This is a genomic window from Rhodanobacter terrae (genome assembly GCF_042657005.1).
GTDB classification, from domain to species: domain Bacteria; phylum Pseudomonadota; class Gammaproteobacteria; order Xanthomonadales; family Rhodanobacteraceae; genus Rhodanobacter; species Rhodanobacter terrae.
In genome coordinates, this window is sequence record NZ_JBHSNG010000009.1 from 111,380 (window position 1) to 154,711 (window position 43,332).

General features: G+C 66.7%; 26 protein-coding genes. 9 read left to right on the top strand and 17 right to left on the bottom strand.

Annotated features, from left to right (window positions below; genetic code table 11):
- Window positions 1-16: 16 nt before the first annotated feature.
- The 9 genes from ACFPPB_RS10560 to zwf all read right to left on the bottom strand — a co-directional run bounded on the left by ACFPPB_RS10560 (window position 17) and on the right by zwf (window position 14,943).
- The gene (locus tag ACFPPB_RS10560; RefSeq protein ID WP_377326815.1) at window positions 17-3,094 is read right to left on the bottom strand and encodes an efflux RND transporter permease subunit; all 3,078 of its coding nucleotides are present in this window, start codon (window positions 3,092-3,094) and stop codon (window positions 17-19) included.
- An 8-nt stretch (window positions 3,095-3,102) separates the two neighbouring features.
- Window positions 3,103-4,263: an efflux RND transporter periplasmic adaptor subunit gene (locus ACFPPB_RS10565; RefSeq protein ID WP_377326817.1), complete on the bottom strand. Its 1,161-nt coding sequence runs from the start codon at window positions 4,261-4,263 to the stop codon at window positions 3,103-3,105.
- A gap of 82 nt (window positions 4,264-4,345) precedes the next feature.
- Entirely contained in the window at window positions 4,346-5,854 is a 1,509-nt protein-coding gene (locus tag ACFPPB_RS10570; protein ID WP_377326819.1) for an efflux transporter outer membrane subunit, read from the bottom strand.
- Window positions 5,855-6,036: 182 nt separating this feature from the next.
- On the bottom strand, window positions 6,037-8,088 hold the full coding sequence (tkt, locus tag ACFPPB_RS10575) for a transketolase (protein ID WP_377326821.1): 2,052 nt from the start codon (window positions 8,086-8,088) through the stop codon (window positions 6,037-6,039).
- Between the two features lie 112 nt (window positions 8,089-8,200).
- Complete coding sequence (gene pgm, locus ACFPPB_RS10580) at window positions 8,201-9,847, bottom strand: phosphoglucomutase (alpha-D-glucose-1,6-bisphosphate-dependent) (protein ID WP_377326823.1); 1,647 nt, start codon at window positions 9,845-9,847, stop codon at window positions 8,201-8,203.
- A gap of 145 nt (window positions 9,848-9,992) precedes the next feature.
- Window positions 9,993-11,678, bottom strand: coding sequence for a glucose-6-phosphate isomerase (pgi, locus tag ACFPPB_RS10585; protein WP_377326825.1), 1,686 nt, complete (start codon window positions 11,676-11,678; stop codon window positions 9,993-9,995).
- Window positions 11,675-12,778 carry a transaldolase gene (gene tal / locus ACFPPB_RS10590; RefSeq protein ID WP_377326827.1) on the bottom strand — a complete coding sequence of 368 codons (1,104 nt, stop codon included), beginning with the start codon at window positions 12,776-12,778 and terminating at the stop codon, window positions 11,675-11,677. The genes pgi and tal overlap by 4 nt, the downstream gene beginning before the upstream one ends.
- A 36-nt stretch (window positions 12,779-12,814) precedes the next feature.
- Entirely contained in the window at window positions 12,815-13,543 is a 729-nt protein-coding gene (locus ACFPPB_RS10595; RefSeq protein WP_377326829.1) for an HAD family hydrolase, read from the bottom strand.
- The gene (gene zwf / locus ACFPPB_RS10600; protein WP_377326831.1) at window positions 13,537-14,943 is read right to left on the bottom strand and encodes a glucose-6-phosphate dehydrogenase; all 1,407 of its coding nucleotides are present in this window, start codon (window positions 14,941-14,943) and stop codon (window positions 13,537-13,539) included. Before zwf ends, ACFPPB_RS10595 begins: the two co-directional genes overlap by 7 nt.
- A 555-nt stretch (window positions 14,944-15,498) precedes the next feature.
- Here zwf and ACFPPB_RS10605 point away from each other — a divergent pair.
- Window positions 15,499-16,941, top strand: coding sequence for an alkaline phosphatase family protein (locus tag ACFPPB_RS10605; RefSeq protein ID WP_377326833.1), 1,443 nt, complete (start codon window positions 15,499-15,501; stop codon window positions 16,939-16,941).
- A 130-nt stretch (window positions 16,942-17,071) separates the two neighbouring features.
- On the opposite strand, the gene ACFPPB_RS10610 is transcribed toward ACFPPB_RS10605, so the two are convergent.
- A complete protein-coding gene (locus ACFPPB_RS10610; protein WP_377326866.1) occupies window positions 17,072-25,705 on the bottom strand; it encodes a glycoside hydrolase family 94 protein in 8,634 nt (2,877 codons plus the stop codon).
- A 184-nt stretch (window positions 25,706-25,889) separates the two neighbouring features.
- Between ACFPPB_RS10610 and ACFPPB_RS10615 the strand changes: the two genes are divergently transcribed.
- Complete coding sequence (locus ACFPPB_RS10615) at window positions 25,890-26,363, top strand: GNAT family N-acetyltransferase (protein ID WP_377326835.1); 474 nt, start codon at window positions 25,890-25,892, stop codon at window positions 26,361-26,363.
- Window positions 26,364-26,478: 115 nt separating this feature from the next.
- Here the strand turns inward: ACFPPB_RS10615 and ACFPPB_RS10620 are convergent, their stop codons facing one another.
- Together ACFPPB_RS10620 and ACFPPB_RS10625 are read right to left on the bottom strand one after the other, a co-directional pair.
- The gene (locus ACFPPB_RS10620; protein ID WP_377326837.1) at window positions 26,479-28,953 is read right to left on the bottom strand and encodes a sensor domain-containing protein; all 2,475 of its coding nucleotides are present in this window, start codon (window positions 28,951-28,953) and stop codon (window positions 26,479-26,481) included.
- Window positions 28,954-29,051: 98 nt separating this feature from the next.
- A complete protein-coding gene (locus ACFPPB_RS10625; protein WP_377326838.1) occupies window positions 29,052-30,194 on the bottom strand; it encodes a hypothetical protein in 1,143 nt (380 codons plus the stop codon).
- A 191-nt stretch (window positions 30,195-30,385) separates the two neighbouring features.
- Between ACFPPB_RS10625 and ACFPPB_RS10630 the strand changes: the two genes are divergently transcribed.
- Window positions 30,386-31,672: an acetyl-CoA C-acetyltransferase gene (locus tag ACFPPB_RS10630; RefSeq protein WP_377326840.1), complete on the top strand. Its 1,287-nt coding sequence runs from the start codon at window positions 30,386-30,388 to the stop codon at window positions 31,670-31,672.
- 25 nt (window positions 31,673-31,697) lie between these two features.
- Window positions 31,698-32,252 (top strand): energy transducer TonB family protein, encoded by a 555-nt coding sequence (locus ACFPPB_RS10635; protein ID WP_377326842.1) that lies wholly within the window; start codon window positions 31,698-31,700, stop codon window positions 32,250-32,252.
- Between the two features lie 292 nt (window positions 32,253-32,544).
- Here ACFPPB_RS10635 and ACFPPB_RS10640 read toward each other — a convergent pair whose 3' ends face one another.
- The 4 genes from ACFPPB_RS10640 to ACFPPB_RS10655 form a co-directional block, all read right to left on the bottom strand.
- Window positions 32,545-34,422, bottom strand: a complete 1,878-nt coding sequence (locus ACFPPB_RS10640; RefSeq protein ID WP_377326843.1) for a phospholipase D-like domain-containing protein — start codon at window positions 34,420-34,422, stop codon at window positions 32,545-32,547.
- 109 nt (window positions 34,423-34,531) lie between these two features.
- On the bottom strand, window positions 34,532-35,005 hold the full coding sequence (locus tag ACFPPB_RS10645) for a SixA phosphatase family protein (RefSeq protein WP_377326845.1): 474 nt from the start codon (window positions 35,003-35,005) through the stop codon (window positions 34,532-34,534).
- 56 nt (window positions 35,006-35,061) lie between these two features.
- Complete coding sequence (locus ACFPPB_RS10650) at window positions 35,062-35,694, bottom strand: nucleotide-binding protein (protein ID WP_377326847.1); 633 nt, start codon at window positions 35,692-35,694, stop codon at window positions 35,062-35,064.
- Window positions 35,695-35,770: 76 nt separating this feature from the next.
- Complete coding sequence (locus tag ACFPPB_RS10655) at window positions 35,771-36,802, bottom strand: hypothetical protein (RefSeq protein ID WP_377326849.1); 1,032 nt, start codon at window positions 36,800-36,802, stop codon at window positions 35,771-35,773.
- Window positions 36,803-36,955: 153 nt separating this feature from the next.
- On the opposite strand from ACFPPB_RS10655, the gene ACFPPB_RS10660 reads away from it, so the two are divergent.
- Window positions 36,956-37,150, top strand: coding sequence for an antitermination protein NusB (locus ACFPPB_RS10660; RefSeq protein WP_377326850.1), 195 nt, complete (start codon window positions 36,956-36,958; stop codon window positions 37,148-37,150).
- Between the two features lie 12 nt (window positions 37,151-37,162).
- Here the strand turns inward: ACFPPB_RS10660 and speE are convergent, their stop codons facing one another.
- Window positions 37,163-38,017: a polyamine aminopropyltransferase gene (gene speE / locus ACFPPB_RS10665; protein ID WP_377326852.1), complete on the bottom strand. Its 855-nt coding sequence runs from the start codon at window positions 38,015-38,017 to the stop codon at window positions 37,163-37,165.
- A gap of 306 nt (window positions 38,018-38,323) precedes the next feature.
- Between speE and speA the strand changes: the two genes are divergently transcribed.
- The 4 genes from speA to ACFPPB_RS10685 all read left to right on the top strand — a co-directional run bounded on the left by speA (window position 38,324) and on the right by ACFPPB_RS10685 (window position 43,196).
- The gene (gene speA / locus ACFPPB_RS10670) at window positions 38,324-40,213 is read left to right on the top strand and encodes a biosynthetic arginine decarboxylase (RefSeq protein WP_377326854.1); all 1,890 of its coding nucleotides are present in this window, start codon (window positions 38,324-38,326) and stop codon (window positions 40,211-40,213) included.
- Between the two features lie 112 nt (window positions 40,214-40,325).
- Window positions 40,326-41,111, top strand: coding sequence for a 3-hydroxybutyrate dehydrogenase (locus ACFPPB_RS10675; RefSeq protein ID WP_377326856.1), 786 nt, complete (start codon window positions 40,326-40,328; stop codon window positions 41,109-41,111).
- A gap of 5 nt (window positions 41,112-41,116) precedes the next feature.
- Complete coding sequence (locus tag ACFPPB_RS10680) at window positions 41,117-42,301, top strand: DUF3734 domain-containing protein (protein ID WP_377326858.1); 1,185 nt, start codon at window positions 41,117-41,119, stop codon at window positions 42,299-42,301.
- A 16-nt stretch (window positions 42,302-42,317) separates the two neighbouring features.
- Window positions 42,318-43,196, top strand: a complete 879-nt coding sequence (locus tag ACFPPB_RS10685; protein WP_377326860.1) for an NAD(P)-dependent oxidoreductase — start codon at window positions 42,318-42,320, stop codon at window positions 43,194-43,196.
- Window positions 43,197-43,332: the final 136 nt, after the last annotated feature.

Genomic DNA, 43,332 nt, shown 5'->3' on the forward strand with positions numbered 1-43,332 from the left:
TTCTTCTGTCGATCGCTCAGACTTGCGTCGTCGGATCCGGTCCCGCCAGGAGTGGATCGTCCGCCGGTTGGCGGCCGCCGTGGTGATCGGCGGCCAGCAGCATGTAGAACGCGGGCACCACGAACAGGGTGAACAAGGTGCCGATCGCCAGGCCGGTGGAGATCACCAGGCCCATGTTGAAGCGGCCCGCCGCGCCCGCGCCCGAGGCGATCACCAGCGGCAGCACGCCCAGCACCATCGCCGCCGTGGTCATCAGGATCGGCCGCAGGCGCACCGCGGCGGCATGTTCGATCGCCTCGCGTTTGGACATGCCGGCGAGCTGCGACTGGTTGGCGAACTGCACGATCAGGATGCCGTGCTTGCTGATCAGGCCCATCAAGGTCACCAGGCCGACCTCGGTGTAGATGTTGAGGCTGGTGAACAGGTTGACGAAGATCAGCGCGCCGAACAGCGCCAGCGGCACCGAGACCAGGATCACGATCGGGTCGCGCAAGCTGTTGAACTGCGCGGCCAGGGCCAGGAACACGATGATCACTGCGAACAGCAAGGTCGCGCCGAAGCCGCCAGCCTCCTGCATGAACTGGCGCGACTGGCCGGCGTAATCCACCGTGTAGCCGGTCGGCGCCACCTGCTTCACCAGGTCGCGCAGGTAAGTCAGCGCGTCGCCCTGCGACAGCCCGCTGACGCCGGAGATCGTGGCCGAGTTCAACTGCTGGAAGCGGTTCAGCGACTGCGGCACCACTTGCCGGGTGATCTTGGCCACGGTGGAGGCCGGAATCACCGAACCGTTCGGCACCCGGATGTAGTAATCCAGCACCTGGCTCGGGTTGAGCCGGTCGACCTGCAATACCTGCGGTATCACCTGGTAGGAACGGCCGGAGATCGAGAAATAGTTGACGTAGCCGCCGCCCAGCGCCGAGCCGAGCGCGGCACCCACATCCTGCTGGGTCAACCCCAGCGTGGTGATCATGTCGCGGTCGAGGCTGACCGTGCTCTGCGGCTTGTCGACCTTGAGATCGGAGTCGACGAAGTAGAACTTGCCGCTGGCTTGCGCCTTCTGCAGCACTTCGGTGGCGACCGCATTGAGGTTCTCGAACGGCTCGGTGGTGGTGATCACCACCTGGATCGGTAGGCCAGATGCGCCCGGCAGCGGCGGAAACTGGAAGGCCGCCACCCGGGCGCCGGCGATGCCGCTCCACTTCTGCTGCAGGACCTGCTGCAGTTCGTGCGCGCTGCGGTGGCGCTGGTCCCACGGCTTGAACAGCACGCCGCCGATGCCCTGGTTGATGGTGGGCACGCCGGTCAACTGGAACATCTGCTCGTATTCCGGCAGCTGCCTGGACAGATCGAACATCTGTGTCGCGTAGACATTCATCTGCTGCGCCGTCGTGTTCGGCGAGCCCACGATCTGGCCGACCACGATGCCCTGGTCCTCTTCGGGAGCGAGTTCCGATTTCGAGGTCATGCCCAGCGCGATGGTGGCCAGCAACAGCAACCCGCTCATCACCAGAACCACCGACCAGGTCGACAAGGTGCCGTGCAGCATGCGCTGATAGCCGTGGTGCACGTGATCGAACTGGCGGTCGATGAACTGCACGAAGCGGTTGTTCTCCTGCTCGCTGCGGAAGAACTTCGCGCACATCATCGGCGACAAGGTCAGCGCGACCACCGCCGACACCGTTACCGCGCCGGCCAGGGTGAAGGCGAATTCGCTGAACAGCGCACCGGTCAGGCCTTTCTGGAAGCCGATCGGCACGTACACCGCGATCAGTACCACGGTCATCGCCAGGATCGGTCCGCCCAGCTCGCGTGCGGCGAGCAAGGCGGCCTGAAACGGCGTCTTGCCCTCCTCTTTCATGTGCCGGTCGACGTTTTCCACCACGATGATGGCGTCGTCCACCACCAGGCCGATCGCCAGCACCAGCGCCAGCAAGGTCAGCAGGTTGATCGAGTAGCCCAGTGCCAGCATCACGAAGAAGGTGCCGATCAGCGACAGCGGCATCGCGATCACCGGGATGATCACCGCGCGCAGGCTGCCCAGGAACAGGAAGATCACCAGGGTGACGATCAGCAGCGCTTCGGCCAGCGTCTTGACCACCTCGTTGATCGAGCTGTTCACGAACTCGGTGCCGTCGTAGACGATCTGTCCGGTCAGTCCGCTGGGCAACTGGCTCTGGATGTCGGGGAACGCATCGCGCACGCGCTTGGCCACATCCAGCACGTTCGCGTCGGGCGCGACCTTGATGCCGATGAACACCGAGCGCTTGCCGCTGAAGGCCACGTTGAAGTCGTAGTTTTCCGAGCCCAGCGAGACGGTGGCCACGTCCTGCAGCCGCACGATCGCCCCGTTGACCTGCTTGATCGCCAGCTGCTTGAACTCCTCGACGGAATGCAGGTTGCTGTCGGCGGTCAGGTCGACGGTCACCGCCTGGCCCTTGCTGGAGCCGACCGCGGCCAGGTAATTGTTGGAGGCCAGCGCCGCGTTCACGTCGCTGGCGGTGATGCCATGCGCCGCCATCTTGGTCGGGTCCAGCCAGGCACGCAGCGCGAACTGGCGTGCGCCGAGCAGCTCGGCGGTCTGCACGCCTTCGATCGAGTCGAGCTTGGGCTTGACCACGCGGGCGAGGTAGTCGGTGATGTTGTTGGTGGGCAGCACGTCGCTGTAGAAGCCCATGTACATCGCGTCGATCGTCTCGCCGACCTGCACCTTCAGCACCGGCTGCTGCGCCTGCGGCGGCAGCTGGTTCCGCACCGAGTTCGCCTGGGTGGTGATCTCGGTCAGTGCGCGGTTGGCGTCGTAGTTCAGGCGCAGGGTCGCGGTGATGGTCGACACGCCCTGCACGCTGCTGGAGGACAGGTAGTCGATGCCTTGCGCCTGCGAGATCGCCTGCTCCAGCGGCTGGGTGACGAAGCCGGCCATGGTCTGCGCGTCGGCACCGTAGTACGCGGTGGTGACGGTGACCGTGGCGTTCTCGGTCTTGGGGTACTGGCGCACGGTCAGGCTGCTGACGGCGCGCACGCCCAGCACCAGGATCAGCAGGCTGACGACCACCGCCAGCACCGGCTTGTTGATGAACAGGTCGGTGAATTTCATGGGTAGGCTCAGTGCTCCTGCGGCGCGGGATGGGCGCTGTCGGCCGGCTGCACGCTGTTGTCGATCGCGATCGGTGCGTCGTTCTTCAGCTTGATCTGGCCGCTGGTCACCACCACCGTGCCGGCGTCGATGCCCTTGAGGATGGCGACCTGATCGCCACGGGTGTCGCCCACCGTGACGAAGGTCTGCTTCACCGTGGGCGGCAGTGGCTGGCCCTTGTCGTCCTTGCCCTTGGACGGCTGCACCACGTACACCGTATCGCCATAGGGGTTGTAGACGATCGCGGCCTGCGGCAGGGTCAGCTGGCGCTGTTCTTTGCCGACATCGACGGTGACCTTGGCGAACATGCCCGGGGTGAGCGCCTTGTCGTGGTTGGGTACGGTCGCCTCGACCTGCACGTTGCGCGTGCCGAGGTCGACCTTGGGGTTGATCGCGCTGAGCTTGCCGGTGAAGTCGCGGCCGGCATACGCATCCAGCTTCAGGTTCACCGCCTGGCCCACCTGCAACCGGCCCAGTTCGCTCTGCGGCACATAGAAATCGACCAGCAGCGGGTCGAGCTGCTGCACGGTCACCACCGTGGCGCCGGCGCTGAGGTAGTCGCCGGGGCTCGTGGTGATGATGCCGGCGCGGCCGGTAAACGGCGCACGCAGCTGCTTCTTGGCCACCACCACTTTCTGCTGCGCCACCGCGGCCTGTTTCGCCTTGAGATCGGCGGTCGCGGTGTCGTAGTCGGCCTTGCTGATCGCCTGCGCCGCGAGCTGCTGGCGTGCCCGCTCGAAGGTGAGCTGGGACAGCTGGGCCGCTGCCTCGAACTGTTGCAGCTGGGCCACGTCGTCACCGTCGCGCAGCTGCAGCAGCACCTGGCCTTGCGTCACGTCCTGGCCGGATTTCAGGTTGACCCCGGTGACCAGGCCGGCCACGTCCATCGCCAGGTCCGCGCCGTTGGCCGCGCGCAACGTGCCGACGGCACTCAGCGCGGGTTGCCACGGCTGTTCGCGGGCGGCGGTGGTGCTGACCGTGAACGGCGCCGGTTTCGGCATGCCGTGGATCATGCGCACGACCAGCAGCACCTTGATGCCGGCGATCACGGCGATCAGCAGGAATATGCCGACGACCATCCAGATCATGCGCTTGGTGGTGCTGGGCTTCTTGTCGACGCGCGTGGGCATGCGCGAACTCCTTGGGTTATTGCGATCATCCACGATCGCGAAAGTCAAAAAGCGGACATCCTGTCCGCACTAGGTGATAGAGCTATGGCTTCTGGCTGGCTACCCGGGTGTCGCTGCGCCAGCCGCCGCCGAGGGCGGCATACAGCGCGGCGGTATCGGCTAGCCGTGCGCTGCGCGCCTTGATCAGTCCGATACGCGCCTGCTGATAGGTGCGTTGGGCGTCGAGCAGGTTGAGATAGCCGGTTGCGCCGAGCTGGAACTGCCGATGGACCAGGTCGAGCTGCTGCGACGCGGTGCTCTCGGCAATGGCTTGCGCGGCCAGGCCTTGCGCGTCGTAATCCAGGGCCTGCAGCGCATCGGCAACGTTCTGGAACGCGTTCAGTACGGTCTGCTGCCAGTCAGCCACCGCCTTGTCCATGCCGGCCCGTGCGGCGCGCTTCTTGTGCAGCAGCTCGCCGCCATGGAACAGCGGCTGGGTCAGGCCCAGGCCCAGCGACCAGGCGCCGGTGCCGGCGGAAAACAGGTCGCCGGCGCGCAGCGCCTCCGACCCGACGCTGCCGGATAGCGTGACCTGCGGCAGCATCGCCGCGGTGGCGACGCCGACCTGGGCCGAGGCCGCGTGCAGTTGCGCCGATGCGGCCCGGATGTCCGGACGCTGCTCGACCAGGTTTGACGGCAGGCTGACCGGGATGTCGGAGGGCAAGGTGACCGCGTCCAGCGTCAACGGCTGCAGCTGCAGTTGCGCCGGCGTGGTGCCGAGATAGCTGGCCAGCTGATTGCGGGTCGCGGCGAGCTGCGCGCGCAGCGGCGGCAAGGTCGCCTCGGTGGCGGCCAGCTGCGAACGTACCGCCAGCGTGTCGGACAACGACTTCGCGCCGATCTTCAGCTGCTTTTGCGCGATGTCCAGGCTCTCGCGCTGCATGTCGACGATCTGTTCGGTCGCGCGCACCTGCTCGCGCAGCGATGCTTCCTGCAGCGACGTGGTGACCACGTTCGCGGCCAGCGTCAGATAGGTGGTGTCGAGTTGCGCCTGCTGGTAATCCGCCTGCGCCAACTGCGCCTCGATCCCGCGGCGCACGCCACCGAACAGGTCCAGCGTATAGCCGACGCTGACCGAGGCGTTGTACACCGTGTACGGGCCACCGCTGCCGGTCTGGCGCGACTGCGCGGCCGATAGCTTCTGGCGGGTGGCGCCGGCGCCCAGGTCCGCCGATGGAAACAGGCCGCCGCGCGCGGCGTCGGCGTTCTCCCGGGCCTGGCGCAAGGCGGCCTGGGCCGAGGCGATCGACGGACTGTGCGCCAGCGCGGTGTTTACCCGGCGGGTCAGCTCGGGATTGTCGAACGTCGTCCACCAGCGCGCGGGCACGTCGTGGCCCTGCAGAAAACGCTGCGCGTCGCCGTCGGCGGCCTTGGCGGCGGCAGTGGCGGCTGGCAGCGGTTGTGCCGTGTAGCGATCCACCGGCGGCGCGTCAGGCCGGCGGTAATCGGGGCCGACGGCGCAACCGGCGACGGACAGACTGGCCAGCAGCGCGAGGACGAGGGCGGTACGGGCAAGCAGGGCGGGCTTCGAGTCGGGCAGGAGACTGGGCAAGGGAGTGACCTGGGGGGCAAGGGGGACGCCGCCGCAGACAATAACATACCGAATAGTTTACATATACATGACGATGGTCATTAGATGTGCATGACGATGGTCACAGGGCGGCGTACCGTTTTTCGGTCAACAGGAGCCCGGGACCGCTCGTCCGGCCCGGCGGTTGCCGTTACGCTGTCTTTTCAGCGCCCGAGCAAGGCGTTGGCCCGCCGCACCACGTTGTCGACAGTGAAGCCGTACTCGCGCAGCAGTACCCCGGCCGGCGCGGAGGCGCCGAAGCGGTCGACCCCGAGCATGTCGCCCTGAGCCCCGACATAGCGATCCCATCCTTGCGAGATGCCTAGTTCTACCGCCAGCCGTGCAGTCACCGCGGGCGGCAGCACCTCGTCGCGGTAGCTTTGAGGCTGCGCGTCGAACAGCTCCCAGCTCGGCATCGACACGCAGCGCACGGCGGTGCCTCCGGCTTGCAGCCGGTCGGCGGCGGCAAGGATCAGGCCGACTTCGGAGCCGCTGGCGATCAGGATCAAAGATGGCTTGCCGTCCTTCGCGTCGCTCAGTACATACGCGCCCCGGCGCACGCCGTCGGCGCTGGCATAGCGCGTGCGATCGAGCGTGGGGACGTCCTGCCGGGTCAGCGCCAGCAGCACCGGGTGCCTGGTCGATTCCACCGCCACCTTCCACGCCGCGGCGGTCTCGTTCGCGTCGCCGGGACGGATCACGGTGAGGTTGGGGATGGCACGCAGGCTGGCCAGCTGTTCCACCGGCTGGTGGGTGGGTCCGTCCTCGCCCAGCGCGATGCTGTCGTGGGTGAACACGTGCACCACGTGCACGCCCATCAGCGCGGCGAGACGGATCGCGGGGCGCATGTAATCGGAGAAGATCAGGAAGGTGGCGTCGAACGGAATGAAGCCGCCGTGTGCGGCCAGGCCGTTGCTGATCGCCGCCATCGCGTGCTCGCGCACTCCGTAATGGAAGTTGCGGCCTGCCCTGCTCCAGCCGCCGCCGTCGGAACCCTGTTCGTCCTCGTTCTTCGGTTCTCCGGCCGGATTGAAGTCGCCCAGGTCCTTCAGCGCCGTATGGGTGGACGGGTCGAGGTCGGCCGAACCGCCGCATAGCGCCGGCAGTTTCTTTGCGAACGCGTTCATGACCTTGCCGCCGGCGACGCGAGTGGCCATGCCTTTGGCGTCGGCGGGGAATACCGGGATGTCCGCATCCCAGCCGCGTGGCAGTTCGCCGCGCAGACGGCCCTCCAGCTCGCCGGCCAGCTCGGGGAAGGCCTTGGTATAGGCGCCTAGGCGTCTATTCCATTCGTCTTGCGCTTTCGCGCCGCGCGTTTGCGCCTCGCGCAGATGCGCCAGGGCTGGCTCCGGCAGCAGGAAATCGGGTTCGACCGGCCAGCCCAGCTTTTGCTTGGTCTCCTTCACGTCCTCGACGCCCAGCGGCGAACCGTGCGCCTTGTAGCTGTCCTGCTCGGGCGAGCCATAGCCGATATGCGTGCGCACCAGGATCAGCGACGGCCGCGCGGTGTCGGCGCGGGCGTCGTCCAGCGCCGCATTGATCGCCTCGAGATCGTTGCCGTCGGTGACGTGGATGGTCTGCCAGCCGTACGCCTCGAAGCGTCTGGCGCGGTCTTCGGAGAACGTCATGTCGGTGCCGGCGGACAAGGTGACGTAGTTGTCGTCGTACAGGCAGATCAGCTTGCCCAACTTCAGGTGCCCGGCCAGCGAAGCCGCCTCGCTGGCCACGCCTTCCATCAGGTCGCCGTCGCTGACGATCGCCCAGGTGTGGTGGTCGATGATGGCGTGGCCAGGACGGTTGTAGCTGGCCGCCAGCTGGGCCTCGCCAAGCGCCATGCCGACCGCGTTGGCCAGACCCTGGCCGAGCGGGCCGGTGGTGACCTCGACGCCTGGCGTGTGGCCGAACTCGGGATGTCCCGGCGCTTTGCTGCCCCATTGGCGGAACTGCTTGATGTCATCCAGCGACAAGTCATAGCCGGTAGTGAACAGAAGGCTGTACAGCAGCGCCGATCCGTGGCCGGCGGACAACACGAAGCGGTCGCGATCGACCCAGTGCGGATCTTGCGGGTGGTATTTCATGTGCCGCGTCCACAGCGCGTATGCCATCGGCGCGGCGCCGAGCGGCAGGCCGGGGTGGCCGCTGTTGGCCTTTTGCACCATGTCCACCGAGAGGAAGCGAAGCGTATTGATGCATTGCTGGTCGAGTGCGTTGGACATGGGTTTTCTCCGGCGGTGACTGGGATCATGTGTGTAGGAGCCCGCTAGCGGGCGATGCTTTTGCTTTAAATCTCCAAACATCAAAGCAAGAGCATCGCCCGCTAGCGGGATCCTACGCGAGCGCGGCGTCGACGATGCTCTGGGCTTCCTTCAGCAGGCTCTGCAGGTGGTCTTCGCTCTTGAAGCTCTCCGCGTAGATCTTGTAGATCGCCTCGGTGCCGGATGGCCGTGCGGCGAACCAGCCGCTGGCGGCGACGACCTTGATGCCGCCGATCGCCGCGCCGTTGCCAGGCGCCTTGTCCAGCACCTGTTCGATCTTCTCGCCGGCGAGCTGGTCGCTCTTCAACTGGTCGGGCGACAGCTTCGCGAGCTTGGCTTTCTGCGCCGGCGTGGCGGCCGCCTCGACGCGGTCGGCGAACGGCTTGCCGAGCTCGTCGGTCAACTGCGCGAACAACTCGCCCGGGTCCTTGCCCTGTCGCGCGGTGATCTCGGCCGACAGCAGCGCGGGCACCAGGCCGTCCTTGTCCGTTGCCCATACCGAGCCGTCGCGCCGAAGCAGCGATGCGCCGGCGCTTTCCTCGCAGCCGAAGCCCAGCGAGCCGTCGAACAAGCCTTCGGAAAACCACTTGAAGCCGACCGGCGTTTCATACAGCCGCCGCCCCAGCCGCTTCACTACGCGGTCGATCAGCGCGGTGGTGACCAGGGTCTTGCCGACGGCGGCGTCCGCACCCCACTGAGGACGGTGCCGGTACAGGTAGTCGATCAGCACGGACAGGTAATGGTTCGGCTCCATAAGCCCATTGCTGCGGGTGACGATGCCGTGGCGGTCGTGGTCGGTGTCGCAGGCGAACGCGACGTCGTAGGTGTCCTTCAAAGCGATCAGCCGCTGCATCGCGTACTTCGACGAGGGATCCATGCGGATCTTGCCGTCCCAGTCCACGCTCATGAAGGCGAACTGCGGATCGACCACCGCGCTGACCACGGTGAGGTCGAGCTTGTAGCGCTCGGCGATCGGCGCCCAGTAATGCACGCCGGCGCCGCCCAGCGGGTCGACGCCCATATGCACGCCGGCACTGCGGATCGCGTCGAAGTCGATGATGTCGGCCAGATCGGCGACATACGTGTTGAGAAAGTCGTGCCCGCGCGTGGTCGCGGCCTTGCGTGCCTGCGCGAACGGCATGCGCTTGACGTCCTTAAGGCCGGCTTCGAGCAAGGCGTTGGCGCGGTTCTGCACCCAGCCGGTGATATCGGTATCGGCCGGGCCGCCATTCGACGCGTTGTATTTGAAGCCGCCGTTGTCGGGCGGATTGTGCGACGGCGTGATCACGATGCCGTCGGCCAGGCCGGACGTGCGGCCCTTGTTGTACACGAGGATCGCGTGCGAGACCGCCGGGGTCGGAGTGAACTCGCCGCCTGCGGAGATCATCGTCTGCACGCCGTTGGCGGCCAGCACCTCCAGCGCGCTCTCGAACGCGGGCTGCGACAGCGCATGCGTGTCGGCACCGATGAACAGCGGGCCGTCGATGCCCTTCGATTGGCGGTACTCGCAGATCGCCTGGCTGATCGCCAGAATGTGCCACTCGTTGAAACTGTGCTCGAACGAGCTGCCGCGATGGCCGGAGGTGCCGAACGCCACGCGCTGGGCGGCGACCGTCGGGTCGGGCTTCAGGTCCGCATACGCGGCCAGCAGCTTCGGGATGTCGACCAGGATCGATGTCGGTGCCGGCTTGCCGGCGAGCGGACTGATGTGCTGACTCATTTTTTCCTATGGAAACCTTTCGTGGAATTTCCCTGCCGGACTTGCCGCCGGTGGTAGGAGCCCGCTGGCGGGCGATGCTCTTGCTTTGATGTTGGGGAGATTTAAAGCGAAAGCATCGCCCGCCAGCGGGCTCCTACACGCAATATCAGCCTCGCGGACCTGTGGGTGCCTTGCCGTCGCGCAGTTGCCGGTAGCGGCGGATCAAGGCGTTGGTCGAGCTGTCGTGGGCCAGTTTCGGCTCGTCCTTGGCGGTCAGCTCGACGATGGTCGCCTTGGCCAGTTGCTTGCCCAGCTCCACACCCCACTGGTCGAACGAATCGATGTCCCAGAGCACGCCCTGCACGAACACGCTGTGCTCGTACAGCGCGATCAGTGTGCCCAGCGCGTGCGGGGTCAGCTTCGCGGCGAGGATGGTCGTGCTGGGCCGGTTGCCCTCGAACGTGCGATGCGGCACCAGCGCCTCGGGCGTCCCTTCGGCACGCACTTCGTCCGAGCTCTTGCCGAACGCCAGCGCCTCGCCTTGCGCGATCAGGTTCGCCATCAACAAGTCATGCTGATCGCCGCCGCCTTGTGCCGGCAGCGGATTCAGCGTCTGGCCGAAGCCGATGAAGTCGCATGGCACGATGCGCGTGCCCTGATGGATCAGCTGGTAGAACGAGTGCTGGCCGTTGGTGCCCGGCTCGCCCCAGTAGACCGGGCCGGTGTCGTAGTCCACGACCTTGCCGTCCAGCGTGACGTGCTTGCCGTTGCTCTCCATCGTCAGTTGCTGCAGGTAGGCAGGGAAGCGTTTCAGGTATTGCTCGTACGGCAGCACTGCCACGGTGGCCGCATCGAGGAAGTTGTTGTTCCAGATCGCCAGCAAGCCCATCAGGACGGGCAGGTTCCGTTCCAGCGGCGTGCGGCGGAAGTGCTCGTCCATCGCGTGGAAGCCGGCCAGCATGTCGCGGAAGCCGTCCGCCCCGATCGCCAGCATGGTCGACAAGCCGATCGACGAATCCATCGAGTAGCGCCCGCCGACCCAGTCCCAGAAGCCGAACATGTTGGCGGTGTCGATGCCGAACTTCGCTACGCCTTCGGCGTTTGTGGAGACGGCGACGAAATGCTTGGCGATCGCCCCGTTCTTCTCGGCGTCGGCATCGCCCAGCGCCGCGAGGCTCCACGCCCGCGCGGCGTGCGCGTTGGTCAGCGTCTCCAGCGTGGTGAAGGTCTTCGAGCAGATGATGAACAGCGTCTCGGCCGCATCCAGGTCGCGCACGGCTTCCGCGAAATCGGTGCCGTCCACGTTCGACACGAAGCGGAACGTCATGTCGCGGCGGCTGTAATCGCGCAGTGCCTCATAGGCCATCACCGGGCCGAGGTCGGAGCCGCCGATGCCGATGCTGATTATGTTGCGGATACGCTTGCCGGTGTGGCCCAGCCACGCGCCGCTGCGCACGCGTTCGGAAAACGCGGCCATGCGGGCAAGCACTTCGTGCACGTCCTGCACCACGTCGTGGCCGTCGACCAGGATCTTCTTCGTGGCCGGCGCACGCAGTGCCACGTGCAGCACCGCGCGGTTCTCGGTGGTGTTGATCCTATCGCCGCGGAACATGGCCTCGATCCGCCGCGGCAGCTCGCAGGCCTCGGCCAACTCGCGCAGCAGGCGCAACGTGTCGTCATCGACGCGCTGCTTGGAGTAGTCCAGATACAGTCCGACATTCTCGACGGTCAGCCGTTCGCCGCGCTGCGGATCGGCGGCGAACAGTTCGCGCAGGTGTTTCGTGCCCAGCATGGCGAAGTGCCGCTGCAATGCCTGCCACTGCGGCAAGGTGGTGAGTTTCGGATGGCTCATCGCAGCGCGGGTCCTTTCGATTTGTCGGCCAGCGCAGCGGCCTTGCCCGCGATCCGCTGCAGCAGCTGGTTCCAGGATTTGACGAATGCCTCGGCGCCATCCTGCTGCAGCTTGCGCGCCAGCGCGTCGATGTCCACGCCGGCCTTGGCGATCTGCGCCAGGACGGCGTCGGCGTCGCCGCCATCGGTCGCCATCACGCCATGCAGTTGGCCGTGATCGGCGAATGCGAACAGGGTTTTCTCCGGCATCGTGTCGATGGTGTCGGGTGCGGCGAATGCGCTGATGTACAGCGTGTCGGGCGCGGACGGATCCTTGGTGCCGGTGCTGGCCCACAGCAGGCGCTGCGGCTGCGCACCGGCGGCCGCCAGCTTCTGCCAGCGCGGCGAGGCGAGCAACGCGCGGTAGGCGCGATACGTCTGCTGGCCCACCGCGATGCCGAGCTTGTTGTGCAGCTCGGCGGGCAGCTGCGGGTTGCTGGCCACGTCCCAGCGGCTGATGAACAGCGAGGCGACCGAGCCGACCTTCGGATCGAGCCCGGCGGCGAGGCGACGCTCTATGCCGCGCATATAGGCCTCGGCGACGGCCTGGTAGTGCGCGCAGGAAAACAACAAGGTCACGTTGATCGGGATACCCAGGAAGATCGCTTCCTCGATCGCGGGCACGCCTTCGGGGGTGCCGGGAATCTTCACGAACAGGTTGTCGCGCTGTGCCTTGTGGTGGATGTGCCGGGCCGCCGCGATCGAGCCGGCGGTGTCGGCGGCCAGCAGCGGCGAGACTTCCATCGAGACCCAGCCGTCGATCTGGCGGGTGGCGTCGAACACGGGCTTGAACAGGTCGGCCGCGCGACGCAGGTCTTCCAGCGCCAGTTCGATGAACAGCGCCTCGCCCGACAGCCCGGCCAGCGTCTTGGCGTGCACACCGGCATCGTAGGCGTCGCCGTCGCCGATCGCGGCATCGAAGATGCTGGGGTTCGAGGTCAATCCCGTGATCGAATCCTCGGCGATATAGCGCGCGAGCGTGCCGTCGTCGAGCAGGGTGCGGGTGATGTTGTCCAGCCACAGGCTCTGGCCGAGTTCGTGCAGTTGACGGGTCGCTTTCATGCTTGCTCCATGATTCCAGTTCGATATGGGTGGGTTTCAGTCTGCCGGAAGGTTGATGACGGGCGCGTCGGGCAGGAAATCGCCAAGCTTACGCCCGCGCAGTTCACCGATGCACGCGATGCGGATATCGGCCGCGGCCCGAACGTCCGCGGGCGCCTGCGCGGCGTAGTGGCCCTGCTCCACGAATACCGTGGTCAGCCGGCGGCCGAGCCGCTGTTTCATATCGGCCAGGATCTGCGGCTTGTCGTCGATCATCACGTAATGCGCGGCCGGATAACGATGCTGCATCGCCACCAGCATCTGCTGCTTGTGCACGTAGATCAGCACTTCGCCGCGCAGCGCCTCCCATAGCCCGGCCCGCTGGATCTTGCGCGGCTGGAACACCACGTCGCCGTCCGACAGGATGGCCGTGGGGCCCAGCGTGCGCAGGTGCGCCAGGGTTTCCAGCGCGTGCGGATACAGCCGGTCCGCGAACGGGTAATCCAGCAGGTACCTGGACATATGCAGCAGCGACGGGTCGTTGTCCAGGCCGGCGCGGAAACGCTGCAGCGCGCCCAGGTAATCGGCGTAGCCCAGCTCGTCGCGCAGTTGCGCATAGAGCGCCCAGTAGCGGTCGCGCTCGGTTGTCCCGAACGCTTGCGCCAACGTGTCGCCGAGGTCGGCGCCGAAGCGGTCGTTGTCGAGCAAGGTGTTGTCGACATCGAACAGGAAGACCACCGACGCAGTGGCGGTGGGATGGACGGCGACGGAGTCGGCGCTCAACATGGTTCGCTGGCCTCGGCTTTCGGATCGTGCCAGCCCTCGGCGCCGCTGACGATTTGCGCGGCCTCCGGGGGGCCCCAGCTGCCGGGCTCGTAGAAGCTCACGCGATCCGCGTGATGCAGTACGCGATCGACCACCGCCCACGCGGCCTCGACGCATTCGTCGCTGGTGAACAACCCGTTGTCGCCGCGGATCGCGTCGGCGAGCAGCCGTTCGTACGGCGGCTTCTCCGGCTCCGAGTGGTGCCGCGCCACCAGTTCCACCGGCTCGCCCTGCATGGTTTCGCCGGGCCGCTTGACCCGCATGCCTTCGGCGATGACCACCTCGGGGCTGAGCCGGAAGCGGAAATAATTCGACTGCGGCGACGCGATCTCGTCGAACACCGACAGCGGGGGCACCTTCATGTCCACCATCACTTCGGTGGTCGTGAGCGGCAGGTTCTTGCCGGCACGGATGTAGAACGGCACGCCGGCCCAGCGCCAGGTATCGATGTGCAGGCGCAGCGCCACGAAGGTCTCCACATCGGAATCCGGCGCCACGCCCGGCACTTCGCGATAGCCGTTGAACTGGCCGCGCACCACTTCCTTCGGGTCCAGCGGGCGCATCGCGCGGAACAGCCGCAGCTTTTCCGCATTCAGCGAGACCGGATCGTTGCCGATCGGCGCATCCATCGCCAGCAGCGAGGTCACCTGCAGCAGATGGTTCTGCAGCACGTCGCGGATCGCGCCGACGCCTTCGTAGAAACTGCCGCGGCCGTCCACGCCGAACTGCTCGGCCATGGTGATCTGCACGCGGTCGACATAGCGGTTGTTCCACACCGGTTCGAGCACGGTGTTGGCGAAGCGGAAATACAGCAGGTTCTGCACCGGTTCCTTGCCCAGGTAGTGGTCGATGCGGAAGATCGCCGACTCCGGGAACACCTGGTGCAAGGTGTGGTTGAGCGCCCGCGCCGAGGCGAGGTCGCGCGCAAAAGGTTTTTCCACCACCACTCGTGCGTTGTCGGCACAACCGGCCTGCTGCAGATTCTTCACCACGACACCGAACAGGCCGGGCGGAATCGCAAGATAATGCAGCGGTGCGCCGGCGCTGCCCAGCAGCTGCTTCAACTGTGCGAAGGTGGTGGGGTCGTTGTAGTCGCCGTCGACGTACTGCAGGCGCGCGGAGAATTTCGAAAACGCGGCCTCATCGACCTCATCGCCCCGACGCTTCGCCGCCTGCGCCAGGCTCTCGTGCGCGCGCTGGCGCAGCTGTTCGACGCTCCAGCCGGAATGCGCCACGCCGATGATCGGCAGGTCCAGCCCGTCGCGCAGCATCATCGCCTGCAAGGCGGGGAAGATCTGCTTGTAGGCGAGGTCGCCGGTGGCGCCGAAAAAGACCAGGGCATCCGAGCGGGATATCGGCATAGCGGTTGCTTCTCCATGGGGTGGGCTCAGTGCCGTCGATGCAGCGACATGCGGCTCGCGCTGCGCGGCTCCGTCAGCATGCCGGACGGCGGGCTTATCTTCCAGACTGCACGGCGCGAGGTTAAGCCGATGCATAAGTTGCACATGCAAGGCTTGACGCGATGGCCGCATGAACCTGCGTCAGCGGGAACGGGCAAGGCGATGGATATGTCCCGGCCGGGAACGTCTGAACAAGCTTCTGCTCGTCGCCGAGATTGTGGGAGCGACTTCAGTCGCGGTGGCCGCGGCAGTAGCCTGCAGCATCCCGGCGTCGCAGCGGCTGGATGCATAATCAGTCGGCGCAGCGCACTGCTACGCAATCGCGACTGAAGTCGCTCCCACAAAGAGCGCCCTTCTCCAGACCGCAGTGGACTTATTCAGACCATCCCTTGTGCTCGCGTGAACTTTCGTTGTGCGCACGAATCATCCCATTGACATGCCAGGCTGCTGCAATGGCGCGAACCAGGCGCGTGACCTGGCCCGGTGCCTGGATCCCGAGTCCGAGGGCGATGCGCGATGACAAAGCACCATGCAAACCAGCTGTCGGCGATCGATCACATCGTGGTGCTGATGCTGGAGAACCGTTCCTTCGACCACATGCTGGGGTTCCTGTACGCGGATTCGAACAATGTGTCTCCGGCCGGGCAGCCGTTCGAAGGGTTGACCGGCAAGGAATCCAATCCCGGTGCCAGCGGCACCGATACCGTATTCAAGATCGCAGCGGGGCAGGCCCATACGTATTACCAGCCCGGAGCCGATCCAGGCGAGGGCTACGCGGCGACCAACGCGCAATTATTCGGCAACGCCACCGCGCCGACGCCGCCCACCGCGACCAACCAGGGCTTCGTCGACAACTACGCGGCGACCCTGGCGGAGGAGTCCAAGAGAAAAGGCGGCGTGCTGCCCGGCACGGTGGCCGCCGACATCATGGGCATGTACACGCCGCAGACCTTGCCGGTGCTGTCCGCGCTGGCGCGCGGTTTCGCCGTTTGCGATCACTGGTTCTGTTCCGTCCCTACCGAAACCTTGCCCAACCGCGCTTTTGTCAACGCGGGTACCTCGCAGGGCCATATGGATGACAAGACCAAGGCATTCACGGTGCCGTCCATCTACGGCGCGCTGGGCGAGCACGGCGTGTCCTGGGCCATCTACGGTTACAACGCCGAGCCGCTCACACGCCTGGATTTTGCCGATTTGACGAATGCGCCCGACGGCCAGTTCGGGCAGTTCGCGGATTTTCAGGCCGCAGCGGCGAACGGCACCTTGGCGTCATACAGCTTCCTCGAGCCGAGCTGGGGTTCCAGCGGCAACAGCCAGCATCCCAACTATGACGTGGCGCTGGGCGAACAGCTTATCCACGACGTGTACTACGCGCTGCGCCATGGCCCGGCGTGGAACCGGACCTTGCTGCTCGTCACCTACGACGAGCATGGCGGTTGCTACGATCATGTGCCGCCGCCCACCAACGCGGTGCCGCCGGATGCCGCACCGGGCGAGTTCGGGTTCGATTTCAAGCGTTTCGGGCCGCGCGTGCCCACGGTGGTGATCTCGCCATGGATTCCCGCCGGTACGGTGTTCCGCAGCTCGGGCGCCACGCCGTTCGATCACACTTCCATTCTCAGTACGATCGAACGGCGCTGGGGTGTACCCGCGTTGACCGCACGTGATGCCGCAGCACCCGACATCGCGGACGTGTTGAGTCTGTCCACGCCGCGTACCGACGATCCGCTGGCGGGAGAGGTGGTTCCGGCCTCCAAGGGCATCAACCCGGCAGCCGGCCGACCCTCGCATCTGCAGAAAGTGTGTGCGGCGCTGGCGGCGCAATTGCCGGTCAGAGACACGCAAGGTCGCCGCGTTCCTCACACGCTTCCGCAGTTGCATACCGATGCCGATTACGACCGCTACATCGGGCAACGCGTGGCCGAGTGGAAGGCGAGTCGCAATGCGCCAGCGCCGTGATGCGGCAGCATGGGGATTCAGTGGGACAAGGTGACGGAAGCCATCGAGATGCGGCAAGACGTCGAATGACAGCCGTCGTGGAAAATCCGGCGGACCAAAGTGCCGGCAAGCTCAGGTATTGCGGCCTGGATCAACCAGCCCGCGGGTGATTCAGCTCCACGCTGTGCTCCGCCCCGTCATCGGCCAGTGGAATGCAGCCATCCGCCTGCACCACGCCATCCAGCCACACGGTGCTCACGGTGCCGGCGTCGCTCTGCCGGAGATGGATGCGGTATTGCGTGTCGAGGTAGCGATAATCCAGCGAGAAGCCTTCCCACTCGTCAGGCAGGACGGGAGTGAAGCGCAGGCGGCCGGCTTCCAGCCGCAGGCCGAGCAGCGACTCGACGATCAGCCGGTACATCCAGCCGGCGGAGCCGGTGTACCAGCTCCAGCCGCCCCGGCCGATGTGTGGTTCGACCGCGTAGACGTCGGCGCTGACCACGTAGGGTTCGACCTTGTAGATGTCCATCTCGATGGCGTCGCTGCCATGGTTGACCGGATTGATCATGCGCAGCAGCTCCCACGCACGGGCGCTGTCGCCGAGTTCGGCGAAGGCCATCGTGGCCCAGATCGCGGCATGCGTGTACTGGCCGCCGTTCTCGCGCACTCCGGGTACGTAGCCCTTGATGTAGCCGGGGTCGAGCGCCGATTTGTCGAACGGCGGTTCCAGCAACTGCACCAGGCCCGCCTCGCGGCGCACCAGGTGTCGGTCCAGCGAGTTCATCGCCTGCTGCTGGCGCTCGGGCGTGGCGATGCCGGACAGCACCGACCAGCTCTGCGCGATCGAATCGATGCGGCATTCGTCGTTGCCGCTGGAACCGAGCGGGGTGCCGTCGTCGAAGTACGCGCGGCGATACCAGGCGCCGTCCCAGGCATGTTGTTCCAGCGCGACGCGCAGCTGGCTGACTTCGCCTTCGCAACGCAGCGCGAAGGCTTCGTCGCCATGCAGCCGGGCCACTTCGGCGAACCGGTTCAGCACCTCGCAGGAGAAGAAACCCAGCCACACGCTTTCGCCGCGGCCGGCTTCGCCGACCCGGTTCATGCCGTCGTTCCAGTCGCCGCTGCCGATCAGCGGCAGGCCGTGCGCGCCGCGCGGCAGGCTGCGTTCGATCGCGCGCACGCAATGCTGGTACAGGGTTTCGCGCAGGCTCGACGGTTGCGGCAAGTCGTAGTAGGACTCCTCGCCGTGATGCAGCGGACGGCCCTCGATGTAGCCGAGCTGCTCCCGCAGAACGTCGGTGTCCGCGGTGGCCAGCACGTAGCGGCTGGTGGCCAGCGGCAGCCACAGATAATCGTCCGAGCAGGCGGTGCGCACACCGCGATCCAGCGGCGGATGCCACCAGTGCTGCACGTCGCCTTCGGGAAACTGGTGCCCGGCGCACAGCAGCAGTTGCGCCCGCGACAGGTCGGGTGCCGCGTGCAGCAGCGCCATCGAATCCTGCAGCTGGTCGCGGAAGCCGAACGCGCCGCCGGACTGGTAGTAGCCGCTGCGCGCCCATATGCGGCAGGCGATGGTCTGGTACAGCAGCCAGCCGTTCGCCAGCACGTCGAGCGCCGGTTCCGGCGTGCTGATCTGGACGGCGCCGAGCGTGCGTGCCCAATGCGCGTGGATTCGCTCCAGCGTGTCGGCGGCCACGCCGCGGCCACGGAAACGCTGCACCAGCGCGGCGGCATCGGCACCGTCGCGGCCGAGACCGAGCCGGAAGATCAGCTGGCGCTGTTCTCCTGCGTCCAGTGCCACGTTGACCTGCAACGCCGCGCACGGATCCAGTCCGGCGCCGAGGCGGCCGGACAAGTGCGATCTTCCCAGTCCGGCCGGCGCGGCCGCGCTGCGGTTGCGGCCGATGAAGGCGCTGCGGTCGCCGTCGATGCCGCGGCCGGGATCGTCCACGTCGAAGAACGCGACGCGGTTCGGGAATTCGCTGTTGTACGCATTGCGGGCGAACAGCGCGCCGCTGGCCGGATCCGATTCGGTCACCACGTGCATCGCGGTGCGCTCGCGCAGGTCGCCGAGCAGCCATTCGACGTAGCCGGTGGCGCTGAGCCGGCGCGGCTGGCCGGAGTCGTTGCGCAGCCGCAGTACCGAGAATTTCACCGAGGCATCCAGCGCCACGTAGATCCACAATTCGGAGTGGATGCCGTCTTCGTCGTGCTCGAACACGCTGTAGCCGAAGCCGTGGCGGGTGACGTAGTGGCCGCTGCCGCGCGCCGGCAGCGGCGTGGGCGACCAGACCTGGCCGGTTTCCTCGTCGCGCAGGTACAGCGCCTCGCCGCTGCCGTCGCCGACCGGGTCGTTGTGCCACGGCGTGAGCCGGAACTCGTGCGCATTCTCGCCCCAGGTATACGCGCTGCCGCTCTCGGAGATCACCGTGCCGAAGTGCGGGTTGGCCAGCACGTTGGCCCATGGGGCGGGGGTGGCATCGCCCGGGCCCAGCGTGATCACGTACTCGCGGCCGTCGGCGCTGAAGCCGCCGTGCGGGTTGGCCAGCTGCAAGGTGGACGGCGTGGTCGGCGGTGGCGGCGCGGCCGGGATGCGCCGCGGCTTGCTGGCTTCGAAGCGCGGCGCCTGCGTTTCCGCCACGCGCCGGCTGATCTGCTCGGTCAGGTTGCCGCGGTTGTCGGTCAGGACGATCCGTGCCGAGGCCAGCATCACCGTCCGGTCTTCACCAGACAGCTGCTGTGCCGGACGCACGAAGATGCCGCCGGGCCGGTCGAGCAGGCTCGCTTCGCTGCCCGATGCGATCAGGCCCATGATCTGGTCCTGCAACTCTTGCCGGTAGCCGGCGCGATCCTCGTTCCAGATCACCAGATCCACCGCCAGCCCTTTCAGCCTCCAGTAGGCGTGCGCCTGCACCAGCTGGCGCACCAGCTCGATACGCGCCCGATCGGAAATCTGCAGCAGCACGATGGGCAGGTCGCCGGAGATCGACTGTCCCCACAGCCCGGACTGGCCGCGTCGGTTGCCGCGCAGCACGCCGGGCTCCGCGCGCAGGTTTGCGTTCGGATAGATGATCGAGGTGGCCATGTGCTCGTACAGCTGTGCATCGGCGAGGCTGGCGTTGAGCTGGCGCAGCAGCACCTGGCTGTGCGTCCAGGCCAGGTCGAACACGCGGTCGGCGAGGTGGCGGTCGCGGTACTTGCCGATCAGGTGTACGCAGCCGTCGCGGTGGTCGGCGATGCCGGTGACGAAGTCGATCGTGGCCGACTGTTCCGGCTCCAGCGTGATGCGGCAGCGGATCGCCACGATCGGATCGAGCACCGAGCCTTGACTGTTGGACAGCTGCGATTGTTCGCGATCCAGCGCCTGCGGCTGCGCCAGGTCGCGGCCGCGGCCGATGAAGCGTGCGCGGTCGGTCTCGTAGGAGATCTGGTCGATGTCGGCGTTGTGCGCGGCCAGCAGATGGCACATCCACGGCACGTGTTCGTCGGCCGCACGCGGGCGCCGGGTGCATACGATCGCCTGCAGTTCCGGAATCAGCTCGGTCTGCACGAACAGCTTGCTGAAGGCCGGGTGCAGGGCATCGGCGATCGACGGCGCCAGCACCACCTCGGCGTAGCTGGTCAGCTCGATCGTGCGGCGCGTGCGGCTGCGGTTGGTGATGCGCGTGCGGCGCAGCTCGATATCGTCTTCCGGCGACACCACGATCTCGGTATGCGAATCGAATTCGCGTTCGCGCACGCGGAATTCGGCGCGGGCATCGGAGAAGATCGCCTCGAACAGCTCGGTCTTCTTCAACGTCGGCTGATACGCGGTGGACCAGTAGTCGCCGCTGGCGACGTCGCGCAAGTAGCAGAACATGCCCCAGTGATCGCGCGTGATGTCCTCGCGCCAGCGCGTCAGCGCCAGTTCGCCGCGACGGCTGTAGCCGCCGCCGGCACTGCTCACCATGGTGTGATAGCGACCGTTCGACAGCAGTTGCACCGCCGGCCGCGGCCGGTTCGGATCGGTGAACACGCGCAGCCGTGCTTCGGCCGCGCGCGTCTGGCCGTCCGACTCGGGGAAGCCGGAGGCGTGCAGGTATTCCGCGGCGGTCTTCGGCACGCGTTCCTGCAGCAGCAGGCTGGTGGCCTGAAACTGCGGATCGGTTTCGAATCGCCGCTGCATCGGCCGGCCCAACAGTGCGTAGTCGAGCGCCAGCAGGCTCATGCCCTGGTGGTGCGCCATGAACGACTGCACCACGGCCGAGGCCTGACCCAGCGGCAGGCGGGCGGGGGTGTAGTCGATCGCCTCGTACAGACCGAAGCGGCCCGCAGCGCCGGCGTCGGCCAGGCGCTGCAGGTTCCTGGTCGCCGCCGCCGGCGCCACCATCATCGCCAACGCGGTGGCGTACGGCGCGACCACCACGTCGTCGCCCAGTCCGCGCTTGAGACCCAGCCCGGGCACGCCGAACGCGCGGTACTGGTAGGTGAAGTGCGCGTCCAGCGTGTTGTAGCCGGATTCGGAAACACCCCACGGCAGGTTCAGCTGGTTGCCGTACTCGATCTGCCGCGCCACCGCGGCGCGGCAGGTCTGGTCGAGCAAGGTGCCTTCATAGCTCGGCATCACCAGCGTCGGCATCAGGTATTCGAACATCGAGCCGGTCCACGACAGCAGCACGGGTTCGCCGCCGCTGGTGGTCAGCAGGCGGCCCAGCGAGAACCAGTTGTCCTGCGGCAGCTGGCCTTGCGCGATCGCCACGAAACTGGCCAGCCGCGCTTCCGAGGCCAGCAGGTCGTAATAGCTGGCGTCGAGCCGGCGATCGTCGACGTTGTAGCCGATCGCCAGCAGGTCGCGCGCGCTGTCGTAGAGGAATCGATAGTCCATCAAGGCCAGCTCGCCCGCCTGGTATGCGAGCTGCTCGATCGCGGCGACGCGTTCGCACGCGCGTTCGCGGATGGCATCGGCGTCCGCATCGGCAGGCCAGCACAGCGGTTCAATCCGCGCGAGCTGGCGCAGCGTGGGAATGCCGCTGAAACCGCCGTCATCGTCGTGCGGAGGATCCAGCTTGAAGGTGGCCGCTTCGTCGCACAGGTCGCTGCATTGTTCGAGCAGGGCGGCCAGCCAGAACTCCGCATCGCTGCCGGATTCGACCCGCAGCGATTGCGCCAGGGCATGGGCGTGGTCCAGCAGCCGCTGCAGCAGCGCCGCAGCGATGCTGGGGGCGGCCGGCGGCGTGGCCAGGCCATCCTGCAACTCCTGCTGCAGCGGATCCAGCGCCAGCGCGGCGCCGGCATCGAGCGTGTCGTGCAGCACGTTCACGGTATCGAGCAGGCCCAGCAGCAAGCGAGGCTGGAACACCGGCTCGTCCAGCAGCCCCAGCAGCCCCGGCCGCAGCGTCAGCAGGTGGCCGGCGAGGTTGCCGCTGTCTACCACCGAGACGTACAGCGGCGCCAGCGGCTGCAGGCTCAGCGTGTCGTACCAGTTGTAGAAGTGGCCGCGATGGCGCGGCAGCTGCTGCATCGTGGCCAGGGTCTGGCGGGTGCGCTCGAGCAGGCCGCCGGTGCTGAGGAAACCGAAGTCGCTGGCGGCCAGGTTCGCCAGCAGCGCCATGCCGATATTGGTCGGTGAGGTGCGATGGGCGATCACCGGTCCCGGCCGCTCCTGCAGGTTGTCCGGCGGCAGCCAGTGGTCGGCCGGGCCGACGCAGGTCTCGAAGAACGCCCACGTGCGGCGTGCCAAGGCGCGCAGGAAGCGCGTCTGCGCCGGGGTCGGCGCAAACGTGTCGGGCTTGCGCGGCTGGCTGATCCACCATGCCAGCGACGGCGACAGTAGCCACAGTAGCAACAGAGGCCACGCCAGCAGCAATACCATTGGCCGCTGCAGCGCCAGGGCCACGGTCAGTCCCAGCGCCAGCAGCGGGCCGGACCACATCATTCGCCACAGGGCCGCCGGTGCGTTGCTGCTGCGTCGTTCGACCTCGCTGGAGGTCTGCCACTGCAGCAGATGCCGATGGCTGATCGCCATGCGCCACAGCGTGCGCACGATCGCGTCGAGCTGGTACAGCACTTCATGCGGCAGCCAGGCCAGCCCCAGCCCCATCCGCGCGAAATGCTGCAGGCTGGTCAGGAAGCCGGCACGCAGATGCTGATCCAGCTGTACGTCCTTGGGCTTCTGCACCAGCTCCAGCAAGGCCGACAGCAGGGGCGGCACCAGGACCATCGCCAGCACCGCCAGCGTCCACGACAGCACGGGCGACAGCGCCAGCCAGCCGGTCACCAGCAATACCAGCAGCGAGGTCGGCACCAGGCTGCGGCGAAGGTTGTCGAGGATCTTCCAGCGCGACAGCGCGGTCAGCGCGTTGCGGCGCCAGCCGGCATGAGCGCTCGGTGCCCACGGCAGCAGCCACGGCAGCAGCTGCCAGTCGCCGCGGATCCAGCGATGGCGCCGCTTGATGTCGGCGCCATAACGGGGCGGGTATTCCTCGAACAGCTGCACGTCGCTGAGCAGGCCCGCCCGCGCGTGGCAGCCCTCGACCAGGTCATGGCTGAGAATGCGGTTTTCCGGGAAACGGCCGTCCAGGCTGAGCTCGAACGCATCGATGGCGTAGATGCCCTTGCCGATGAACGAGCCTTCGTGGAACACGTCCTGATAGACGTCCGAGACCATCTGCGTATACGGATCGATACCCGCGTCGCTGCCGTACAGCTGCGCATAGCGCGAGCGCGCGGTGCTGGGCAGGCTGATGCCCACCCGCGGCTGCAGGATCGCGTAGCCGGACACCACGCGCCGCTGCACGGGGTCGTATACCGCGCGGTTGAGCGGGTGGTCGATGGTGCCGACGAATGCCTGCGCGGAATCGCGCGGCAGCCCGGTATCGGTGTCCAGTGTGATCACGTACTGCACGCGCGGCAGCGTCGTGATGTCGCCGACGATCAGCATGAAGCGGCCGTGCGCATTGCCGCGCAGCAGCGTGTTGAGGTCGGCCAGCTTGCCGCGCTTGCGCTCGTGGCCCATCCAGCATCGCTCGGCGGGATTCCACCGCCGGGGGCGATGGAACAGGAAGAAGCGGTCGGCCTCGGTGCTCGCGTAGCGCTCGTTGAGCGCCTCGATGCGCCGCCGCGCCAGTCGCAGCAGTGCGTCGTCGCCCGGCAAGGTCTCGCTGTCCGCATCGGCGAAATCGGTGAGCAGGGCGAAGTGCAGGTGTTCGTCGCGGTTGCCGAGGAAGCGCACTTCCAGCGCTTCGACCAGGTCTTCGACATCCTGCGCGCTGGCGAACAGGCTGGGAATCGCCACCAGCGTGCGCGCGCTGGACGGGATGCCTTCCGAATAATCCATCCGCGGCAGCAGCTGCGGCGCGATCGTCAGCGTGGCCATCCAGTTGAGCAGGCTCAAGCCCAGTTGGCTGGCCAGAATGGTGGCCGGAATGGCGATCGCGACAACCGCCCACGGCGGCAGCCGGTTGTGTATGACTGCCGCCACCAGCGGCTGCGCGAAGGCGAACGTCAGCAATACCAGCAGGCCGAGGTAGATCGGCAGCGGCGCGCGGTCGAGTCCGCGGCGCAGCGTTTCGGCTAGCCGGGGTCGGACGCCGAGGCGGTGTTCCAGTTGGCGTCGGCCTCGATCGATCAGGTAGAGGCCGACGTGCTGCGGCGGTGACGACGTGGTGTCGGTTGGTGGGGCGGCCTGGCACAGCGCCACCGTCGCCTCGGCCACCTCCAGCTCGGTTAGCTGATGATGCCGCGCGAGCCCTTCCACCACGTGGCGATAGCGGTCGCGGGTGGTGAAATCCATCGCCGTATAGACACCGGCCGGATCTCCGCGCAGACATTGCTCGACCAGACTGCTGCGCTCGACGAAGTCGCGCCAGTCGATCGCCGACAGCGTGCGCAGACTGCCGATACTGTTGCTGATCGATACCTGGTTGGCGGCCTGCTGCTGGGCCTCCAATTGCACCAGATGCTCGATGCTCTGGCCCGACGCTGACAGACGCTGTTCGATCCAGCTCAGCGGCAACGCCAGCGCCGGGCTCTGGCCTTGCAGCCGGCGCGCCATCTCGGCCACGAACGCGCTATTCATCGGCGGATTCGAGCGCGCCATGTCGGCGACCACCAGCACCACGCTGCTCGGATCGCGCTCGGCTGTTACGGTCATGTTGTCGGACCAGCGCACGGCCATGCCGCGGTAGCGCCAGTCCGCCATCACCCGGGCGGCGACCCGGCGCAGGTTCTCGATCAGCGCCAGCCGCAGCATGATCGGGATCGCCCAGAGCTCGCCCAGCTTGAGCGGAGTCACGCTCTGGTAGGCGTTTATGAAGCGGTGCAGGCTGCCCGTGTCCACCCGGCCATCGCCGTGCGAAATGATTTCCAGCGCGATGTCGTACACCCGCGGCAGACCCGCCGACAAACTGTTTTCCAGCCGCGGCAGCTCGCGGCTGTAACCCTTCGGCAGATGCCGACGCGCGATCCGGATCTGCTCCTCGATCAGATAGAAGTTGTCCAGCAGCCACTCGCCGGCCGGGCTGACCCGCCGTTTGCGCCGGGTGGCGTCGGTCAGCCGTTCGCAGGTGTGCGCCAGCACCGCTTCGTTGTCGGCCAGCCGGGCCAGCAGCAGATCCGCGCCCGAGCGCGCACTCAACCGGTGCTGGCTGGCCAGGGCCGCACCATGCCGTTCCATCTGCTCGGCGCTGAACAGTTCCGAACGCAGCGCCGGTTCTTGCTCCGGTCGTATGCGTGCCGCCGCGCGGCGGCGCCGGAATGCGCGCAAACGGCGCAGCTTGAGCAGGTCGAGAAAGCTGCCGATGTTCAAGTCCGGTTTTTCCTTGGGTTCATGCCAGGTCTGCTGCGAGGCGTTCATCGCGGCGACGGTTTGGCCTGGTGCCGGTATGGCGGACATCCGCTATAGCCGGCGGCTACCGCTCGGACCCTACGCGCCGACGTGTGAAGACGGCGCACGCTACGATGGATGCCCAGCCCTGCACCGGAGTCATACCGTGTCATTGTCGATTCGCGCCGCCGCCATCACCGACCTTGCCGACCTCGCCGCATGGAATGCCGCGATGGCATGGGAAACCGAACACAAGCGGCTCGATCCCGCGATCCTGCAGCGCGGCATCAGCGGTGTATTCGAGGAGCCGCGACGCGGCTTCTACCTGATTGCAGAACGCGATGGCGTGGCAGTTGGCAGCTTGCTGGTGACGTATGAGTGGAGCGACTGGCGCTGCGGCGATTTCTGGTGGATTCAGAGCGTGTACGTGATCCCTGCCGCGCGGCGGGGCGGTGTGTTTCGCGCGCTGTACACCACGGTCGAGCAGCGTGCGGCAGCGGCCGGCGCGGCCGGTCTGCGCCTGTATGTGGAAACCGAGAACGACCGTGCGCAGACAACCTACGCCGAGCTGGGCATGCAGCGCTGTCCTTACTTCATGTACGAAGCACTGCTGCCCGGCCGCGCCGGGAAGCTACCGTAGGAGCCCGCTTGCGGGCGATGCTTTTGCTCAGATGGTTGAGTAGGAAAAATCAAAACAGCAGCATCGCCCGCAAGCGGGCTCCTACAAAAAAATCACCCGAAGCCGCGTACCCGGTTCAGGTGGTGGCAGCGAGCAATTGCTGGAATTCCTCCGCCGACATCGGCGCGCCGAACAGGAAGCCCTGCAGCTGCGAACATCCGGCGTGGCGCAGGAACGCACTCTGCTCGCGGGTCTCCACGCCTTCGGCGATCACCATCTTGTTGAGGCTGCGCGCCATCGCGATGATCGCGCTGGTGATGGTGGCGGTGTCGCGGTCGCTGGTCAGGTCGTGCACGAACACGCGATCGATCTTCAACGCATCGATCGGGAAATGCTTCAGGTAGGAGAGACTGCAATATCCGGTGCCGAAATCGTCCAGCGACAGCCGCACGCCGCGCTGCCTGATCCGGCGCAGCAGGCCGGTGGTGGCATCGCCGCCGGACATCACCATGCGCTCGGTCAGTTCCAGTTCGAGCAGACCTTCATCGAGTCCGCTTTCGTTGAGCACGTCGTCCAGCCAGCTGTAGAAATCGGCGTGCTGGAACTGCAGCGGCGACACGTTCACCGAGACCGGAATGGCCTGACCGTTCCGTTGCCACAGCCGCGCCTCCTTGCACGCCTGCCGCAGCGCCCAGGCGCCGATCGGCAGAATCAGGCCACTGTCCTCGGCGACCGGGATGAACTGATCCGGCTTGTACAGCTCGTGTCCGTTCACCTGCCAGCGCAGCAATGCCTCGGCACCCGCGATGCGGCCGCTCTGTGCATCCACCTTGGGCTGGTAATGCAGGCTCAATTCGCGCCGCGACAGCGCCTGGCGCAGCGCCGTCTCGATGCGTCGGCGCGCCTGCGCGCGCTCGTTCATCAACGCGGTGAAGAAGCGGTAGCCGTGCAGGCCTTGCGCCTTTACCGCGACCAGCGCGGTTTCCGCGTGTTGCAGCAGGTCCTCCGGTTCGGCGGCATCGTCCGGATACACGCTGATGCCGATGCTGATGCGCAGCGCCAGCTCAGGCAGGCCGTCGACGCGGATCTGCTCGCACTGGTTGATCAGGATCTGGCACAGGCCGGCCGCTTCGCCCACGCTTTCCAGATGCGGCAGCAGCACCACGAATTCGTCGCCGCCATAACGGCTGAGCAGCTCGTCGCCGGGCAGGCAGCGATGCAGTTGCGCGGCCAGCGCACGCAGCACGCGGTCGCCGGCCGCGTGGCCGTGCAGTTCATTGATCTGCTTGAATTGGTCGATATCGATGTAGAGCAGCGCCGTGCGTTGCTGGCGCCGGTTCGCGGTCGCCAGTGCCTGTCCGATGTGGTCGTGCAGCTGGCTGCGGTTGGGCAGTCCGGTGAGCGTGTCGTGCTGGGTCAGATGGATCATCTTCAGCGCCAGCGCGCGGGTTTCGCTGACGTCGTGGAACACCAGCACGCCGCCGATGACGTTGCCGGCGTGGTCGTGGATCGGTGCGGAAGAGTCTTCCACCGGCGTGTCGAAACCATGCCGGTGGCGCAGCAAGGTCTTGCCGGCGAGGTCGACGATGGTGTTGTGTTCGATCGCCGCGCGCAGCGGATTGGCGATGGCGTGGCCGTCCTGAGCGTCGAACAGCTGGAAGATTTTCTCGATCGGCCGGCCCTGCACCTCGTCGCTGCTCCAGCCCGTCATCGCCTCGGCGATCGGGTTGAGCGAGGTGATGCACAGCTGCGTATCGGTGGTGATCACCGCGTCGCCGATCGAACGCAAGGTGACCTCGGCCAGTTCGCGTTCGCGGTGCAGCGCATCCTCGAATGCCTTGCGCTGGCTGATGTTCTGCACCTGCGACACGAAATACAACGGGGCGCTCTGCTCGTCGCGCACCAGCGACACGCTGAGCTGGACGTGGACTATGCGGCCGTCCTTGTGCAGGTTGCGCTTCTCCAGCTGGTACGACTCGCGCTTGCCGGCCAGCAGCTCCGCCATCAGCTCGGCGTCGGCCACCATGTCGTCCGGGTGGGTGAGCAGGGTGATGTCCAGCGCCAGCAGCTCGTCTTCGCTATAGCCGAGCATCTGGCACACCGCGGCATTGACGCGCAGGAAGCGGCCGCCAGGACTGGTGAGCGTCATGCCGATCGCGGCATGCTGGAAGGCGCCGAAGAAACGCTGCTCGCTTTCGTGCAGCTGCAGCTCCAGCAGATGCCGTTCAGTGATGTCCAGCAGCGCGGTGAACACGCCGCGCACGCGTCCGTTCTCGTCGAAATCCGGCTGGAAGTTGCCGTGGGCGTAACGCCGCTCGCTGCCGTTGTACAGCTCGCCCTCGAAGCTGGCCATCCGGCCGGCATAGGCCTTTTCCAGTGCCGGCGCCGCGCTACGGTAATTGCGCCGGCCGACCACGTCGATCAGGCGCTTGCCGATCAATGCCTGCGGGTCGACCCCGAGCCAGCTGCGATGGGTCTCGTTGGCGTAACTGAAACACTGCTCGGCATCGAGATAGGCCAGCAGTACCGGCGCGCCGCTCAAGATTTGCGCGGGCCAGTCCGGCCCCTGGAGAAGCGAAGGCAATACCTCGGCAGACTTGTGCGGCCGCATGGTCATTCCGTCAGCTGGAACGCGCCCCCCTCTCGGCGCGCCCCCATCATGCGCCGAGTTTCCGCCGCGGCACAAATGCCGCGTTCGCCGGCGGCGGCTTAATGCAGTGCTGTCGCCGGCGCGCCCAATTGGCCGCGATCGTCCAGCACGATCCGGCCCAGCGCATGCAGCCCGGGCGCGATGCCGTAGCGGTCGGCCAGCAGCGCCAGCAAGGGTCCCAGCGCCTGCGGCTGCCAGGGATAGCCATGCGCCAGCGCGCGGGCCGCGCCGCCCTCGCCGCGTTGCGCCACGGTGAGCGCGACCACACCGAGTCCAGGTGCCTCGTGTGCGAACAGGACCGGCGATTCGTAACCGGGCTCGACCGCGGCCAGCGTTTCCAGCAGGTAGCCGGCGCCGGCCTCGGTTTCCGCATGTGCGGCCGGCTGCAGCAGCAATGGCAGCTGATGCGCGTCGAGCAGCGCCGCATACTGGCGCAACTCGAACACGATGCCGGCGAAGTCATGCACTCGCTGCGCGATATCGCCCGTCTGCGCGGCGAGCCACTGCGCCGGCGACTGCGCAAGCACCTTGCCGTCGGCGTATTGCAGGCTCAACCCGCGTGCGCTCATCGCCGATTCGGCTTGCCGGGGGGTCAGCAGCGCCGCTTCCAGCAGTGTCCACAGTGATGCCAGATTGACGTGCTCGTATTGCACGCAGGTCAGCGCCAGCAAGTCGTCGCGGCTGAGGTAACGCACATGCTCCAGGCGGATGCCGAGCGTGCGCATCAGCCAGTCGGCGGTCAGCGTGCCGGCTTCGCCGCGGCCGACCAGATGGACCTCCAGCAACTCCGACAGCTCGTCGGCCAGCGTCGCGGGAGCCAGCAGGCTCAGCGGCAGCAGCCGCATCGGGCCATCGGCAAAGATCGGCGACGGCTCCAGCGGCTGCGCCGGCATTCGGCCGTCGTGGGTGCCGAACGCCACCACGTTGTCCAGCTCGCCCCGCGGCACGCGCCTGGCCAGCTCATCCAGCGTGGTCCACACCGGAAAGCCCGGCCGCAGCAGCTCGACCTGGTCGAACAGCGCCCCCGCGAGTACCAGCCGGGCGGCGTCGACCTGCGGCACCAGTGCGTGCAGGTCGGCGGCAATCAGTTCCGCCAGCTCCGCCGCCTCGTCGCGGCTCAGGGTCGTGCGCGATGACGCTTCGCCCGCGACCGGTTCCAGGGCGAGCACGATGGGCAGGGCGAGCAGCGCTTGTGCTTCCACAGTCGGCAATCCGAACGGCAAAGGGAACCGATTCTAGCAGCGAGGACGTCCTGACCCGTTTCGTGCGGTTCCCGGCCATTGAAACAAAGGACCGTGCTGAACGGATCGGGACATCCTCCGGCGTTTTGGGCTTTCGCCGCGCGCCATCGCGGGTTAGCCTTGACCGACTTGAGTTGTGGACCGTTTCGAGCATGGAAAACACGCTAACGCGCGTCGGGGTGATCGGGGGTGTGCGTATCCCGTTCTGCCGCAACAACACCGCGTATGCCGACGTCGGCAACTTCGGCATGTCGGTGAAGGTGCTGGGCGCGCTGGTCGAACGATTCGGGCTGCATGGAGTGGAGCTGGGCGAAGTGGCGATGGGTGCGGTGATCAAGCATTCGTCGGACTGGAACCTGGCGCGCGAGGCGCTGCTCAGTTCCGGGCTGGCGCCGACCACGCCGGGCATCACCACCGCGCGTGCCTGCGGCACCTCGCTGGACAACACGATCATCATCGCCAACAAGATTGCCGTGGGGCAGATCACGGCGGGCATCGCCGGCGGCTCGGATACCACCAGCGATGTGCCGATCGTCTACGGCAGGCGCTTGCGCAAGCGTCTGCTGGCGATGAACCGGGCGAAGACGCCGCTGGACAAGTTGAAAGTGGCGCTGCGCGGGTTTTCCTTCCGCGAGCTGAAGCCTTCGTTCCCCGGCGTGGCCGAGCCGCGCACCGGCAAGTCGATGGGCGACCATTGCGAAAAGATGGCGAAGGAATGGCAGATCGCTCGCCAGGCACAGGATCAGCTGGCGCTGGACAGCCATCACAAGCTGGCCGCCGCGTATGACGCCGGTTTCTTCGACGACTTGCTGGTGCCGTTCCGCGGCCTCAAGCGAGATGGCTTCCTGCGTCCGGATTCGACGCTGGAGAAGCTGGCGACGCTGAAGCCGGCGTTCGACAAGAGCTCCGGCCACGGCACGCTGACTGCGGGCAATTCCACGGGCCTGTCCGATGGCGCGGCCGCCGTGTTGCTGGGCAGTGACGAGTGGGCCGCTCAGCGGGGCCTGACCATCCAGGCGTATCTGCGCGACGCCGAAGTCGCCGCGGTGGATTTCGTCCACGGCGAAGGCCTGCTGATGGCGCCGACCGTCGCGGTGCCGCGCATGCTGGCGCGGCAGGGACTGACTCTGCAGGATTTCGATTACTACGAGATCCACGAAGCGTTCGCGGCGCAGGTGCTGTGCACGCTGCGTGCGTGGGAGAGTGCCGACTACTGCAAGAACCGGCTCGGCCTCGATGCGCCGCTGGGCTCGATCGACCCGGCCAGGCTCAACGTGCATGGCTCCAGCCTCGCGGTAGGTCATCCGTTTGCCGCCACCGGTGCGCGCATCGTCGCCACGTTGGCGAAGATGCTGGAACAGAAAGGCTCCGGCCGTGGCCTGATCTCGATCTGCACCGCTGGTGGCATGGGCGTCACCGCGATTCTCGAACGGCCATGAACGGGCCCATGAACGGATTGTCCGCATGCTGCGGCTGCGCACCACCACCGGCCTGAGCGCGCTGGCGCTGGCGATCGGCATCGCCGGCACCGGCTGGCTCAGCACGCTGACGGTCGGCTGGCCCGGCCCGGCGCCACGTCTTGCCGCGGCTTGGCAGGGATCATCCATGCCGCCGCGTGCCCTGCCCTCGCCGCAGCACCGGCAACGTCCGCTCGGCGTGGTGCAGGTGCGTCGCGTCGATGCGGATCGCTCCGCCAGCGACATGGGCGAAGCGCAGGCCGCTGCGCCGGCACCGGAACTGGTGCCGTTGGTGATGCCCGGCGATACCTCGCAATCCTGGGACGAACTGCGCGGCCATCTGGACGGCCGCGTGGTGTTGCACGTCGGCGTCGACGGCAACGGCCGTGTCGATGCGGCCCGTCTGGTCGAATCCAGCGGCGATCCGGTGCTCGACGAGCATGCCTTGCGCAGCGTGCGGGGCTGGCGTTTCGCGGTGCCGGGCGATCATCCGGACGGGATCAGCGGCGACCTGCCGATGCGTTTCTCCGCGCAGGGCGAGCGCATCGCGCAATCGCCGTAGGGATTTTGTCCAGCCGCGCTGGTGTCGCGCTTTTGTAGTTTCGTGCTCGTGGCTTCTTGTAGGAGCCCGCTGGCGGGCGATGCCTTTGCGCTTGTTCTTTGGTTGGGTGAGCACCAAAGAGAAAGTGACTCGGGCGCCGTAGGCGCACGAAAGCTTTTCGCTTCGAATCACCAGCTAAAGAGCAGGGGCATCGCGCACCAGCGGGCTCCTACGAGAGGTCGCGGTGCAAAGTGACTCGGCCTCCGCGGGAGGACGAAGGCTATTCAGGCCCTGCTTCAAACAAAACAGGAGTTCACAGCACGCCTTTCGCGCCCACACCGAAGGCGGTGACCAGCCGCGTGATAATCAGTTTCGGCGACAGCGCCACATCGGGAAAATCGCCGACCGGCTGATAGCAGGCGTAGAAGCCCGGATCGGCCGCGCGCATCGGCTGGCAGCCAGGCTTGAGGTCGTAGCTGGTGGCGTAGCGGAACGGCCACAGATCGAACAGCGGCAGTTGCGCGGAGACGCTGCCGATCGCATCGTTGATGTCGGTGAGAAACGGCGTCGCCGATTGCCGCGGCGCGATCACCCACGCGTTTTCCGGCTGGGTGTCGCGCATGATGCTGCGGCGCAGCTGGTCGGCGAACGCGTGGTCGTAGACGATCACGCCGGCTTCGGTGTTGTAGTGATCCGAACGCGGATCGAAGTTGTGCGAGCCGACCATCGCGAACGTGTCGTCGACCACGATCGACTTGGCATGCAGGCCGAACCGCCGCCCTTCGCTGAGCAATGGCGCCGGCCGGTTGTTGCTGCCGCGGCTGCCGAGCAGGTGAAAGCGCGCCCGCGTAGCGCTGGCCGGGCTGGCGGTTTGCGCCGGCATCGCCGCCGTGTCCATGCCGAGGTTGGCCAGCTCGTTGTCCACCGCCGGGCCCGGGGCATGCGGCTTCAGTTCGTGGATCTCGAAGCCGAACGTCTTCAGATAGCGCTTGCGATGCTTGTACGACATCGCATACACGGCGAACGCGTCGGTCGAGGCCAGCGAATTGGTCGACACGATCACCCGTGGCGGCTCGTCGCGCTTGTGCAATCGCTTGAAGATGCGCTGGGCGCTTTTGCTCATCACAAGATACGGCGTCTGCAGCAGGACTTCGCGCTTGGCGTCGTCGATCATGTGCATGATGTGCCGGGTGTATTCCAGCGCGCGTCGCTGGTCCGGTTTGTCGGTCTTCGACGGCAGATCGCTGAAATAGTCGACCTTGCCGGCCGTCAGCGAGGGATCGACCAGCCACGCCTGCAGCCATGCCGGATCTTCGGCGGCCTGCTGCAGCTGTGCCACCCGCTGCGGCCGGCGATAATGCGGCGTCGGCCAGGCCGGCGGGGCGCGATCGGACAGGATTCGCCGGTTGACGTCGCGCAGGTGGGTCAGCGGCACTGCACGCTTGTGCCGCCAGAACAACTCGAAACTGGCCGCCATCTGTCTTGCGGCGGGTCCGCCGACCATCACGTCGCGGTCGACGTAGTCGAAATCGTCGTCCCAGTTGAAATAGCGATCCTGGTAATTGCGTCCACCGGTGATGCCGATGGTGTCGTCCACCAGCAGCAGCTTGTTGTGCATGCGCTGGTTGAACTGCATGAAACAGCACAGCAGTCCGGCGGCGAATTCCAGCGGTTGCGTATGGGCCTTGTGGAAGGTGGGGTTGTACAGCCGTACCTGCAGGTTCGCGCTGACCCGCGACAGCCGGTCGAGCACGTCTGGATTGTCGAACGAGAACAGCTGGTCGGCCAGGATGCGTACCTGCACGCCGCGGCGGGCCGCCAGCACCAGTTCGTTCAGCATCAGCTGGCCGGCATCGTCCTGATCCCAGATGTAGGTCTGCACGTCGATCGACTGACGTGCCGCGCGGACCAGGTTGATCCGCGCCGCCAGCGCCGGCTCGCTGTCGTCGAGCAAGGTGACCACATTCACGGGCTCTTGCGGGGTGGATTCGGCCATTGCCCGGGTTGCCGCCTCCAGCAGCGGCGACGGCACCGCACAGCGATCGGCCTGCGCGCAGGCCGTGCTGCGATCGACGGTGGTTGCGACGACGGCGTCCGCACGACGAATTTGCGCCCGTGACAGCGTGCAGCCCTGCAGCAGCAGGGTCGCGAGCAGGAGTGGAAGGCTGACCTGGCGCAGGAAACAGGGCATGCGCGAATGATACGGAGGATGCATGCGGCGGTGAGGGCTTTCCATGCAGGCGCCGCTCAATCGGGCTGAACCGTCAGCGCGGTCGGCGAACGAGCGGCGGTGCGTGGGTTCAGGGCGACCAGAATGCATCCAGTCGAGCATGGCCCGGTTCCAGCGAACCGTTCAGATGCAGCACGGCCAGCGCGCCGGGCGGCATGCCGCGGAATTCGTCAGAGCGGCCTTCGACCAGCAGCGCGACCAGCCGCTCGATGCCGGGATTGTGGCCCACCAGCATGACCGTGCCGGCGTCGGTGTGCTGATCGAGCAGGGCGAGCAATTCGCCGGGCGAGGCGTCGTAGATCTCGCTGGCCAGGTGCGGCACCGGCGCGGAGTCGATCGCGGCCAGCGCCAGGCGGGTGGTTTCGTCGGTGCGCCGGGTCGGCGAGCACAATACCCGCTCGGGTCGGATGCCGTGCCCGGCCAGCCAAAGTCCGGCCGCCTGCGCCTCCTGCTCGCCGCGTGCGCTGAGCGGACGCTGCTGGTCATCGCCGGAGGTTTCTATCGGCACCGCTTCGGCATGCCGCAACAAAATCAGTTCTTGCATGGAGGACTCCGGGGCGTGGTGGCGCTTGGCGCGATAAGCATCAAGAGGGGCTTGCTTCACTGCTGACGCTTGATCCAGCGCAGCAGCGCCTTCCAGTCCTGCTGGTGGCTGCGCACCTGTTCGGACTGGTAATCGAAAATGCCCTTGCCCAGCGCACTCAGCAGCACATAGGCCTGACTGTCGCGCAGTTGCGCCACGATCGGGAACGGGGACTGTTCGGCGAGCTGGGCGATCGCGTCCTGGCTGGCGTGGGTCCATGGCTTGAGTCGGTTGGCGACCAGTCCCACCGGCAGCTTGCCGCGGCGGATGCGGCCGAACGACTGCAGCTCGCCGATGAAGTGGAGCGTGGCGTGCAGGTCGAACGACGACGGCAGCACCGGCACCAGCAGCACGTCGGCCTGTTCCAGGTACGGTTCCAGTTCGCGCTCGCCGGAGCCGGCGGCGGTGTCGATCAGCAGTTGCTGGGTGTCCGGCGGCAATTTCTGCAGCGCGCGGCGACCGCCTTCGAGTCCCAGCACGCCGGGAACGTTGTCCGGTCGGAGGCCGGCCCAGCGGTAGCTGGAACCTTGCCGGTCGGCGTCGATGATGGTGGTGTGCTGCCCTGCCTGTGCCCAGTGCGAGGCAAGCTGGGTCACCAGCGTGCTCTTGCCGCAACCGCCCTTGCTGCTTGCCACCAGCGTCGTAAGCATCGACTCACCCTTGTCGCGGAAGGTGGGCCAAGCCTACACGGCTGCGGATGCGGCGCAAAGGGCGCAGCGGTCGACCTCAGCCTGGCTCGCGCGGCTGCCAGTCGGCGGGCGCCTCGGCCGGGATGCGATTGTCGCGCAGGGCCGCGAGCAGCAGGCTCATCTCGGTACCGCCGTTGCGCGCCAGCGCCAGCAGATGCTGGGCCAGCGCCGGCTCGTTCTGCGCGCGGGCCAGCAGCTGGCCGAAACTCTTCACTTGCCAGATCAGGTTGCGGCGGGCGTCCTTCGCTTCCTGCTGCTGGCTCGGGTCGTCCGCCAGCACTTCGCGCAGATGCAGGCCGAGCGAGCGCGACAACGGACTGGAGCCCCATTCGAGCAGCTTGCCCAGCTTCAGGCAGTCGGCCTTGGTCGAGGCGTCGCCGCTGCCGTTCTCGCATAGCTTGGCGATGAGCTGCAGGGCCGGTTGCGGCTGCGTGCCGGCGATCCCGTAGACCAGCATGGCCTGCATGCCCGCTGCGCCGGCTTTCGAGGTCGGGTCGAAGGTGTCGGCCGGTGGCGGCAGGACGCCGATCGAACTGGCCAGGGCCTTCAGGCTGGCGCCGGTGTAGTCATCGTACAGCTTGCTGTCGGCGGCCTTGCCCAGGTCCTCGCGGGCGGCATCCTGCTTCATGTCGTGGGCGTCCGCGCCGAGCTTCAGCAGCCACACCGCGGCATTGTCCGGAGCCTGGACAATCAGCTGGTCCAGCGCCGCGGTATTCGGGCAGGCGTCGGCCTTGGCATCGCAATCGGCCAGCCGCACCCAGCTGACCGCGGCGTCCGCTCCCTCGGCCTGGACGGCGCGCCCGATCAGCGCATGGAAGCTGTTGCTGGGCGGCTGATTGAACAGTGGTCGGGCCAGCAAGGCGGCGCCAAGCAGCGGCAAGGCATCGGCGCGCGGCGCCAGCACGCTGACCAGGTCGCGCTGGAACGCCAGCTGCGCCTTGTCGCGACCGGCGGCCGCCTTGCTCGGTTCATGCCGGGTCTTGCCGGGGGCGGTTTTGCCGGCGAAGGCCGGCGTCGCCAGCAGTGCCAGGGCGCCGGTCAGGGCCAGGTAGCGCAATCCACGCATCATGTGGCTGGGTCCGCAATCAAAGGGTTCAGCATAGCTCGCGCAGATTAAGCGTGGCTGATCCGCCTACCTCGCGCCCGCGGACCGGTACAGCCAGATATGTCAGGATTGCGGTTTCGGCGCACGGCGGCGCCCTCACGTTCAGGGAGACGCGTAGTGGATCAATTGTCGAGATTCGCCGGTGGTGCCCCGTGGTTCGTCGGCTGGGGCACGCTGGCGCTGATCAATGCCGCGCTGGCACAGGGCAAGAACCGCAGCGGACTGCTGTGGTTTCTGTTGTCGCTGTTGTTCGGCCCGTTCGCGACGCTGCTGCTGGTCTTGCTGCCGAAGGTGCGCGGCAGCTTGTTCTGAGCGCGCCTGGGTTTATTCGCCTAGCGCTTCGCGCATGAATTCCGGTTGCGCCAGCGCACCCTTGTGGATGTCGGCGTTGTAGTAGCGGGTCGGGAAGTTCTTGCTGATCGCGCCGCGCTCGCGGAAGCCGGACAGGTCGCCGCCCTTGCGCGCCATGGTGCAGCTCCACCAGCCGGTCGGGTAGCACGGCTGCGGGAACGGCAGTGTCTTCACGGCGTTGAAGCCGGAGGTGCGCATGGCCGAGCGCATCGACTTGATCAGGTCCAGGTGCGCCAGCGGCGATTCGCTTTGCTGCACCAGCAGGCCGCCATGGCGCAGCGCCTTGTGGCAGCTGGCGTAGAACGCGGCATTGAACAGGCCTTCGGCCGGGCCGACCGGATCGGTCGAGTCGACGATGACCAGGTCCAGCGAATCGGGTTCGCACTCGGCCATGTACTTGATGCCGTCGATGAAGAGCAGTTCGGCGCGCGGGTCGTGGTTCGATTCGCACAGTTCCGGAAAATATTCCTCGGCCAGCCGCGTCACGCGCTCGTCGATCTCCACCTGCACCGCCGACTCGACTTCCTCGTGCTTGAGCACTTCGCGCAAGGTGCCGCAATCGCCGCCGCCGATGACCACCACGCGCTTGGCGCGCGCATGGGTGAACAGCGCCGGGTGGGTCATCATCTCGTGATAGAAGAAGTTGTCGCGGGTGGTCAGCATCACGCAACCGTCGATCACCATCAGGTTGCCCCAGTCGGTGGTCTTGTAGATCTCGATGGTCTGGAAGGGGGTCTTCTCCGCGTGCAGCAGTTGCTCGGTGCGGAATCCGATGGAGGAACCGGAAGCCTGGTGGGCTTCGGTGAACCAGCTGAGCTGCTGCGACATGGCGGGATGTTCCTGACGAACCGGGTGGAAGGATGAGGACTGCCGATTGTAGCGATAACGGCGGTGAACGTCCCCAGAGCAGGCCGCCGGCACATGCGCATATCGTCACAGGCGCCCATTACAATGGCGGCCTGGCATCGCCGGCGCAGCGCGTCCGGTTGCCGACAAGTCCGATCGGCCCCGCGGCGTGCGAGGCTTCCGGTCGCTCGGGCTTCGTGCTCCTGAGTTGGGCAACACCGTCAAGGCTCGCCGCTGCGACGACATCATCCATGCTTGTAACAAGCGCCTGCACAAGGAGCTACGCTGATGTCGAACCATTGGAATACCGATTCCGCCCGCCACACCTATGCCGTGCCCCACTGGAGCGACGGCTACGTGGACGTGAACCCCGCCGGCGAGATCGTGATGCGTCCGCATGGCGCCAGCGGGCCGGCCCTGTCGCTGCCACAGATCGTCGAACGCGCCCGCAGCGAAGGCCTGCGCTTGCCGTTGCTGGTGCGCTTTCCGGACATTCTCGCCGACCGTCTCGCGCGGCTGCAGGGCGCATTCGCCCGCGCCATTGCCGACAGCGCTTATGCCGGCGGCTATACGGCCATCTATCCGATCAAGGTGAATCAGCAGCGCGGCGTCGTCGGCGAGCTGGTGGCCGCGGGCAGCCATGGCTTAGGCCTGGAAGCCGGCTCGAAACCCGAATTGATGGCGGTGCTGGCGATGGCGCGGCCCGGTTCGATCGTGATCTGCAACGGCTACAAGGATCGCGAGTACGTCCGCCTCGCGCTGATCGGCCTGAAGCTGGGCCTGCGCGTGCATATCGTGATCGAGAAGCTGTCCGAGCTCGATCACGTGTTCAGCGAGGCCAAGGTGCTGGATGTCGAGCCGCTGCTCGGCGTGCGCGTGCGGCTGGCCTCGATCGGCGCGGGCAAATGGCAGAACACCGGTGGCGACAAGGGCAAGTTCGGCCTGTCGCCGAATCAGGTGCTCACCCTGATCGAGCGGCTCGACGCGGCCGGCCTCAAGCACACGCTGAAGCTGCAGCATTTCCACATGGGCTCGCAGATCTCCAACGTGCGCGACATCGCCAACGGCATGCGCGAAGCGACGCGCTACTTCGTCGAGCTGACCCGGATGGGCGTGCCGCTGGAAATCGTCGACGTCGGCGGCGGCCTCGGTGTGGATTACGAAGGCTCGCGCTCGCGCAGCCACAATTCGATCAACTACTCGATCGAGCAGTACGCCGCCACGATCGTGCAGTCGCTGGCCGAAGCGGTCGAGACCGAAGGCCTGCCCGCGCCGCATATCCTCACCGAAGCCGGTCGCGCGATGACCGCGCATCACGCGGTGATGGTGGTCAACGTGACCGAAGTGGAGCCGGTGCCGACCGGCGCGATTCCGCCGTTGCACGTGGAAGAGCCCGCGGTGCTGCGCCGGCTGCGCGAAACCTGGGAAGAGCTGGACCGGCGTCCAGCGCTGGAGCTGTTCCACGAAGCTCAGCACCATCTGCAGGAAGGCCAGACGCTGTACGCGCTGGGTCAGCTGGCGCTGGCCGACCGCGCGCGGCTGGACGAGATGTACTACGCGATCGCCGGCGCCGTGCGCACGCGCCTGCTGCCGGCCGAGCGCTCGCACCGACAGGCGCTGGACGAGCTGGACGAGAAGCTGGTCGACAAGTACTTCGTGAACTTCTCGGTGTTCGAATCGATTCCGGACGTCTGGGCGATCGGCCAGATCTTCCCGATCGCGCCGATCGCACGGCTAGCCGAGAAGCCGACGCGGCGCGGCGTGATCGTCGATCTCACCTGCGACTCGGACGGCCGCATCGACCAGTATGTCGATGCCGAAGGCGTCGACGTGAGCCTGCCGCTGCATGCCTTGAAGGAAGGCGAGAACTACCGGCTCGGCATCTTCATGGTCGGCGCCTACCAGGAAACGCTGGGCGACATCCACAATCTGTTCGGCGACACCGATGCGGTGAATGTGCGCGTCGACGGCGACAGCTACACCTTCGCGCACGTGCGCCGTGGCGACACCACGGATCTCATGCTCGACTACGTCGGTTACGACCTCGAAGTGCTGCGCCGGAGCTACCGCGAACGCATAGCCAACGCAGGTGTGACCGGCGCCGAGGCCGAACAGTTGTACGGGACACTTGATGGCGGACTGACGGCTTACACCTATCTGGCCGAAGACCCGCATTGATTGTAGGAGCCCGCTTGCGGACGATGCTCTCGTCGAAAGTGGTGGAAAGTGCATCGCCCACGAGTGGGCTCCTACATGAGAAATCACCGCATTACGCACACGGGAGCAGCTCATGACAAGTCTCAACAACAAGGTCGCCCTGATCACCGGTGCGGCCAGCGGCCTCGGCAAGGCGATTGCCGAGCTCTATGCGAAGCACGGCGCCAGCGTGGCGATCGCCGACATCAACCAGCAGGCGGCCGACGCGGTGGCGGCCGAGATCAATGCGACCGGCGGCAAGGCGATCGGCATCGCGATGGACGTCACCGACGAGACGGCGGTGAATGCCGGCACCGACAAGGTGGTCGCCGCGTTCGGCGCGCTCGACATCCTGATTTCGAATGCCGGCGTGCAGATCATCAACCCGATCGACCAGTTCGCGTTCGCCGACTGGAAGAAGATGCTGGCGATCCATCTCGACGGCGGCTTCCTCACCACCAAGGCCGCGCTGCAGCATATGTACAAGGGCGACCGCGGCGGCATTGTGATCTACATGGGTTCGGTGCATTCGCATGAGGCGTCGAAGCTGAAGTCCGCCTACGTCGCCGCCAAGCATGGCCTGCTCGGCCTTGCCCGCACGCTGGCCAAAGAAGGCGCGCCGCACAACGTGCGCTCGCACGTGATCTGCCCCGGCTTCGTGCGCACGCCGCTGGTCGAGAAGCAGATTCCCGAGCAGGCGAAGGAGCTGGGCATCACGGAAGACGAAGTGATCAGGAACGTGATGCTGAAGGATACCGTCGACGGCGTGTTCACCACGGTCGAGGACATCGCACAGACGGCGTTGTATCTGGCCACCTTCCCGTCCGCCGCGCTGACCGGTCAGTCGATCGTGGTCAGCCACGGCTGGTACATGCAGTAAGCGCCGTGGCTGACGCCAAGCGCTCGAATCCGCCGGCCACGCTGACCGAAACGGTGGCGCGCGACTACCACACCGTCGCCCTGGTGCTGCAGGGCGGCGGTGCGCTGGGTGCCTATCAGGCCGGCGTCTACCAGGCACTGGCCGAAGCCGACCTGCACCCGACCTGGCTGGCCGGCATCTCGATCGGCGCGCTGAACGCCGCCATCATCGCGGGCAACCCGCCGCCGCGGCGCGTCGAGCGGCTGCGCGAGTTCTGGGAAACGATCTGCCGGCAACCGTTGCTGCCGGCAGTGCTCGATTTCGATACGAGTGCCTGGCCGCCGCTGTGGCGGAACGGCATCAGCGGTCTTGCCGCGTGGCGGGCGCTGACCGAGGGACAGGCCGGATTTTTCCAGCCGCGACTGGGGCCCCTGTTGCCATGGCATACGGGTCCGGCCGGCGCGAGCTGGTACGACACCACGCCGCTGCGCGCCACTCTGGAGCGGCTGGCCGACTTCGACCGCATCAACGATGCGCGCGCGATGCGGGTGTCGGTGGGCGCGGTGAACGTTCGCACCGGCGACTTCACCTACTTCGACAACACCCGCGACGCTTTGCGGCCCGAGCACTTCATGGCTTCCGGTGCGCTGCCGCCGGGGTTTCCGGCGGTGGAGATCGACGGCGAGTTCTACTGGGACGGCGGCATGGTCTCCAATACGCCGCTGTACAAAGTGCTGAGCGACCGTCCCAGCCACGACACGCTGGTGTTCCAGGTCGACCTGTGGAGCGCGCGCGGCAGCTTGCCGCACGACCTCGCGCAGGTGGCCGAGCGCAGCAAGGAGATCCAGTTCTCCAGCCGCACCCGCCTGATCACCGAGTTCATGCGGCGCACGCAGGAGCATCGCTGCCTGCTGCACGACGTGATGGCGCTGGTGCCGGAAGATCGGCGCAACGATCCGGCCTACCGTCGCGCCCTGGCGCGTTCGGCCGCCGCGTTGACCAACGTGATCCACCTGATCTACCGCGACAAGCCTTACGAAGGCCATTACAAGGACTACGAATTCAGCACCGCCAGCATGCAAAGCCACTGGCAAAGCGGCATGGAGGACATGCGCCACACGCTGGCGCATCGGCAGTGGCTCGCGGCGCCCGATCCTGAAGATCCCTTCGTGACGCATGATGTGCATCGCGCCACCACCACTTCCGACTGAGCATCAAGGACACCGCATGACCCTCAAGGCAGCATTTATCGGACTCGGCGCGATGGGCGCGCCGATGGCCGGCCATCTCAAGGCGAAAGGATTGCTGCATGCGGTGGCCAACCGCACGCAGGCCAAGGCGTTGCAGCTGGCGCAGGAACTGGGCGTCGCCGCGCCGGCCACGCTGGCCGAGCTGGCCGCGCAGTGCGATGTTATCGCGCTGTGCGTCACCGCCGATGCCGATGTATTGAATACGGTCGAGGTATTGGCGCCGCATCTGCAGCCGGGTGCGATCGTGATCGATCACTCCACCGATGCGCCAGCCACCGCGAAGCGGGCGGCAGCGATGCTGGCCGCGGTCGGCGCGCACTTCCTGGACGCGCCGGTCTCCGGCGGCGTGGAAGGCGCGAAGAACGGCAAGCTGTCGGTGATGGTCGGCGGCGATGCGGCCGTGCTGGAACGGGCGCGCCCGGTGCTGGAGGCCTATGCGCTGCGGGTCACTCACCTGGGCGACGTCGGAGCCGGCCAGGCGACCAAGGCGATCAACCAGATTCTCGTCGCCGGAATCGCACAAGCCGTATGCGAAGGCCTCGCGCTGGGCGAGGCGCTCGGCCTCGATCCGGCGCGGCTGATCCCCACCCTGGGCGCCGGCGCCGCGGGCAACTGGTTCCTGGACAAGCGCGGCGCGACGATGCTGCGCGACGAATTCAGCGTCGGCTTCAAGCTCGCCTTGCTGCACAAGGATCTCGCCATCGTGCACGGCATCGCCGAGCAGGCCGGCACCGCCACGGCGGTGATCGACCGCTCACTGGCCGACTACGCCGAGCTGATGAGCCACGGCTACGGCGACGACGATATTTCGGCGTTGATCCGGCTGAAACGGAAAAGCCGGGTTTCGGAAGGTTGAAACAAAAAAGGTTCTTCGTGGAAACGTGTGGGTGAATTTCGCGCACTGATCGGGGTGTAGTCCAGGTGGGGCAAGGCTTTGCAGCCTTCAGCACTCGCCTGAAATCTGGCACGCTTTGCCGATGACTACTTCCGCG

Bases quoted from the DNA above. Each gene is read 5' to 3' on its own strand.
- ACFPPB_RS10635 (WP_377326842.1), top strand. From the start codon at position 31,698: ATGCTGCGGCTGCGCACCACCACCGGCCTGAGCGCGCTGGCGCTGGCG.
- ACFPPB_RS10565 (WP_377326817.1), bottom strand. From the start codon at position 4,263: ATGCCCACGCGCGTCGACAAGAAGCCCAGCACCACCAAGCGCATGATC.
- ACFPPB_RS10675 (WP_377326856.1), top strand. From the start codon at position 40,326: ATGACAAGTCTCAACAACAAGGTCGCCCTGATCACCGGTGCGGCCAGC.
- pgi (WP_377326825.1), bottom strand. From the start codon at position 11,678: ATGAGCCATCCGAAACTCACCACCTTGCCGCAGTGGCAGGCATTGCAG.
- ACFPPB_RS10640 (WP_377326843.1), bottom strand. From the start codon at position 34,422: ATGCCCTGTTTCCTGCGCCAGGTCAGCCTTCCACTCCTGCTCGCGACC.
- pgm (WP_377326823.1), bottom strand. From the start codon at position 9,847: ATGAGTCAGCACATCAGTCCGCTCGCCGGCAAGCCGGCACCGACATCG.
- ACFPPB_RS10620 (WP_377326837.1), bottom strand. From the start codon at position 28,953: ATGCGGCCGCACAAGTCTGCCGAGGTATTGCCTTCGCTTCTCCAGGGG.
- ACFPPB_RS10645 (WP_377326845.1), bottom strand. From the start codon at position 35,005: ATGCAAGAACTGATTTTGTTGCGGCATGCCGAAGCGGTGCCGATAGAA.
- ACFPPB_RS10630 (WP_377326840.1), top strand. From the start codon at position 30,386: ATGGAAAACACGCTAACGCGCGTCGGGGTGATCGGGGGTGTGCGTATC.
- zwf (WP_377326831.1), bottom strand. From the start codon at position 14,943: ATGCCGATATCCCGCTCGGATGCCCTGGTCTTTTTCGGCGCCACCGGC.
- ACFPPB_RS10595 (WP_377326829.1), bottom strand. From the start codon at position 13,543: ATGTTGAGCGCCGACTCCGTCGCCGTCCATCCCACCGCCACTGCGTCG.
- ACFPPB_RS10685 (WP_377326860.1), top strand. From the start codon at position 42,318: ATGACCCTCAAGGCAGCATTTATCGGACTCGGCGCGATGGGCGCGCCG.
- speA (WP_377326854.1), top strand. From the start codon at position 38,324: ATGTCGAACCATTGGAATACCGATTCCGCCCGCCACACCTATGCCGTG.
- tkt (WP_377326821.1), bottom strand. From the start codon at position 8,088: ATGTCCAACGCACTCGACCAGCAATGCATCAATACGCTTCGCTTCCTC.
- speE (WP_377326852.1), bottom strand. From the start codon at position 38,017: ATGTCGCAGCAGCTCAGCTGGTTCACCGAAGCCCACCAGGCTTCCGGT.
- tal (WP_377326827.1), bottom strand. From the start codon at position 12,778: ATGAAAGCGACCCGTCAACTGCACGAACTCGGCCAGAGCCTGTGGCTG.
- ACFPPB_RS10560 (WP_377326815.1), bottom strand. From the start codon at position 3,094: ATGAAATTCACCGACCTGTTCATCAACAAGCCGGTGCTGGCGGTGGTC.
- ACFPPB_RS10655 (WP_377326849.1), bottom strand. From the start codon at position 36,802: ATGATGCGTGGATTGCGCTACCTGGCCCTGACCGGCGCCCTGGCACTG.
- ACFPPB_RS10650 (WP_377326847.1), bottom strand. From the start codon at position 35,694: ATGCTTACGACGCTGGTGGCAAGCAGCAAGGGCGGTTGCGGCAAGAGC.
- ACFPPB_RS10605 (WP_377326833.1), top strand. From the start codon at position 15,499: ATGACAAAGCACCATGCAAACCAGCTGTCGGCGATCGATCACATCGTG.